Raw genomic sequence first — 57671 nt, 5'->3', positions numbered from 1 at the left:
GACCATGAAACAGCAACTAATAATGCCATTCATCATTCGATGCTGATCATGCAAGTTCTCTGCTTATTGATTGTTTAATAAATCGCCCGCATTCTGAATTGCCGGCCTTTGATATTGCTGCGACTCAGCTTTTCTAAGGCTTTTTCTGCAATATGACGATCTAGTGCAACGTAGGTCATAAATTCGAATACATTGATTTTGCCCACCTGCTCTTTGCGTAAGCCAATGTCAGCAGTCAACGCACCAAGCAAGTCGCCTGGCCGTAGCTTATCTTTTTTTCCGCCCATGATGCAGATACTAACCATCGGTGCTTGCAATGCGCTCCTGGGCGCGTCTGGATTGTTATCGAGTTCGCTGAGTTCGTGCCACCGGACGGCCTCGCCCTGATATTCTTCGATCAGTTTTACCCATTTTTTTTCGCCAGGCGTTGCCAGGCTGAGTGCCAAGCCTTTTTCTCCTGCGCGGCCAGTCCGGCCAATACGGTGGATATGAACTTCGGTATCTTTGGATACGTCTACATTAATGACTGCGCCGAGAGTTTGTATATCCAGGCCGCGTGCAGCAACATCGGTTGCGACCAAGACAGAGCAACTTTGATTGGCAAAACGCACTAATACCTCATCACGATCTCTTTGCTCTAGGTCGCCATGCAGCGCCAGCGCGCTGATTCCTTGCGCCTGCAACTCGTCGGTCAGTTCCTTGCAATGAATTTTGGTATTACAAAAAGCAATGGTGGATGCCGGTTGATAATGGTTGAGTAAACGGGCAACCGCTGCGTTACGTTCTTCTGGCGTCACCAGATAAAATAATTGCTCGATATGGTTATCGTTGTGCTGCGACTCAACTTTTACCTCGGCAGGATCTCGTAAAAACTGCTCACTGGCTTTGCGAATATCGTCCGGATAGGTTGCCGAGAACAACAAAGTCTGACGACGTGGTGAACATGCTGCGACGATGCCATAGATGTCTTCATAAAACCCCATGTCGACCATGCGGTCTGCTTCATCCAGAACTAATGTCTGCACCGTGTTCAGATTAATACTGCCGCGTCCGATGTGATCCAGCAAGCGGCCCGGTGTGCCGACGACGATGTGGGCTCCATGTTCAAGTGAGGCAATTTGCGGTCGCATGGCTGTGCCACCGCACAGGGTTAGTACCTTGACATTCTCAATAGAGCGGGCCAGACGGCGCAGTTCATTGGATACCTGATCCGCCAGTTCGCGGGTAGGGCAGATCACCAGGCCCTGAATTGCGAAATAGGTAGGATTTAATTTCGCCAGAATGCCTAAGCTGAATGCTGCTGTTTTGCCGCTACCAGTTTTGGCCTGAGCGATCAAGTCACGCTGTTCTAAAATAATCGGCAGACTGGCTGCCTGAATGGGCGTCATCTCCTTATAGCCAAGACTATCCAGATTGGAGAGCAGAGCGTCTGACAAGGGCAGGCTGTTAAATGCAGTCTGGTGTGCAGTCTGATGTTCGGTTTGATTTGGCATAGGGCTTGATTGAACTTATATCGGTGGATTTGGCAGCGTCAGCAGCATCGGCAAATTAGCAGAATTGACCGGATACGCGCAGTCTAACATTCATCGCAGGATCATCGACAGGTGGTTCTGCGTGTAAGCTGGCTCAGCGCCAGATAGGTAAACCACTCAGATCCTTATTTTCATCATGTTGCCATGCCGGCAGTCCGCTGTGATCGACAGGGGATAGTGCGTGAAGCAAATCAAGTTGTACCTGCTTTGGCATTTTAGCCTTGCGTTTGCCCAGTTTATTACCGGCTTGTTTCGTATGGTCCAACTCTGCTGCCAGATTATGATGAAATCCCGGCAGTTCTAGTGTTGCAGTATCTTTGGTATCTCTCATCGCATATTCGTGTTTCTCAGGGGTTACACTTTTAGAATGCGAAAATAAAATAGCCATACGCCGAGAACAATCATCGGCATATACAAAAATAAGCTTGGAAAATGTGCGGACGCACGGAAATTGGTTGCGGGGGCAGGATTTGAACCTACGACCTTCGGGTTATGAGCCCGACGAGCTGCCAGACTGCTCCACCCCGCGTCTGAGGGGGCGAATTGTACCTTGGCACGGCGTGCGACACAATCTATTACTGAATTTATTTTATATCAGACTATCTCTGCGTATTTTTGACGCCAGGCAAAGTGCATCGACTTCTTCCAGATTCATTTGTTTTTCATCATAGTCATGTATGCTTAACACAAAAGCTTCATCAAATGCATGCATAATAGCTAGCTTTGATAGCCCGACTTATTTCAACTATTTTCATGTATTTATACGCCCTTGATCAGGAAGTGAATCGGCTGGAGACGGAACTGACGACCCTGACTGGTGCCTCACGCATCGGCCAGCTGGTGCTTCTCGCCTGGTATTTGCGACAGCGGGATAGTAGCCGTGCGTTGTCTCTGGTCAATGAGGTCGATAATCTATTACGTAATAGTCCGCTCATGCCTGATCAGCGCAGAGTTGTCCGCGCCCGCATGGCAATTATTCGCGCCGAAATCGCGTCATTATTTCGTGAGTTTGAGCAGGCAGAAGAGTTACTGCATAACGCGAGGATCGTGTTTCTTGCCATGAGCGATTTGATTGGTGAAGGCGATACTGCCTTGACCGAGTCTTTACTTGCATTGGAGCAGGGGCAAATGGAGCGTGCAAGCGCAGCCGCCCGCCATGCCGTTAATCGCTTTCAGATGAGTGGCGAAGGATTACGTTACCGTCTGGCACATGCTTGGGCAATATATCTGAGTGCCTACTCGGATGCCGACAATGCTAATGATCAGTTGCAAGAGCTGATTGCCCTGTGTCCGGAACCGCGTCATCCTGCTCTTGCCGCATTAATTTCCGCGGCGCAGGGCGAAATGCTGTTTTCTCCGGAATTAACTCGTTCAGCAGTCATGTATTCGCAGGCCAGTGAATTTGCCAAACAGGCAGGTCTGGTGCGGCTGGCAATTATGGCAGCATCCAATGCAGGTGTGTGTTTGCAGAAGCTGGGTGATTTTGACGAGGCTGCCGCCAGTTATGACTGGGCGGTGTCGCGTGCACGGCAAACTGGCTGGCCTGCGCTGATCGGTTTTAGTCTGATGCGCCTCGGCGAGTTATTGCGCCATCTGGGACAGCTCGATCAAAGTCAGATTGTGTTGCAAGAGGCATTGGAAAGTCTGGATGCGAACAAGAGTGGCATTCACAAAGCGATTGCTCAGGCGGAATTAGCCAATACCTTATTGCTGCAAGGCGACGCCGAGGAGGCCGCGCGTTATTTTGCATCAGCAATTCGGTTGTATCGTGAGGCAGGCTCCAGAAATAATCTGGCGGAACATTTAATCTGTTATGCCCGCGCATTATCTACGTCGCATCAGCCAGAACTCGCTCTGGCTGCAATCGCCGAGGCGCAGCAACTGATTATCGAGCCCGCATTTAATGCGCTGGGTGTCGACATTAGCGAAGCGATGGCAGAAATACATGGGCTGCATGTTTTGCCTTATCCGTCTCCGATGACAGCGCCAAACATCATATTGCATTATCTAGAGGAGGCGCTGTGTTTCGGTGCCTCTTTGCAAGGCTGGATGGCTCCCTCGAAATTACTTCTGTCCCTAGCAGAGGCATGGTCTGAGGCGGGGGACGGACAGCGAGCCTTTGATTATGCAAAACAGGCCATTGCGGCAGATCGCCGTGAACGCACCAAGCAAGCAAGTAACTGGGCAACTCTGATGCAGGTGCGTTACGAAACCGAGTGTGCCCGTGCAGAGGCTTTGCATCATCAGCAATTGGCTGCGACCTTGATAGAAACGACACAGACCCTGGATTTGTTGAGCAAAATTGGCCAGGAAATCACCGCGGATTTAAATCTCGATAGCGTTTGTAAAACCCTGCATCGCCATCTCGAAGCCTTACTGGATGCGACAGACTTGTCGATCTGGTTGCTTGCCAGTGACGGCATCGGCCTGAATCTTTATCACAAGGTTGAAAATGGTGAGGTTCAGGCGATTCAGACCTTGGTTCCTGATAAAAATACACGACATGCAGCACGTTGCGTGACAGAAGGACAGGAACTTTTATTTGAGATGGATGGCGTCAGCGAAGGGGATAATGGGACACATGCATCCAAAATCCGCACGGCCTTGTTTGGGCCTCTGGTAGTTGGAGACCGAGTACTAGGCGTTATGTTGATACAGTCGCTTAATCAGTCCGCCTATGCAGAGCGTCAGCGTCTTATATTCCGCAGCCTGTGCGCCTACGGTGCAATTGCTCTGGACAATGCGCACGCTCATCACGATCTGCAAAAAACGCAGATTCAGCTCAAACAAGTGCTAAAAGAATTGGAAGAAGCCAGCCTCACGGATCCGTTAACGGGTTTAAAGAATCGCCGCTTCTTGTCGCAGAATATCGAAGCAGACGTCGCGTTAAGCGTCCGTAGTTATCAGGCATCGTCACAATCCTCATCGCAGTTTCAGCTGCAATCTTCATTAACTTCTGACGAGACACCTGGGCCTAAGGATACGGATTTACTGATGTTTCTGGTCGATCTGGATCATTTTAAGCAAGTCAATGACAAGTACGGTCATGCTGCGGGGGACGCGATTCTGGTGCAGATCCGCCAACGGTTACAGCAAGTATTTCGTGATTCGGATTACCTGATACGCTGGGGTGGCGAAGAGTTTTTGATTGTCGCACGCGGCACTTCCAGAGACCGCGCCGAAGAATTAGCTGAACGGGTCAGGAATATTGTTGCTGAAATTCCTTTTCAACTTGAGGGTGATTTATTTATAGGGCAAACCTGTTCTATCGGATTTGCGTGTTTCCCCTTTGTTAAAGCCTATCCACGAGCGATCGACTGGCAGGACGTCATTGATATTGCCGATATCGCCTTGTATTCGGCCAAGCATTCTGGGAGAAATGGCTGGGTTGGTCTGCATGCAGAAGAGCATGCCTGGCCGGAGCTGCTGCTGCGCACCTTGAAAGCCGATGCGCAAACGGCGATACTAAATAAAGAGTTACGTTTATCCACGAATAAATTACAAGAATCCGTGTTGAGCGCGATGGCGAAGAAGCCCGAAGACTGACGTTGTGCTTGCCTCTGCATGGCAGCAGGTCATCTCGCCGATGTAAAAATAAAATTAAAAGAAAGCATGTATTTCATGGAATACCCTGTCATTGACACCCAAATTTCACCAGATGGTCGCCTTGAAATTTTATCTAAGGCCGAGGTACAAAAACTACTCGATACCAGCCACAGCGGCTTGTATCAACTGTTTCGCCGTTGTTCGTTGGCCGTATTAAACTGCGGCAGCGGTCTGGATGACGGTAAGGAATTGCTGGAGCGTTACCAGAGCTTCGATATCAGCATTGTGCAGCGTGAACGCGGTATCAAGCTTGACGTTAAGGGTGCTCCGGCCAGCGCTTTCGTCGACGGTGTAATGATCAAAGGCATACAGGAACACCTGTTCACCGTGTTGCGCGATATTTTGTTCATTCATGGCGAGATAGAAGACAGTCCGAAGTTTGATCTCGATACTACGGAAGGCATCAGCGACGCTGTTTTCCATATTTTGCGCAACGCCAATGTATTACGTCCACAGACCAACCCGAACATGGTCGTATGCTGGGGCGGACACTCAATCTCCGGTGTCGAATATGACTACACCAAAGAGGTCGGTTACCAGATGGGTTTGCGCGCACTGGATATTTGCACAGGTTGCGGTCCCGGTGCGATGAAAGGCCCGATGAAAGGCGCAACCATCGGTCATGCAAAACAGCGCATACTCGGTGGACGTTATCTGGGAATTACCGAGCCAGGCATCATTGCCGCTGAGGCGCCGAATCCGATTGTCAATGATTTGATTATTTTGCCGGACATCGAAAAACGTCTTGAGGCTTTTGTCCGTGTCGGACATGCTATCGTGGTATTTCCCGGCGGCGCAGGCACTGCTGAGGAGATTTTGTATATCTTAGGTATTTTGTTGCATCCAGAGAATGCGGATTTGCCTTTCCCACTAATTTTTACCGGACCGGAAAGTGCCAAGGACTATTTCCATCAGATTGATCAGTTTATCGGTGATACTCTTGGTGCAGAAGCGCAAGCTAAGTATCAGATCATCGTGAATGATCCTGCGCTGGTCGCGCAGGAAGTGCAGGCGGGAATTAAAAAGGTCAGGGAATTCAGAAAAACAAAAGGCGATGCCTATTACTTCAACTGGCTGTTAAAAATAGATACTGAGTTTCAGAAACCTTTTGATCCGACCCACGAAAATATGGGTAATTTGGAGTTGCATAAAAATCAAAAGAACCACCTGCTTGCAGCAAATTTACGCCGAGCCTTCTCCGGTGTTGTTGCAGGAAATGTAAAAGATCAGGGAATTCGCGCAATCGAAAAGCACGGACACTTCGAAATTCGGGGTGATGTTGCAATAATGGAATCAATGGACGCGTTATTAAGCTCATTTGTTGCGCAAAATCGTATGAAACTTCCCGGTAAAGCGTACACACCGTGTTACCGCGTTATAAAATAAGTGCTGGTGGCAAAAAAGTGCATTGAAGAAACTACGAAGAATTCAATTGCACACATGATCGACTCCCTAACCTTTGAGGATGACAGACATGAGTATCAGTAGCGTACAACAGGAAGTTGACGAGCGAACCAATCTGACTGGTTCCAACAAATTCGAACTTCTCTTGTTCCGTCTCGGTGGTGATGCTACAGGCGACCGTTCGGAATTATTCGGTATTAATGTGTTCAAGGTGCGTGAGATTGTTGCTATGCCTGTTATTACCGCAGTCGCTGGCGCGATGCCGCACAACCTCGGCGTTGTCAATTTGCGAGGGCAAATCATTCCGGTGATTGACCTGCCGTCCGTAGTCGGCTGCAAACCTAAGACTGGCCTGAACATCATGCTCGTCACCGAGTATGCTCGTTCAACTCAGGGTTTTGCGGTGGAATCGGTCGAGGAAATTGTCCGTCTGGACTGGAGCCAGGTATTGTCGGCAGAGTCGAGTGCAGGCGGTGGCATGGTCACCAGCATTGCGCGACTGGATGGCGATGTCGAAGATACCCGTTTAGCGCAGGTACTTGATGTCGAGCAAATCCTGCGTCAGATTGCACCTAAGGATGGTAAGGATGTGGACCCTGAAACGATAGGATCAAAAATCATTATCAAACCGGGTACCGCGATTCTTGCCGCTGACGATTCCGCTGTCGCTCGCGGTTTGGTCGAGCAGGCGCTGAATGCGATGGGTCTGCAATTCATCATGACTAAAACGGGCAAAGAAGCCTGGGAACGATTGCAGGCAATTTCAGCCGCAGCGCAGGCAGAGGGCAAGACCGTGTATGACAAGATCGCCATGGTGTTGACCGATCTGGAAATGCCGGAAATGGATGGATTTACTCTCACCCGTAATATCAAGCAGGATGACAGATTTAAATCCTTGCCGGTAGTCATTCACTCATCTCTATCCGGATCAACCAACGAAGATCACGTCCGCAGTGTCGGTGCGGATGCGTATGTGGCAAAATTCGTGGCAGAAGAACTGGCGGCGACGATACGTGAAGTCTTACGCTGAAACAATGACCTGTCAGCATAGAGAGTCCGGATGCCGGTGAGCGTTACGGCTCCCTGGCATATAAAATATTAAGGGCGCTGGCAGCGCCCTTAATATTTAGAACTAAGCTAATCTATTTCGTAAATTATTCGTCTATTTTATAGATAAGCAATATTTAGGTTACTAGCGATCTGCGGGGGGCTGTGCCGGAACCCGTTGCCAGCCCGAGGGGCAGCTTTTTATTGCGGGGTAAAATCCGTCCGGATTATGGCAATAGTACCAGTCGCCGTTGCCTTGCTGCGGTACGCTGGGACTGACATAGGTCGTTGTGCCAGACGACGAGCTTGTGACCGCCGGAGCTGAGTAGCTTTGCTCAATGTAAACAGTCTGGGGCATGGTCGTTACTACCGGTGCGACAACAACTTCTGGATAATAGCGGTAAGTAGTCGGATAATAGTAAGGGCTGCCATAGTAATAGCTACTTCTGACGATGGGAAATGGATTGACATAAAGTCCCACACCCCAGCGCGGACCATGATAAAAGTGGGGGTGATCTGCCCAGGCGATGTTGCTGCTTGTTGCAGCAAGTAGTGCCAGCGAGCAAAGCACGGATTTTGTCCAATTCATCATTAACCTCTTCAGTAATATATCGCTATAAGCATAGCAAGTTTAGGACGAAATGCATCGTCGTGCAGAACGAATTACAGCTTGTTACCAAATGAGCCATCAATAAACAAACTTGTTACTTCAGGCTACACAGTGGCCGGTAACGCAGTATGAATACCACGAACGATTTGTAGCCTTTATAGGCTCAATGTGTTTAACACCGTGTATAAGCGACAAACAGGATAGAGAGCGAAGTCAGGCCCTTCTCCCACCAACAGACTAAGGAACCAGCATGACCTATGAAGAATATTTAGATGAAGTTACCACCTTAATGACCGAGATGTATGATCTTAGCGACCAGGCAGCGATAAAGTATGTGATGCGCGCTCAGGCCGCAGACTATTTTAGCTTGCACGATGACCACCCGGAGATGCGTACTCAGGAGCGTGCAGTGCAGGACGCGAAAATAGTCTTCGAACAAAGGAATAAGTCACGTCCGGAAATTTATCGTAAATAGTATGAAGACTGTTCTGGATCTCGCTACCTGGAACCGGCGCGAGCACTTTGCTTATTTTTCGCAATTTGAAGAACCTTTTCACGGTATCGTCGCCCATGTGGATTGCACTTGGGCACGGCAATATTGCAAAGAGCAGAAGTTATCATTCTTCCTGTTTTATTTGTACCAGATAGTAAAAGTTGTCAATCAAACCGATGCCTTGCGATACCGGATCGAAGACGGGAATGTCGTCGATTACGCTAGGATCAATGCATCTGCAACGATACAGCGCGATGATCATAGCTTCGCTTTTTGTGATTTTCCGTTTGAGCCCACGTTTTCAGCATTTGTTTCGGGTGCCGAGGTGGCAATGACCCGTGCCCGGCAAACTAGCGGCTTAGGTTTTAATGCAGAAATGGCCCGCAATGACGTCATCCATTTTTCCGCAATTCCCTGGATCAGTTTTACTGGGCTTACACACGCCAGGCAGTTTAAGGAAAAAGACAGTGTGCCCAAAATATCAGTCGGAAAATATCTTGAACAAGACGGTAAACTTATGATGCCAGTCGCTGTTTTTGCTAATCATGCTTTAGTTGATGCATACCATGTTCATTTGTTTTTGCAAAAACTCGAATCTTTGATGGAGCAGCCGCCAGAATACTGAATGTGGCCGAATCTAGCCAATTCTTGCCCGTCCTGGCCACTAGCATCGCCGCTGACATCGACTATTGATGGGGCTGCGATGGAAATACACTCTGAGTTCGCTCTCACTTTGGTCAATCACAGTACGCTGTGTTGCCTTACTTCTTTTGGGTACTCTTGTTATGTCATTTTCTTCACTTGGTTTATCTGCCGCACTGGTCAATGCAGCGCAGGAGCGCGCTTATCGCGAGCCCACGCCTGTTCAGACAACCGCGATTCCTGCCATTTTAGCGGGACGCGATGTGCTTGCGTCGGCTCAGACAGGATCTGGCAAGACCGCAGCTTTTTGCCTGCCTTTGTTGCAAACCTTGGTACACAAGCCACGTGGTGAGACCAGAGCCGTCCAGACATTGATTTTGGTGCCTACCCGCGAACTGGCAACCCAGGTCGGTGAGACTTTGCGCATCTTGGCGCAACATCTGCCACAGCCCGTCAAACTCGCAGTACTGTTCGGCGGTATATCGATTAATCCGCAGATGATGCATTTACGCGGAGGTGCCGATATCGTGATTGCCACGCCAGGGCGTTTGCTTGATCTGGTGTCGCATAATGCGCTGCAACTTTCTGCGGTGCGCACGCTGGTCTTGGATGAAGCTGATCGTCTACTCGAATTAGGCTTCGCGGACGAGTTGAGTCAGGTAGTGAAATTATTGCCTATACAAAGGCAAAATTTGTTTTTCTCTGCGACTTTTTCTCCACAGGTTACGCTGCTGGCAACGAGTATGCTGCACGATCCTGTTCAGATTGAGATCGCAACTACAGCGGATACTGCGCCCGACATTCAGCAGCGCGCAATTGTGGTTGATGCCAAACAGCGTACACAGTTATTGCGGCACCTGATTACCAGCGAAAAATGGCCGCGTGTGCTGGTCTTTGTCGCGACCAAATATGCGGCTGATCTGATTTCGACCAAACTGCGTCGTGCTGACATCAATGCCGAAGCCTTTCATGGCGAGCAAAGTCAGGGTAAGCGTAGCCAGGTGCTCAGCGATTTCAAAGCATCCCGGCTCAAGGTGGTGATTGCGACCGACGTAGCGGCGCGCGGTATCGATGTCAGTCAGCTTCCGGTGGTGGTGACTATGATTTGCCGCGCTCCAGTGAGGATTACACACACCGTATCGGACGTACCGGCAGGGCAGGAGAGTCGGGCCTTGCAATCAGTTTTGTCTGCGCCGACAGTGCGAATGAAGCGCATTTTCGCTTGATAGAGCAACGACATAAAATCAAAGTAGCACGCGAACATATTCCTGGTTTTGAGCCCACACTTGATGGCGCTGCATCTAATCTGGAAGCATCTGATGCCACTGCCGTTGCTGCTGCCAGTGATCCGAATGGAGGTATCAAGGGAAAACGTCCGAGCAAGAAAGATAAGTTGCGCGCTCTCGCCGCTAAATCTGAGTAATTCACCCTCGGAAAAGCATTTCAACAGGGATCTTCTAAAAACTCTTTTCATCCATATTTTCTGGAGCCGCTTACACCGGCTACTCCTGCCTTTTCTCTATGGCTCTGTGTCGAGAGGATTTGTTTTTGCGTCAGTGTCCTATTGATGTGATCTTCAATTTAGATTTTTTTTAGAAGTCCCCAATATGCTTTCCGCAATACTGGTGCGGCTTGCAGACTGATTTCGGCCTGTAAGTCGCACCAGCATTGCGGAATCAGTTTAGGGAGGTCTTGGATAATCCCGTTTGAACGCATTAGGTCGTCGTAGCTACCTCATTGCAGTTATATCGTGGTAATTCTGACTTCAATCAGAACCGTCATTGCTGCAGTGAACGGATAACCCGGCATGGATTACCCGCTGCAACGACATCAGGCGGTACATCCTGAGTAACGACGCTGCCAGCGCCGATAACTGAGCGTGCGCCGATACTGACTCCCGGCATGATGACGCTATTGCCGCCTATCCAGCAATCGTCTCCCAGATGAATCGAGGCGACTAATTGCAATCCAGCGGCACGTTCCGCGGCATTAACGGGGTGTGTGGTGGTATACAAATGCACCGCAGGCCCGAGCAATACGCGGGCGCCGATATGAATCGCGGCGGCGTCCAGCATGACACAATGATGATTCGCAAAAAAATCCTCGCCGAGGAAGATATTTTTCCCGTAATCACAATAAAAATCCGGTTCGATAAAGGCTGACGACACTACTCCAAATAACTGTTGAAACAAGGGTTGTCGCTGCTTCATTTGTTGCACCGGAATGGCATTGATTTGTCTGCAAAGCTGTTTCGCCTGTTTACGCGCCGATAGATGCGATGGTAGTCGCGGGTTGAATGGTTCTAAGATCTTTGTCATCACAGCACGCGGTAGGCCAGTCTATCCATCCTGGTCCGGCTCAGACGGCCGAGCAGACGCTTGACGGCGGGAGGGTAATCCACCGTTTTTTCTATCTCACTGTAATGAGCGATCGCCTTGGTATGTTGAAAAATACTGCGCAATTCGTCTTGTCTTTGCGCGGCTAATTCTTGCCCTGGGTCTCTTATCAATAAGGCATTTTCCAGATCGAGCCGGAAGGCGCGGGGATTCAGGTTGTTCCCCGTTACCAGCATGACGTCTTGGTCAATCCACAATCCCTTCAGATGATACGTATTGTCACCGTCTTTCCATAAATGCAGATGTAATTGTTGGCCTAACTCGGCTTGATGTGACTTGGCAAAACGTCGTAAATTGGTTTCGTACAAATAGGGAAGTGCACCTATTACTTTAAAGCTTTGCTCTGGCGGGATATAAAAATCGTTCGCCGTTTTATCCCCGACGATGATGTCGATGTTGACGCCGCGTTTTAGCGCACGGTTGATCTCACGGGTTACGGCGAGAGGGAAATTGAAGTAGGGCGTACAAATCGTGATCTGTTCCCGGCTAGCTGCCAGCAACTGACAGATGACCCGGTTTAAAGGATTATTTTTTCCGACTCCGACCAGCGGCGTTACCGTCAATTGCGGTAGTGCGGATGTGCTTGAGGGCGCGTAAGGTACGAAGTAGCGGGAGCGCTTCAGTTGCTCCCTGAATTCGTGAATTTCGCGCCGGATGCTGCGGGTTAAGGGGATCTGCGGCGTATCTAACTTATGTACCGCCGCTGCGGCCAGAATATGCTCGCGTATGAACTGCACCATGCTATCGGCGAGAATTTTATTCTGGATTAGCAGATAGCGGTCATGGCGGTATTTATCCTGTTTATGCAGATACACATTATTCAAACTCGCGCCGCTATAGATCACGACATCGTCAATCACAAAACCCTTGAGATGCAGGACGCCGAACAGCTCGCGCGTTTGCACCGGAACGCCGTAGATCGGGACGTCGGTGGAGTGAAGCAAGGCTTGATCCTGATACCAGCCCGCATTGCCTGCTTGTTTATTCGCTGGTCTTGCCTCGCCGATTAAGCCGCGTTGCGCTCTGTGCCAATCAACCAGCACGCGGATATCCAGCGCCGGACGCAGGGCTTTTGCTGCATGCAATGCTGCCAGAATTTCTGCACCGGCTTCATCATGCTGGAGATAAAGACTACACAGATAAATGCGATGTCTGGCTCCTGCAATCTGCTGAAGAAGTTCCGCTCTATACGCCGCCGCGCTATGCAAGGTAGTGACCGAACTTGCTCTCAATGGTATCAGCGGTAATTGATCCAGCGATTCACGTGAATTGAACAAGGCCATGTAAAGTTAAACGCAAAATAGGGAAGGCATCATGGTAACACCGGAGTTTGTCAGAATGATTTCAACTTCTTGCTAATTTGCCACATCCATGGAAAATCCCGGATAATCTTGGATTATGATTTAGCCTATCGTAATTTTCATTCTAATGACAAGGTAAAGCACATGAAGTGTAGTCTGAATAAAGCGGGTATCGCACTCGCCCTGCTAGCCGCCTCTCTATCAAGCGTAATAAGTAGCAGCGCTCATGCACAGTTCCGCAATGCACTACCTAACGCTACCAATGCGACCAACTCGACCAACACCACCGATGGCCCGGTCATTGTGCCTGACGCACCGGAGCAGGTAACGGCATTGATCAAGCACGACAGCCAGATTGGCAGTGGTGCTGAAGCGGTGTACGGTTCGCTGGTTGAGGTCCATTACACTGGCTGGCTGTATAAGCCGAAATCTCCCAGCTTGCGCGGCAGCAAATTTGACAGCTCACGTGACGCCGGACAAGTATTTCCTTTTCAGCTGGGCGCGCGCCAGGTCATCAAGGGCTGGGACATGGGCGTTATGGGAATGAAAGTCGGCGGTAAACGTACCCTGATCATCCCCAGTTATCTAGGCTACAGCACAACGGGCTCTGGCTCTATTCCGCCGAATGCGGCATTGATTTTTGATATTGAGTTATTGAGCGTGAAGTAATCAGGACGGTCTGAGGCTAACAACATCGGGCATAAAATACAGAGTAGTGGACTGATATTCGTTGATTCGTTACGATCCGCAGGCTGGATGCGGCTTTCAGAGGCATTTCGTGCCAGCAGGCGCATCTGGCCTGCGGATTCTATGTTGTGGGCTGATAAAAGCCCTTTCACGGATATTTTATGGAGCTACATGCTCTTCTAGTCCTGGCTTTTCTATGTATCTCTATATTTTTGTGTTTCTGTGTTGAGAGGCCAAGGTTTTTTACGTCAGTTCTATCGATGCGATTTTTCAATTTGGAGGTTTTTAGACGTTCTCTTTTATTGATAATCCACGGATTCAGTTTTTTCGCATTTAAAAGAAGAAACCTGAACCGGAAATAAAAATGAAGGCGCAGGCACTTTTTGCAAAATTAACTGTCAAAGCGCTGGCCTCAAAAAACAATGTTGTTCAAAAAAAGCAAGCAGGCTAACCGTCCCGTAGTGGCAGACCATATCCTGCCCCTGAATTTATTCATCGTATTGAAAGTGTTTATGTCAGCTTTGCGCCCCTTGTTGAAAGCTATTTGCTTTGCCTTCCCGCTGTTCTTCGGCATGCTGCCAGTCTCTGCTTTTGCCGACAGACTCAAAGTTCAAGAGGTGGATAAGGCCGATGCCGATGCGGCCAAACCCAGTTTTCGCGAAAATTACACCAAGTACGAATATCGCATCCCGATGCGCGATGGCGTGAAGTTGTTCACGGTCGTTTATGTTCCTAAAGACGCCAGCAAATCGTATCCCTTTCTGATGAATCGCACGCCGTATAGCGCGGGTGTGCACGATCAGGGGGAATTGCATTACGGTGTTGATTTTCACCCGACCTCATTAGGGCCATCTAAAGACTTCGAGACGAGCGGTTATATTTTTGTGAATCAGGATGTGCGCGGGCGTTATATGTCAGAGGGGAAGTGGCAAGAGATGACGCCGCATCAAAAAGCAGCACGCGCAGCGGGTGAGGGTGTTGAGAGCCAGGATATGCATGACACGGTCGAGTGGCTGCTAAAAAATATCCCGGGCAATAATGGCAAGGTCGGCATCTGGGGCATCTCTTATCCGGGTTTCTATACGTCGGCCAGTGTGATTGATTCACATCCTGCCATCAAGGCTGCATCGCCGCAGGCACCTGTAACGGATTTGTTTATGGGCGATGATTCGTACCATGGTGGTGCCTTTATGCTGGCAGCGAATTTTGGCTTCTACGCGAGTTTTACGAATGAACAAAATCCGACAAATCTGCCCAAGCGCTGGGAGCAATTCGAGTATGGAACTGAAAATGGCTATGACTACTTTTTATCGCATTTGACTTTAAAAAATATCACGAGTCAGCTCAGCGACAAACAGCGCGAATTGTTAATGCCAACGATCTTGCATACGACCTATGATGATTTTTGGAAGCCACTGAATATCGCTCCTCACCTCAAAAATATTCATGCAGCTATTTTGACAGTAGGCGGCTGGTATGACGCCGAAGATCCGCAAGGACCACTGACGACTTATCGCAGCATCAAGAAAAATAATAAAGACATTTTTAACGGCATCGTTATGGGCCCCTGGGCGCATGGTGGTTGGGGGCGCGCCGATGGCAAAAGTCTGGGCAACGTGAATTTTGATGTCAAAACAGGGGATTACTATCGTAAGAATATTGTCTTCCCTTTCTTTGAACAACATCTGAAAGGCGTCTCCGGTAAAACGATTCCAGAAGCGCAGGTATTTGAAACCGGTACCAACGTCTGGCGCAGCTATACAAGCTGGCCGCCACAACAGGCACAGGCACGCATGCTGTATCTTGGCGCAAACGGCCGCTTATCCTGGACTCAGCCGAAGGTGGATGGTGGCGATGTAGCTTCCCAATTTGACGAATATGTCAGTGATCCAAAAAAACCGGTTCCTTTCGTCGGCTACACGACCATTGGCGTGCCACAAGAGTATCCGGTCGCTGACCAGCGTTTTGCCTCGACGCGTCCCGATGTGCTGGTATATAAAACCGAACCGCTTGAAGAAGATGTCACGGTGCTTGGTGAGATTTCACCCCGACTCTTTGTCTCAACCACGGGTACGGATGCGGACTGGGTAGTGAAGCTGATTGATGTTTATCCGAATGAGTATCCATCGGCTGCAGCGCCAAGGAACCGTGCTAATGACGTGCCGCCACCATCCGTGACCATGGCGGGTTATCAGCAACTGGTGCGTGGTGAGCCGATGCGTGGCAAATTCCGCCAAAGTTTTGAGAAGCCGGTGCCCTTTGTCCCAGGACAAGTTGAGAGCCTGAACTACACAATGCCGGATATCAATCATACCTTCCGTCGCGGACACCGCATCATGGTGCAGATACAAAGCTCCTGGTTTCCTTTGGTCGATTTAAACCCACAAAAATTTATGGAAATTCCAGAAGCAAAACCTGAAGATTTTCAAAAGGCGACACAGCGGGTATATCATGCACCCGGACAGTTTTCCGGGATCGCCGTGCAGGTGTTACCGGGAACGAAGTAGTAACGAGATTGTGCTATAGCAGAGATCCTATTTTAAAAAATCAGAGAGACCCATACTGTGAAAAAAATCATGCACCACAATGCTCAATTCCTGACGCTGCAACTACGTCGTAGTGTGTTAGCCGTGTCCTTGTGCGTATCCGCGATGTCCGGTGCGCATGCTCAGACTGCTGCGACCAATAGCTTGGTATTGGAAGCGCAGACCATGGATAAAAAGATGGATCCTTGCACTAATTTTTTTGAGTATTCGAACGGTACCTGGCTGGCGAATAATGCGATCCCTTCAGACCGCGCGCGTTATACCGCGTATGACGAAGTAACCGAACGCAATCTGCTAGCGTTGAAGGCACTAGCAGAAACAGCGGCATCTGCAAATCTCGATAGCAAGGTAAAAAATCCAGTGACGCAACTGGTCGGTGCTTATTATCAGAGCGGCATGGACGAAGCACGGATCGAAGCCGAAGGTGCAAAACCTCTGGCCGCCGAACTAGCGCAGATTGATGCCATTTCAGACCGTACTCAATTACTGGCGGTCATCGCCAAGCACCATCAGATCGGTGTCGGATCACTGTTTAATTTTTATGTCGATCAGGATGCCAAAAACACTAAACGCTATATCCCGCAAATTGTTCAGGGTGGTCTGGGTTTGCCAGATCGTGATTATTATTTAAAGACAGATGCCAAAACGCTGGAGATACGCAAACAGTATCAGAAGCATGTAGAGCATACGTTCACGTTGCTTGGCGATAGCGCCGAGGTCGCGAAACAAAACGCCGCTGCGGTTTTGGCACTCGAAACGCGACTCGCAAAAGCCTCAATGACCAAAGTCGCTCTGCGCGACCCGCAAGCGTCTTACCATTTGCTGACCTTATCTGGCCTAGCCAAAATTGATGCCAGCACTCAATGGACCAACTATTTCAAAGACATCGGTCTCACCGAGCCAGCTGAATTCAATGTCGGTCAACCCAAGTTCATCGCCGAAGCAGGCCAGATGTTAAATGCGCTGCCACTACCGCAATGGAAAACCTATCTGCGCTGGCAACTGGTGAACGCCCGCTCTAAAGACTTGTCCTCCTCATTTGTGAACGCAAATTTTGATTTCTATGGCCGTACGCTGGCAGGAACCAAAGAGTTGCAACCGCGCTGGAAACGTGTCCTGAGCACTTTGGATGCGAATGTCGGCGAAGCCTTAGGCGAGTTATACGTGGCACAGTTCTTCGGCCCCGAAGCGAAGGCAGGCGTGCTGGAAATGGTCGAGAACATCAAGCTGGCAATGCGTGACAGTATCAGCAAGCTTGAATGGATGTCGCCAGAGACCAAGAAGCAGGCTTACCGCAAGCTCGATACGATCGTCGTCAAAATTGGTTACCCCGATCAGTGGCGCGATTACAGCCAGTTGAAAGTCGACGCTACGTCTTACGCAGGCAATAACATGCGAGCTGCCGAGTTTGAATTTAAACGCAATCTCGCTAAATTAGGTAAGCCGATTGACCGCAATGAGTGGGGCATGACACCGCAAACGGTGAACGCGTATTACAACCCAACCATGAATGAAATGGTTTTTCCGGCAGGCATCTTGCAACCGCCTCTCTACCATGTCAAAGCAGATCTGGCAGCGAATTACGGCAATACCGGTGCGACGATCGGGCATGAGCTGACCCATGCGTTTGATGATGAAGGCCGTCAATACGATGCAGATGGTAATTTAAAAAGCTGGTGGACCAAGGCTGATGAAAAGGCTTTTCTGAAGCGTGTCGTCGGCATTGAAAAACAATTCGATGAATTTAATCCTATCGACAAACTGCATATCAACGGCAAGCTCACCGCCGGTGAAAATATTGCCGATCTGGGCGGCGATAAGATCGCGTTGCAAGCATTACGCAATGCGCTGAAAGTCAAACCGCAGGCAGCAGAAATTGATGGCCTGACACCGGAACAACGCTATTTTGTCGCGAATGCCCAAAGTTTCCGCGGCAAGATGCGCGATCAGAGCTTACGTTTACAAATCGCGACCAACCCTCACTCGCCGGAAAAATACCGCGTAATCGGACCGATTGCCAATATGCCCGAATTCGCCGACGCTTTTTCCTGCAGCGCGAGTAAGTCACCATTACGTCCAGAAGCCAAACGCGTAACGATCTGGTAATTGATTTTTATAGGTAAAACACTGATACGCCAGTTCCTTTGAGCGGACTGGCGTAGGCTGTTGAGTTGGAGATTGGTCTATCGAAGTTGAGTGGTGATTAAGCGTTTAAGTGTTTGGTGATCGCAATTTAGTGTTACGTAGACCAAACCACCCAACAATCACATCTTTTCCATCTCTTCAGGATCCAGTGCAATCACATGTGTTTGCGGTAATCCTTTTTCATCGTGCCATTCGCGTACAACACATGCCTGACCGTATTCATCTACGTCGACGATTTTAAAAAAATTGCCGATCATTGATTCAAACAAGATGCGCTCATCGGCTGGAAAGTTGTTAATAAAATCCTGGCTCAGACTGACGATGCGTACGATGTCGCCGATTGCAATGGCTTGGTTTTTGCAATCATGCAGGTTGGGATTGCTCATGAGAATTCCTGTTAGTTATTTTTATTGCGACAGCAATTCTGATGTGTTTAGCGCGTCAGAATCTGTGTATTTAAATGCTGATCCGCAAGCAGCATGCGCCTTGTGGCACGAAAATGGCCTGAGAGGCGCATATTGCTTGCGGATTATAATCCGGACTTCTAATAATTCCCGATTCGACGCTTTGTGATGTGGCGAGTGCGGGTCAAGGATTTATTAGAAGTCGCGATATGAGCTGCGGTATAACGGATACTTAAAGATAGGGTACTAAGCTTCCGCAATACGCTTAGCAATATGTGCCAGAGCCTCTTCTACCTGATCGATCAGAATCAGGCATAAGTCGCCTTCGCCCAGACGTGCCATTGCCGTATCAATCGCTAAAAATTCACCATTAATTTCGTCGATGATTTTGGTGCGGTTGGCGTTTGCTAAACCTGCGCGCAGCAAGGCGACGACTTCGCCATCGGCACGACCGCGCTGGCATTGATCCTGATACAGCACCACGTCGTCAAATGCATCGCCGAGGATTTCTGTCTGTTGACGGATGTCCTGATCCCGACGGTCGCCGGCGCCGCTGATCACTACTGAGCGACGTTTAGCAGGCATGCTTTCTACCGCGCGAACCAAGGCCAAAATCGCATCAGGATTATGGCCGTAATCGGCAATCAGCGTCGCACCACGATAATTGAATAAATTGAAGCGGCCAGGTGCATTATCGCTTTCATTCGCAAAAGTTTGTAGTCCTGCGTGAATCGCGTCCCAAGCAATGTTCACTCCCCAGGCTGCAGCGACTGAAGCCATGACGTTTTCAACCTGAAAGCCGATGCTGCCATTGCGCGTAATCGGAATATTGGCGAGCGGGATTTCGTGACGTTTTTTACCTTCGACTGCAACTATATTAGTGCCTTCCACATAGACCACACGGTGACCTTGGGCGCGATGTGTTGCGACAATGGGGTGCTGCCCATCGGCTGCGAAGAAGGTGACTGAGCCATGACAGTTATTGACCATGCCTGCCACGATAGGGTCCGCTGCGTTCAATACGGCAACGCCATTATCGGCAACGTTTTGTACGATGACGCGTTTCAGAACTGCCAGATCTTCTACGGTGGTGATGTAATTCAATCCAAGGTGGTCACCTGAGCCAATATTGGTAATCACAGCGACCTGACAGCGGTCGAATGCCAGACCTTCGCGCAAGACACCGCCGCGTGCAGTCTCAAACACTGCTGCGTCAACGTCAGGATGCAGAAGAACATTGCGGGCACTGCGAGGGCCGCTGCAATCACCGCTGTCGATACGGCGGCCTTCAATATACACGCCGTCGGTATTGGTCATGCCAGTACGTAATCCGCTGGCAGTCAGCAGATGTGCGATCAGGCGCACGGTCGTAGTTTTGCCATTGGTGCCGGTGACGGCAACGATAGGAATGCGGCCGTCATTGCCATCTTCAAACATTGACGACACAATAGCTTCGCCGACCGCGCGGCCTTTGCCGAAAGATGGCGAGAGATGCATGCGCAGTCCCGGCGCAGCGTTGACCTCAACGATGCCACCGTTCTGGTCTTCAATCGGTTTGAGCACGCTGTCGCAAACCAGATCAACACCACAAATATCCAGGCCGACCATTTGTGCAGCAACTACCGCGCGGGCAGCGACTTCCGGATGCACATCATCTGTGACGTCGGTAGCAGCGCCGCCAGTGGAGAGGTTTGCGTTATTACGCAAAATGACTCGCTGACCTTTGGCCGGGATGGAATCAGCGACGAGGTCCTGTTTTGCCAGACTCGCCAGAGCGATGTCATCAAAACGGATTTTTGTCAGCGAGGTTGCATGACCTGTGCCGCGACGCGGATCTTTGTTGACCTGTTCTACGAGTTCGCGCACGGAGTGCACACCGTCGCCGACCACTTGTGGCGGATCGCGGCGAGCAGCGGCGATGAGTTTGTTACCGACGACCAGCAGGCGGAAATCATTGCCGGGTAAATAGCGCTCAACCAGAATATCGTCCCGGAATTCTGCCGCAGCGTGATAGCCAGCTTCCAGCTGTTCACGTGTGGTGACATTGACGGTGACACCTTTACCTTGATTGCCATCTTTTGGTTTGACTACGACAGGCAAGCCAATTTCGCAGGCGACTTTCCATGCGTCATCAATATCGAGAACGGTACGGCCAAGCGGTACGGGCACGCCCGCAGCGTCTAGCAGTTTTTTGGTCAGTTCTTTGTCTTGTGCAATGGCTTCGGCGATTGCGCTGGTGCCGTCCATTTCGGCGGCTTGAATCTTGCGCTGACGACTGCCCCAGCCAAACATGACCAAGCTGCCTTCGGTGAGTCGACGATAAGGGATGTTCCGGTCTACGGCCGCTTGCACGATGGAGCCGGTAGAAGGTCCGAGCCTGACGTCTTCATCAAGTTCCCTGAGTTGAAACAGCGCAGCAGCGAGATCAAATGCCGTGTCACTGATGGCGCTCTGAACTAAATTCTCTGCCAGTTCGAGAGCCAGACGACCGACGACTTCTTCTGAATATTCCACCACCACCTGGAACGTGCCTGCTTCCAAGGTCTGCGTGGTGCGGCTGAACGTGACCGGACAGCCCGCTTGTGCTTGTAAACCAAGTGCCGCTAATTCCAGCACATGCGCCATAGGAATAGGTTCCTTATGACCAGTTGGTTGCAGGGGGCTTATTTCCGGGAAGCGGGCACGCAAGCGTACTTCGAATCCATTCATGTCGCCTACTGAGAGCTCTGCATTGCTACAACTGACTATCGCTTCAACAGCGGTGTGATGGCTCCAGAGATTGGGGCCGCGTAGCGCTCGTATGCGTGATACTTCCATAAACCTTCATCCTATCTTGATGGCTTTGCCAATGGTTTGTTTGCCAGGCAATCAATTTTGTCCGCTATCTCTACGCAGTATTTGCGTTAGTTGATATCGCCGGATTGACTACCTTTATTTCTTGTCTGAGTTCGTCTGAATCTCGTTTATATCTTGCCCGTCGCTTCTTCCGTGTTTGTTCGATTTCTGCGCGGTGCTAGATTTTTTTACGGTAATTTTCTATATTAATTTCTGCATTAATACGGAGATTTCTTTGGGCTTGAATCAAATGTTCTCAAACCAGCAACGATAAAATCAGGAGAAATATCTAATGCCCAAGCGGCAGCAACTGCGGCCATGATGACTTCTGGCTGTGCTGCTTTACTTGGTTTTAATGTCGACAAAGCGAGTATTGCAGTTTCTTCTGCGCCGGTTGCAAGAATAATTTGCCCGTCACGTAAGAATACAGCCCGCTCATTACTGGCACGATGCTGAACAATCGCGTCCAGCTCTGGATTGAGTCCGTAAAAAATCACTTTGCCATCGCAGAGTTCGGCCAGTTCAACTACTTGCGGCTGTGCTGCGTTCAGGACAGCGACGCCGTCAGGCAACACGACATCGACCTGTGTGCGCATGACTTTAAACATCTGATCTGCGGCATCGATATAGAATTCACCGAGATCCGCATGTCCGTCCATGTCGGTCACAACCGCAACCTGACATTTGTCGTAGGCCAGGCCTTCGCTCAGTATCATGTTGGCGTTTGTTTCAAATACAGCAGCTTCGACAGAACGGTTCAACAACAGGCGCTGACTCGCCTCCCATTGCGTGCAATCGGTTTTGACAACTTGGCGCTGATCTAGGAACAGGCCTTGATTGCAGGCGACACCGGTATGCTTGCCAGTCACATGAATCAGACTGGCGATCAGGCGCGCGATCAGGCTGGTACCTTGTGTTTTTGAACCAGCGACACCGATGACCGGGATGCGGCCGCTTTCTTCTTCTGCAAACAGGTGCGCAATAATGGCCGTACCGACAGGGCGTGGTTTGCCTTCAGCAGGTTTAAGATGTGCCAGCAAACCGGGGCTGGCATTAACTTCAATGATGGCGCCACGTTGCACTTCCAGCGGCCGGGAAATATCCTCGGCAACCAGATCAATACCGGCAATATCCAAACCGACAACGCGGGCAGCTAAGGCCGCCGCTTCAGCGATGGAGGGATGTACATCGTCTGTGACGTCGAAGGCGACATTGCCGTTAGGCTGTATCAAGACTTTTTGTCCGGCTAAGGGGATGGAATATGCGGTAAAGCCCTGACGTTCCAGTTCCAGAATAATTTCGGCCCCTTTTTCTGGTGCCAGAGCATTCAGCGGAGAGTCTTCGTTCGTGCCGCGACGTGGATCAGTGTTGATCTGGTCATCGACCAGTTTAATAATATTGGAACTGCCGTCACCGGTTACCCATAAGGCTTCGCCTTTCGCAGCAGCAACCAGGCGTTTTCCGACGACTAATAAGCGATGTTCGTTACCGGTAATGAAGCGCTCAACAATCACGCTCTTGCTATCGCCCTTGCGCGCTGCCAGGTGGTAGGCGGCATGCACATCTGCTTCTGTCATCAGGTTCAGCGAGACTCCACGGCCATGATTGCCATCGTAGGGTTTCACTACTACCGGCACGCCAATGTCTTCGGCTGCTTCCCAGGCTTCTTCGGCACTTTTGACCAGACTGCCCTCAGGCACCGGTACCCCACAGGATTGTAGTAAGGATTTCGTTAAATCTTTGTCGCTGGCGATGCTCTCGGCAATCGCGCTGGTGCGGTCAGTTTCTGCGGTCCAGATACGGCGCTGTGCGGCACCATAACCTAGCTGTACCAGATTACCCTCAGTTAAACGGATAGATGGTATTTTGCGATCGGTCGCTGCATCAACAATATGTGCGGTTGATGGACCCAGGCAGAGCGAATCAACCATGTCGCGCAGTTCGCCCAGCTTCGCTTCCAGATCGAAAGGCGTATCTTCAATCGCCGCCATTAACAAGTCACGGGCAACTGCAAGAGACGCTTTGCCTACTTGTTCTTGCCGAGTGCGGAACGCCATTTTATACACGCCAGTCTCAGACGTAGAGCGTGTCTGGCCGAAGCCGGTACGCATACCTGAGAGATTTTGCAATTCAAGAACGACGTGCTCCAGAATGTGTCCGGCCCAAGTACCTTCTTTCAGACGTTCCAGAAAGCCACCACGTTTGGCCTCACTGCAACGATGCTCCACCAACCCTGGCAACCAGGCAGTCAGTCGTTCATACAGACCGGGGAGGGTATTCGAGGGGAAATCTTCTAGCGTTCCTATATCTAGCCAAGCTTCGATCACAGGGCGATAAGTCCAGATATTAGGTCCGCGTAAATGGGTCACACGGAGAAATTCGATGTCTTTCTTCTTCGTTGTCATGTATTTAATTTCTTGATAGCAGAACGTTTTTTCCGTTCTTAAATCTCTCAGAGGCTTGCACTTGCGACTGAAACTTATATTGAATGAATCCAGAACATGACATCTTAGCTGGCTTTGCTTACTTCTCCAGCGAACTTGTCGCTACGGCTACTCACATGGGTAATTAATATCAGTAATTAATTAGTAATGAATATTAGCAATATATCAGCAGCCATTTTAGTGAATCTGCATTTTAACGTTGAATAACGCTGAATCAATGCGTATCGATTCAATATAAGGTCGTTCGGTGCAAGCTCCTAAGTGAGTTTTTTCGGGGTGGATCAGGTTTGTTATAGACCAATTTCGCCATTACAGAGAACGCTTGCTGGTATACTTGTGCCAATTTTCCGCACTAATGTGTCAATTTTTGCATCTTCTTGGTCAGGTTTTTGTCCAAAATTTTCGTTTCGATAGAATACCGTAAATTAATGCTCTGGTGATATGTTGAATGAGCTAGTCTCATCGTGAAAAGCATCTAATTTCTTTTATTGATGCGCTATTGATGAATTTTCTGCATCCGGTTTCAACACAGCTTGGTAATAACATGAGTATTCTGTTCTTCGAAAGCATGAACTAGATACAGAATTATGTGGATATCGCATCACTCTTTAAACCAAGATTATCGATGATGATCTGAACGATTTATTTTTTTATACCCATTTCTTGCCATAAATCCGAGCCAGTCAAACGATGACAACACAACAATTAAGTGCTGATCCGCAAGTCGAACATTCACTTGCTTTATTACCGAGCCACTGGCGCTCAGAGATCCGGCAGCAACTTTCCACAGATGAGAACGTTTTAAGTGCCGTTGAGGTTGACCTTGACGCACGATTGCATTTTGTGAAAGGACTCTTGGTCGTTACCAGTCAGCGTCTGTTGGCACGCGCTCCTGGTGAAACGACATGGCAGGCCTGGCCTTACAAGAAAGGATTGAAACTTCAGCATCATGATCACGCTGGCGTCGGTCATTTAGAATTATTCAACGATAGCGGACGTCTGGCGAGCTGGTGCTTCACTCTCGGACAAAATCTGCTGATGATCCGTTTGATGGATCAGTTTAAAGAGCAGCTACACAGTCACGTCACCGGCATGCCGGTAGAAAAAGCCGAGCAAAATATTTGCCCGACCTGCAAAGCGCCGCTGGAACCGGATCAGGACGAGTGTCCGATCTGCACTAAAGTGATTTACACACCGCCATCGACCTGGACTTTATTCCGCCTGTGGCGTTTTGCGCATCCGTACCGCTGGCAATTGCTGGCTGGCTTCAGTCTCATGTTGCTTGGTACCGGCGCTCATATGATTCCGCGTTATCTGACCAAACCGCTGACGGATGAGGTGCTGATTCCATATCAAAACGGGCAGCATGTTGATCCACATCTGGTGAGCCTGTACATCGGCGGTTTATTGGGCTCTGCCGTGCTCGCCTGGCTATTGAGCTGGGGGAAAACCTATATTCTTGCGCTGGTTTCTGAGCGTATCGGTGCCGATCTTCGCACCACCACTTATCAGCATTTACTGAAATTATCTCTGGAATATTTTGGTGGAAAACGTACCGGCGATCTGATGTCGCGTATCGGTAGTGAAAGTGACCGGATTTGCGTGTATCTGTCCTTGCATTTACTCGACTTTGCAACAGACGTTTTGATGTTCGTGATGACGGTAGTCGCCTTATTGCAAATCAATACCAAGCTCGCTTTGGTGACTCTTTTGCCATTACCAATTATTGCGTGGATGATTCATCTGGTGCGCGACAAGTTACGTACCGGCTTTGAAAAAATCGACCGTGTCTGGGGCGAGGTCACGAATGTGCTTGCTGATACGATCCCCGGCATCCGTGTAGTCAAAGCCTTTGCACAGGAAAAACGCGAAGCTGTGCGTTTCCGTGAGGCGAACAAACACAATCTGGCTGTCAACGACAAGTTGAATAAAGTCTGGTCCCTGTTTTCTCCGACTGTTTCTTTCTTAACTGATCTCGGTATTCTAGTGGTCTGGGCATTTGGTATCTGGCAGGTTTCGCATAACGAGATTACGGTCGGTGCGCTGGTTGCAGCCGTGGCGTTTATCAGTAATTTTTATGGACGTATTGACTCCATGAGCCGTATCGTCTCCGTCACGCAAAAATCGGCGTCTGCGGCCAAACGTATTTTCGATATTCTCGATCACGTATCTAGCGTGCCCGATCCGCAGCACCCCGTCAAAGTGAACGAAGTCAAAGGTCAGATTGACTTACGTGAAGTTGGCTTCCGTTATGGCAACCGTGCTGTCAATCGCGGTATTAATTTATCCATCAAGCCGGGTGAAATGATTGGCCTGGTAGGGCATAGCGGATCAGGTAAGAGCACTTTGGTAAACCTGATCTGCCGTTTTTACGATGTCTCGGAGGGAGCGATCCTGCTTGATGGCGTAGATATCCGTTCGTTTGCGGTATCCGATTATCGTCAGAACATTGGTTTGGTATTGCAAGAGCCTTTCTTGTTCTTTGGCACGATTGCCGACAATATCGCGTATGGCAAGCCAGATGCGACACGTGAGGACATTGTCGCCGCAGCGCGTGCCGCTCATGCGCATGAATTTATTCTGCGTTTGCCGCAAGGGTATGACTCAATGGTGGGCGAGCGCGGGCAAGGACTTTCTGGCGGTGAGCGTCAGCGTATCTCGATTGCACGTGCCTTGTTGATTGATCCGCGTATTTTGATTATGGATGAGGCAACATCCTCAGTCGACTCAGAGACAGAAAAAGAGATTCAGAAGGCACTCGATAACCTGGTGAAAGGTCGCACTACGATTGCGATTGCGCATCGCCTGTCGACATTGCATAAAGCTGACAGGCTCGTCGTACTTGACCGGGGTGTGGTGGTCGAGGTGGGTAGTCACGATGATCTGATGGCAAGCGAAGGGGCTTATTTCCGTCTGTATCAGGCACAAGCACGTAATGCAAATCTCGGTGGAGGAGAATAAGATGAGCGATCAATTTCAACTCAGCCGTAACAGCTTCGGCCATCTTGTATTAATTACTGCCAGCGGTGAGATGCATGATCATGTCAGTCCCGTGCGTGCTTTTCCTATCCAGACGCCGGATGAAGGTATCTCCATGGTCTTGCAAGATGGACAGGAAGTTGCCTGGATTGCGAAACTCAATGAGTTGCCGCAGTCCGTGCGCGTATTGGTGAATGAGGAGCTGGAGGGGCGTGAGTTTATGCCAGAGATTCAGCACATACTTAGCGTCACCAGCTACGCCACGCCTTGTACTTGGAATGTTAAAACTGACCGTGGCGACACAGCGTTTGTGCTGAAGGGTGAAGAGGATATTCGCCGGATAGGCAGAACCTCTTTACTGATTGCCGATAATCACGGCATTCACTTCTTAGTTAGGGATATGTTTGAAATAGACAAACACAGCAGAAAGATACTGGATCGTTTTTTGTAAATTGATCAGCAACTAATTCAATAACCTCAATGAGAATTTTATTCCCATTGAGGCTAAATTATTTATAGAGTATTAAATTTAATATCTGCAATGTGCATTTATGTGTTTCTACTTGCTTGTATATGCGCGCTCGATAGCGCCCTTTACCCGAAAGTTAATTTGATCGCAATCCCGTAGTTGCCTCTGTTCGCCAGCAATCGAGGTGTTTATAGGTGAGTGAGTCTGGTGACGAGGTAATGTATTGAGTTGCTAAAATACCCTTAGCGGAGTATAAAAACAAAAAAACCCATCTTGACGTAATTCATCGCAGATCTTTAGGAATCTCATTGTGACTCAAGAACATCCGACAACATTAGACGCAGAATCGCAACGCCTGGAGCGATGGTTTTTATTGTTGGGTGAGCTGTCCGATTGCCTCTGGCATGCACAGGATGTGCAATCTATGTTACGAGGGTTTTGCCAGTTATTGGTCGACAAAGCGTCCTATGTTTCAGCCGATGTCGTCGTGAATTTTAATGGCGTGAATGAACAATTCTCTGCTTCTCTGGCTCAAATTTCCAGCAGCCATCCATCTCTTGCATCGTCATCTCCCGTTAATGAATTGACGATTGCTTTGCAATACGCAGAGCGTTCATTGGGAGAGTTGCGGGTTCGCTCGCCTCATGACCTGACGATTGGAAGCGAGGCTTTTACTATTTTGCTCAGGCTGGCAGAAGAGCTCTCGACTGCGCTTGCCGATTTTACCCATACACAAGATCATCGTAGCCTGCAGGAGAGCGTCGATATTTTCGCGCTTGCAGTGGAGCAGAGCCCATTTGGCGTTGTCATTACCGGCACGACGGGCTTGCTGGAATATTGCAATGCGAGTTTTACCTTGATGTCCGGCTACACACAGCAGGAATTGATGCATCTTCCTGTGCTCTGGGAGAATAGCATCGTAGACGGCGCTGTCAATCCGGATACATTGCTTGCACTGAAAATCGGCGATCACTGGCAGGGTGAAATTTTATGCCGACATAAAAACGGTCAATCCTATTGGGAGCGTCAGATCGTCTCACCTCTGCATGACGCCGAAGGACAAATGACGCATCTGATCGCGGTGAAACAAGATATTAGCGATTATCGGTTTCAACTTGACAACGTAGAGCAAGCCTTATTACTCCGTGAGCAGGCGCTGGTGTCGAGCAGCAACGGTATCATGATCACTCCATCGTGTATGTGAACCCCGCTTTCGAACGGATTACCGGATATTACTCGGCGGAGGTTGTCGGTCTTGAAGGACGTTTCCTGGTGCGTGATGATCTGGCTCAGCCTGATCTGGAAGAAATCCGTACCGCACTAAGAGAAAAACGTGCAGGCAAAGCCTTGCTGCGTAATTATCGTAAAGACGGCTCCTTGTTCTGGAATGAATTGCACATCGCGCCTGTGCATGATGCAAGTGGTGCTGCGACGACGCATTTTGTCAGCGTGATCAATGATGTCAGCGACCGCGTGACTTACCAGAATGAACTTGAGTATCAGGCGACCCATGACAGTCTGACCGGTCTGGCGAATCGTAATTTACTGAACGACCGTATTCAGCATGCAATTGCCTGGGCGAACCGGGAGAATCAGTTAATTGCTGTCATGTTGCTGGATCTTGATCACTTTAAATTGATTAATGATGCTTCGGGGCATGGATCTGGCGATGCGATGTTAAAAGAGGTGGCAAAGCGGCTGATGCAATGCGTACGTGATACCGATACTGTTGCGCGCCTTGGCGGCGACGAGTTCGTCTTGATTTTGACCGATTTACGGGAACCGGGTGATGTCGATATCATCGCAGAAAAAGTGCTTACAGCTTTGTCTAAGCCCTTTGATGTGATTGGTCAGGATGTGGTGGTGACCGCGAGCATCGGGATTTCCTTTTATCCCAAAGATGGTGATCACGGTGAGATTTTGTTGCGTTACGCCGATATCGCGATGTACCGGGTTAAAGAGCATGGCCGTAACAGCGTCAGACAATTTGTGCCGGAAATGGGTGTGACGGCGATTAGTCGCCTGAATATGGAAGCTGCATTACGGCGAGGTCTGGAACGTAAGGAATTTGTATTGCATTACCAGCCCAAGATATCGTTGCCCGATCAAAAAATCATCGGTGCCGAAGCACTGGTGCGCTGGCAGCATCCGCAGATTGGGATGATTCATCCGGTTGAGTTTATTCCGCTGGCAGAACAGTCAGGATTGATTTTGCCTTTAGGTGAATGGGTACTGGCTGAGGCCTGCCGGCAGCAAGTGTTATGGGCAAAGCAAGGGCTGGCAGATTTAAAAATTGCGATCAATATGTCTTCACGCCAGTTCAGGCAGGAGGATCTGGCTGACAGAGTGGCCGCGATATTTACCGCAACCGGAGCTGATCCTCAATTGCTGATACTGGAGCTGACCGAGAGCATGGTGATGCAGGATGTTGAGAGTACCTTACTGACTTTGCGTGCGCTGAAAAATCTTGGCGTTGCCATTTCGCTGGACGATTTCGGTACCGGTTATTCGAGCCTGTCTTATTTGCGCCGCTTCCCTATCGATGAACTCAAAATCGATAAATCTTTTATTAACGATATCCACGCCAATCCAGATGATGCGGCGATTGCCAGTGCAATTATCGCCATGGCCGTCAGCCTCGGATTGCGTGTTGTGGCGGAAGGCGTAGAGAAAGAGGAACAGGCAAGCATGCTGACCAAGATGGGATGCCATCAGGTACAAGGTTATTACTTCGGACGCCCGGTGGATGTTGCCAGTTTTGCCAAACGCTGCCGCGAGCAGCAGCGCCAGAGCAGTTCTGCATCATGAGCAAGCTGAACTGGCAAGCATGTTCAGCGGCTGAACTGGCGGCATTGCTACAGCAATCGACCATGGAAAAATCGAGTGCGGTAGGCAAAACGACGGTCTATCAGGTAACCCACGAGGGCAGTGAGAAATTGATTTTATCTCTGCTCGATGGGCATGCTTTGGTGATTGAGGTAAGTCACACGAAGCACCTTAGACGCAGACGCATTGATCAAACCGAGAAGTGAAATGGTGATCTAATCTGGCGCGAATCAGTCAAAGTCGTGGGTATAAAATTTACTCACTTCTTCCTTCCCATTGCGCATCAAGCGGATAATTTTTTCAAAGCGAAAACCGATTTTTTCCAACAAGTGTGATGAGCGCGCGTTGTCGGGTGCAGTAATTGCAACCAGACGCTGGATTCCTAATGTCTCGTTGGCATATCGCATCACAGCACTGGCCGCTTCTCTGGCCAAACCTTGTCCGGCAAAAGCAGGCAGAAACGCATAGCCGATATCGACATTTTCCAGACCATCTCGTTTGATTAAACCGCAGATGCCGATTGGCCGGGTTTCTGTGCGTAACTCAACAAGATATAAACTAAAACCCCGTTGCGCCTGCATCGCCATCGGGCCTTGCTGAATTGATTCTTTCGCCGCGTCAATCGTTCGTATACCCTTGTCGCCGATATTTCTGATGTAAGACGCGTCATTGATGAGCTCCAGATAAAATTCAGCGTCGTCGCTGCTGATCGTACGCAACTTCAGGCGAGCTGTCTCAAGAATATCCATAGTTTTCTTTTGTCTTGAACGTAAAGATGAATTCTTTTTGATTGTAGCAATCAATTGGATTCGGCATCATCTGATATTGACCTTACTCCATTCCGAAAGATGTTTATGAACGCCTATATTTGCGACGCAATCCGCACTCCGATCGGACGATATGCCGGGATCTTCAAAGATGTGCGTCCCGATGATTTAGGCGCAATTCCTTTACGTGCGCTGATGCAACGACAGCCACAGGTCGACTGGTCTAGGTTGGACGAAGTGATTTTTGGTTGTGCAAATCAGGCGGGTGAGGACAACCGGAATATCGCCAGGATGTCTGCCTTATTGGCCGGCTTGCCGATCACAGCCGGTGCCGCGACCATCAATCGCCTTTGTGGCTCGGGTATGGATGCGGTAGGCAGCGCCGCACGGGCAATCAAGGCGGGTGAAATTACGCTGGCAATTGCGGGAGGCGTGGAGTCCATGACGCGTGCACCGATGGTGATGGGGAAAGCAGATTCCGCTTTCTCACGCCATGCCGCAATTTTTGACACCACAATCGGCTGGCGCTTTATCAATCCTCAGATGCGCTCTTTGTACGGAGTTGATGCCATGCCAGAGACCGCTGAAAACGTGGCCACCGAGTATCAGATCAGCCGCGCTGATCAGGATGCGTTTGCACTGGCAAGTCAGCATAAAGCCATGCAGGCGCAGACGAACGGTGTGCTGGCAGAAGAAATTATTCCGGTGAGCCTGGCGCAAAAAAAAGGCGATCCCCTTGTGCTGACCCAGGATGAGCATCCGCGTGCAACGACGTTAGAATCGTTGAGTAAGTTAAAAGGCGTGGTCAGACCTGATGGCAGTGTGACTGCCGGTAACGCGTCCGGGATCAACGACGGCGCCTGTGCTTTGTTGCTGGCATCGGAGAGTGCTTTGCAACAGCACAGTTTGATACCCAAAGCCCGTATTCTTGGCATGGCAACTGCCGGTGTTGCGCCGCGCATCATGGGCATCGGCCCGGTACCCGCAGTGCAAAAGGTATTGGCGCTGACGGGTCTCAGTTTGTCGCAAATGGACTGGATAGAATTGAATGAGGCATTTGCGGCGCAAGGCCTGGCCGTGTTGCGTCAGTTGGGCTTGCAGGACAATGATGCCCGTGTAAATCCGAACGGCGGCGCGATTGCTCTGGGGCATCCGCTGGGGATGAGTGGCGCGCGGCTTGTCACGACGGCGACGTACCAGTTACAGCGTTCTGGCGGCAGATACGCCTTATGTACCATGTGTATTGGTGTCGGACAAGGTATTGCCATTGTGATTGAGCGTGTATAGTTCAGTTCAGCTTAGCTGAGATGAGATGAGATGATATGACTAGGCGCACATCAATCTAAGTAAAGCCAGCTAAATCAGAGATGGTCTGAAATACCTTTCTTGTGATCTGTTTTATCGTGCCCTAAAACGTCTGTTTTTTGCACGGATAGCGCTGTTTGATCCGCCCGGTAGTGAAAAAATCATTGCCGTGTGCTGACGAAATATTCCTCCCGGCGTGGTATGAAAATGAAATTCTTCATTTTCAATGCCGCCTTATTTTCATCGTTATTATTAACAGACACGACTGTTTATTGTGCCTTAGCTGATCATCTGTCATGATGTATTCGTCAGGAGTGTTTGCCTCCACTAACGCATTAAGGAATCCAAGACGAACTCGTTGAAGAGCAGATTAATCTTTGTGATCGGTGTGCTGGTTACTGTGTGTACGATACTGTTGACCATCGGTAGCTACGTCAAAATGAAGGCACAGATCGAGAATGATCTGAACAATGAAATCCGTGGCGTTGCATCTGGCTATAACGCAGTCTTGAGTAACTGGATACAAACCAATCTGGCGATGGTTGATAGTCTGGCTCAGGGGCTTGGGACGGCGCTGATTTGCAGGCGAGCCTCACCATGATGCGGGCGGGTGGTAGCTTTCTGAGTGTGTATCAGGGCAAGCCCGACAAGGAATTCACAAATATCCCGGCTGACCCGCCGCCAGCAGGCTTCGATCCTACGGTGCCCCCCCTGGTATAAAGGTGCGCTCGACGCAAAAAAACCAATCGTCACTTCACCGTATATGGGGGGCGCACCGCTGGGTCTAATGATTACCTTTGCAGCACCGGTTAAAGGTGGCGAGGGCGGTGTTGTCGGTGCCGATGTGTTCCTGACTAAAATTGTCGAACAGATTCTGACGATCAAACTTGCGGGTGGTGGCTACGCCTTTTTGCCGGACAAGAGCGGTCAGGTATTGGCACATGCCGATCAGGCCAAGGTCATGTAGCCGGCCAAAGATATTTCTGCCGATCTGGCGCTGGATAATCTGTCGACTCTGAGTAAACAAAAAGATCCGGTCGTCACGCAGATCGGTGGTCGTAAAACGCCGAATCCTGTAAAAAAAGTGATGAACAAGTCCGCTAAGGCGATTAGCTACGACGACGAATAAGAGAACTAAAAGGTCAAAAGACCAAACGACCAAACGATCAAACGACCAACAGGACTAGATAGTTCGTTCAACAGCGGTTTTGCAACCCGGGCGGAAAATTTTCCTCCCGGATTTTTTATTGCAGACGCCAGCGCATCTCCGTATCCATCTCGATGTTTATTGTCGCTCGTCTGCACTTGCATGTGCTTGCATATGCAGTTCTTCAACAAGTATTTTTACGCGGCTTCTGTCAGGATATTCGCACTTGTCCGGCTCTATTGGGCGACGGGGCACAACAAGGTAAAATGCTCGCAATTAAACAGAGATGAAGTCAAATTTATGAAACTCGCAACCCTGAAAGATGGTTCCCGTGACGGTCAGCTGGTGATCGTTTCCCGCGATTTAAAAACCGCGATGATGGCAGATGGCATGGCACCGACTTTGCAGCGCGCACTCGATGACTGGAACTTTATCGGGCCGCAATTGCAGGAAGCGTATGAGCGACTGAATGCGGGCCGGGCGACGACTACGTTTGACTTCGACCCCGCCAACTGCATGGCTCCCTTGCCACGTGCTTTTCAATGGGCGGATGGCTCGTCCTATGTGAATCACGTTGAGCTGGTGCGCAAGGCACGTAATGCTGAGATGCCTGAAAGCTTCTGGCATGATCCGCTGATGTATCAGGGCGGCAGCGATGATTTTATCGGTCCGAGAGACGATATCGAATTGGGCTCAGAAGACTGGGGTATCGACTTTGAGAGCGAAATCGCGGTGATCACTGGCGACGTACCTATGGGTGTCAAGGTGCAACATGCCGCGGAGCATATCCGTCTGGTGATGCTGGTGAACGATGTCTCGCTGCGCAATCTGATTCCGGCGGAGCTGGCGAAAGGATTTGGTTTTTTTCAATCGAAACCGGCATCGAGTTTTTCACCCGTTGCAGTGACGCCGGATGAACTCGGCGACGCCTGGAAAGACGGCAAAGTCCATCTGCCATTGCGTTCAAGCTGGAACGGCAATCTGGTCGGCCAGCCCAATGCAGGCGTGGATATGGTGTTTTCGTTCCCGCAACTGATTACGCACTTATGCAAAACCCGTAACGCCCGCGCTGGCACGATCATTGGCTCAGGGACTGTATCGAATAAAGATGCAGCGAAGGGCTATAGCTGCATCGCTGAGCAGCGTGCGCTGGAAATGATTGCGCATGGGGAGGCGACCACCTCTTTTATGAAATTCGGTGACAGCATCAAAATTGAGATGTTGGACAAAAACGGAAAATCGATTTTTGGTGCGATTGATCAGAGCGTAGTTGAGGTCGCCAGATAATCTGCATTGATTTGCATTAATCCGTGTCATCGTCATTGACCGAGACCTTGCTTCAACAGTGGCGCCGCTGGTCTGAGACCTGAGAACAAGAGCAGGCTTAGTTCACTTGCTTAAAAAGCCATAAGGGGAGATATACTCCCCTTATTTTTTTATGAAACATGCTATATCCGCACTGTTTTATTAGGCGTGTAAAATATACTCTGCCCTAGTATGTCAATTATCTGGCAAAACTCTATTGACGCCCAAGCTGGAAGAAAACGTTTCTGGCACCTGCCGGACCTGCCGCAACACCTAGATAAATAGGCCCCATAAAGCTATTGAAGCCAGCAAACAAGCTCGCGCTTTTTCGCAAGGATGACAGCGATATATCGTTTTTGGTATTCCAGACATTGCCTGCTTCGAGCGAAGTCCCAAGGAACAGGCTTTGCCCCGCCAGATCAAACTTCACTGCGCGCAGCAGATACGTCGCGCTGCCGTATAGCATGTAATTACCGGAAAACTGGTCTGGCTGATATGCCGACAATTGCTGAAAACCACCTAGGGTAGAGCCTATGCCCCGGATCTCGGTATCGTGCTGAAACAAACCGGAGCCATTGAATTTCAGGTTGATACTGTGATTGCCAATACTCTGTGCCCAAGTACTGTTGAATGAAAATTCCTGGAAATTGGTGCGGGTTTTATCGGCGCCGATAAACAGGTTGCTGCCTAATTTGTAGCCATAGCGCGGAAAAGTCGGATCACTGAGCTGATCAATCACGAATGAGGATTTGATGCCGACTTGCTGCAAGTCCGCGCTCGGCAGAGGTGCCGAAACAAAATCGCCCGCCGCATTCACCAGTAACAGGCTGCCCAGTTTTGGCCCGACGCGATAATGATTTAGTCCCAGACCGATTCTGACTTCACCCAGCATACTTTGTTCACCCAAGGGGAGCGCGAGATCTATGCCTGCCTGCTCGCTGCGGAAATTATATTCAGCGATGCGGGTATCGCCGTTGTAAAAATTCCGGGTATTTTGACCCAGCTCCAGATATGGCGCGACGAACATGCCTTCGCGTTCGAACAGAGGCTGGCGCAGCTCGGTGCGTAAGCGGATGACGTTACCGAACTCAACATCGTTACGCCACTCCAGACCGCTGTCGGTCAGCCAAGGGCGGCGGTGGCCGACTTGTAGGCGGAAGCCGCCTGCACCCTCAAAGCCGCTGGATAAGGCCAGGCCGAAACGTAAAAAATGCGGGCCCCAATTACGGCCCTTGGCATTGATGCGTACACCGTATTCCCCGTCGCGCTGGATCAGCTCATGATTGATGCTGTCGTATTCGCGGGAGATATTCATCAGAGCGAGTTTGCGGTTAATTTCTTCGGCGTCGTACTTGCTGCCTTTTTGGATCGAAATCTGACGGCGGATATCACTCTCAGGAATCGATCCATTGGTTTCAATGTCGATAAAGCTGATATCAATGCTTGGCAGTTGCGGACGCAGGCGTGCTTGCTGTCTGGCGACATACAGATGTGGTTGCAGGCTCAGCGCGGAGAGTTTTTCCTGGATGCCTTGCGCGGCAACCTGGCCGATGACGGATGCTTCCGACGCCCGTCCAAAATCCATAAAACTGATGCTGCCGAGATCGGGTTCGATCAAAATATCATTGGGACGCAATGACGCTTTTTGCGCTTCGACGTTTTGTTCGGTCAGGATATTCACCATTTGCTGACTGACATTAAACAGGGACTGGAGTTTGTCGCGCGGTAGCAGAGGCGTCCCGATATTCACGGCAATCACGATGTCGGCACCCATGCTGCGGGCAATGTCGACGGGGAGATTGCGCACCAGGCCGCCGTCGGTCAGCAGGCGGCCATTGACTTCGATCGGGGCAAATACACCAGGCGCGGCCATACTTGCGCGGATCGCGGTGTGCAAAGGCCCCTGGTCGAATACAACCATTTTGCCACTCTCCAGATCAGTCGCAACCGCCCGGAAAGGAATCGGTAAGCGATCGAATTTGATATCGGGCTGGATGTGGATCGTCCAGTTTTGCAGCAACTCCAGAAATTGCGTCGCCTGCACGGCACCAGTCGGCAAGCGCACACCGCTGGCGCTTAGTCCCAACGTCGCACCGAGCGGGTATTGGGTGTCTTCTTCCCGGATCGCCTGAGGTAAGACTCGGCGCTCGACCCGGTCCAGTGCGACGTCATTGAGCTTCAGCGCTTCGAGTTTTTGCTCAATTTCTGTAGCGGACAGTCCGGCTGCATATAAGCCGCCAACGACCGCTCCCATGCTGGTACCGGCGATACAGTCGATGGGCACGTTCAAGGCTTCCAGAGTTTTTAATACGCCGACATGCGCAAAGCCGCGCGCACCACCACCGGACAGGGCAAGGCAGATTTTTGGGGCTTTGGCATCGGCCTTGTACAAAGTAAGCCGCTCAGCCTGAGCGCTGCTACCTAGCAGGGCACATAAGGTGATGCCCAACGCAAGTAAAGGGCGTAAATGAAAATAGATAGGACGCATAAAAATAAGGAGAGCGATCTTAAATAAGGCAGAATTCTGGAAGTGGTCGTTATAGCACAATAAGAGCATCCGGCCATGTCATCCATGACGTGGATATGTTAACCGTTACCTCGTATTCATTACAATTTCTAAAGCCGATCCGCAAGCTGGATGAGCCTTTCAGGCCAATATGCCTTGGAAAGCCGCATTCAGCCTGCGGTTTTTATTTTTGGCGGCGCCTAAAAACTCCACATTGATAAATCGCACCGATAGGACTGAAGCAAAATCCAAGACCTCTCACCACAGAGGCACGCAGGCACGGAGAAAGGTCAGTAATAAGCTGTAATGCCGTTCAGTAAAATCCCAAACCTAAAGTTGTTATCCCTGTACAAGCAGGGGTCCGGCGTCTTTTGGCAATGACCTCACTCAATTCCGGCACTCGCTGGAATGAGGAAACAAAGGGCGTGGTTTAACTGAACGGCGTTTCCGGTATCGCAGGGTTTTCAGGCACAAACGACGCATTCATACCGAACTGCTGTGATTAGAATGTATACTGACGCCAGTTAGCAAGTTTGTAAAAATCAAAGCATCAAGATTGACTGACCCAATTGCCAGGATTTTTGCCAGATTGCGCAAAAACGAATCCGAACCCCTAAGGCTACTCCATGAACCTACATCAACTGCGCTTTGTTCGCGAAGCTGTGCGGCAAAATTTTAATCTGACCGAAGCCGCCAAAGCGCTGTTTACCTCTCAACCAGGCGTATCCAAGGCCATTATTGAGCTGGAAGAGGAATTGGGTGTAGATATCTTTACTCGTCATGGCAAGCGTATCCGCGGCCTGACCGAGCCGGGACGCGCCGTGCTTAAGTCCGTTGAGCTGATCATGCAAGAGATTGACGGACTTAAGCGCATTGGCAAAGAATATGCTGCGCAGGATACCGGCAGCTTCACCATTGCAACCACTCATACGCAGGCACGCTATGCCTTGCCAAAGGTGGTGCAGGCGTTTATGCAAAAGTATCCCAAAGTCCGGCTCTCGCTATTGCAAGGCAATCCTAAGCAAATCGCCGAGATGGTCATGCGCGATCAGGCCGATCTGGCAATCGCGACCGAGGCAATTGCCGGTATTGATGGCTTGATTTCCCTGCCGTGCTATCAGTGGGAGCATGTGGTGGTGGTGCCGCCAGATCACCCTCTGCTGAAGAGCAAGAGCGTGACTCTGGAAGAGATTGCGCATTACCCGCTGATTACGTACGACAGCGCATTTGCCGGGCGAACCAAGATCGACCATGCGTTTGAGATTCGTAATTTAAAACCCGATGTGTTGCTCGAAGCGATTGATGCTGACGTGATCAAGACCTATGTGGAATTAGGAATGGGTGTCGGCATTATTGCCGGCATGGCGTTTGATGCCGAGCGCGATAAAGAGCTGCGTTCGATTCCGGTTGGCCATCTGTTTGGCATGAATGTGTCGCGGGTGGCGGTGAAGCAGGGCGCCTATTTGCGCAGCTATATTTATACCTTTATCGAACTGATGACGCCGACCTTAAACCGCAAGCTGATTGATCAGGTGATGCAGGGTGGCAAGGATACCTACGATCTATGAGTATGCAGCCGCTGTCGGATTGGCCGCAAGAAGAGCGCCGCCAGATACGCGGCATACTGACTGATATCGACGACACTCTGACGAAGCACGGTAGCCTGAGTGCGTCGGTGCTTGATGCGATACAAAGAGCGCGGCAGACTGGTTTGAAGGTGATTGCCGTGACTGGCAGACCGACTTACTGGACCTTGCCTTTGCTGCGCTTATGCAGTTTTGATGCGGTTATTGCTGAAAATGGTGCCAGTGCATTTTGGCGGGACTCGCAAGGGCGTGTGCAGTCAATGTTTTATGCGGATGAAATAATTCGGCAGCAGCATCGCCAGCAATTACAGGCATTTGCCAGCGTGATGACGGCGCACTTTCCGCATGTGCAGCTTGCCGATGATGCAGCGATGCGGGTCGGCGATCTGGCATTTGATATCGGTGAGCACATTGCGCCATTATCAGCCGCAGAATTGCAACAAGTCGGGGATCTGATACGCAGTAGCGGATTTTTTGCGACGACCAGTAGTATTCATGCTCACGCGTCGCTTGCGAGTTTTTCGAAACAGAGTATGAGTCAGCGCGTATTGCATGAGGTATTCGGCATCGCAGACGAGGCGGCGCGGCAGACGTATGTTTTTATCGGCGATTCTGCCAATGATGCGAGCATGTTTGCGCATTACCCTTACTCAGTCGGCGTGGCAAATATACGCTTGTCTCTGGACCGCTTTGACACTCATCCCCGCTATGTCTGCCAGGAGAGTCATGGTGCCGGATTTGTAGAATTAGTGGATGCGCTGATCGCGTCATCCTGATTGAAAACGCGGTAAATCAACGTTACCGTGATAGTGAAAAGAAAGAACCCTATGCGCGACTACTACGCTCAACGAGCAAAGACCTACGACAGTATTTATGCCAGACCAGAGCGCCAGGAAGACCTGGAAGAATTAAGCGAACGTATCGGTGAAGTTCTGGCTGGCCACACTGTATTGGAAATCGCCTGTGGCACGGGATACTGGACTGAACGTTTTGCAGAAGATGCACAGTCAGTTTTAGCCACCGATATCAATCAAATTATGCTGGATATGGCGAGCGCTAAACAGATCGCACCCGGTAAAGTACGCTTTGCGATTGCCGACGCGTTTGATCTGCCTAAAGGCGATTACAGCGCTTGTTTTGGCGGTTTCTGGTGGTCGCATGTTAAAAAAGAAGAGCAGGCTGACTTTCTCAAAAAACTTCAGTCACGCGTCGGTAAAGACTGTGTGCTGGTATTGATCGATAACAATTATGTCGAAGGCAGCAGCCTGCCAGTTGCCCGGACGGACAGCGAGGGTAATACCTATCAGCAGCGCCTGCAGGAAGATGGCACCCGCGTCGATATCGTGAAAAATTTTCCAACCGATAGTTTTATGCGTAAAAAATTCGCTGCCTTTGCACGCGATATCCGCATACATAGAAATGACCATTTCTGGATGCTGACTTGCGTGCTGCGCTGATTGTTTCTTTGATTGTTTCGCTTATTCTCGACAGGTAACCCAGTCATGGGGTGACTTAGCGGATTTCCTCTAAATTCTGGATTACAGCGATGCAGCATGATAAATTGCGCGTGGTTTTTATTATTCGGTGATAAAGTGAGATGATTCATGGATTTACAAGAATGCACAGCAGCAATACGCGCTAAGGTTGGTGATGATAGCGGCCTCAATGCATTATTGAAATTTGATTGCGGTAGCGATGGCGTGGTGTTCGTCAATGCACTGGAAGTGCCGAATACCGTGAGCAATGACAATCTGGACGCTGGTTGTACCGTTACTTTGGCATTGGCGGATCTGAGCGCTCTCTTGTCCGGTGAGTTGAATCCGGTGAACGGTTTTATGATGGGTAAGCTCAAGGTTGCGGGTGACATGAGCGTGGCAATGCGCTTGCAAAAAGTCGTCTGAGCTAGAGTCGGGGTCAGAGTCAGCCTAGTTGATGGTTTCTGACTTGCAGGGTTTTTAAAACAAAACACGCAGTATTGATGCGCCTTCCAGCATGAAAGCGACTGGAGTTCCGCATGAATGCTGCGTGTTTTTTTTTAGACGTTCCCTTTAGTAGTTTTCTTTAATTGTTCTCTTTGAGGCTTATTTTTTTAAAATCAGGTTCGGTGAATCCAGTCGCTCACACTAAGGACACGGCACCCAGAGCCAGTGCTGAGCTGCCGTCGGGATACAGTGCGTCGTAGCAGCGGGTGCAGCAGTCGCAGAATAGGTGCGCGCGTTTGACGTGCCGGAACCGTAAAATTAATTGCAGCGGAACGCCACTGCAATGCGGGCAGATTTCACGCATTTTTCCAGATGACTGCGCATCCTCAGACAGATATCCCCGCTCTAGCATGACGCCATCAATCACGTCTCTGGGGTCGAGTTCCATAAGGGTGAACTGCGGCGCTCTTGTTTCACGGCGTTCGCTATAGGTTAAGTCATTTTCATAGTAGCTTGATGAGGTTGCACTAATCATTTTTTACTCCTTTGCCAACGAGATTGCGAATCCACTGCTAAGCTATTGCGCTAGCAAATGATTCTGGTGGACTTTTAATCTAGTCAAAACTTTGACATAACTCAAGCCCGGTAACAATAAGTCTGCGACAGATCAAAATTCCTGGTGAGTGTTTGCATTTGCTGCGGTGCGGTGCGGTATTGGTATGCCATTGACGTAATCAGGTGGCGATTGCCGCTAGCGATGGATCAGTTTAAGACTGAAAATGAAGAGTGAAAAAATGAGATGGATAAAGCAGACGTAATCTTTCAGGTGACTTTAGTCAGACAGGGCTGGTCGTTCCCGGCGACGGCTGATGTAACCGTACTGCAGGCGGCACAACTGGCAGGCTTTCAACTGCCGGCGTCGTGCCGGAACGGTACGTGCAGAACCTGCTTGTGTCAGATGGAGAGTGGTGTGGTTGACTATATCGTCGATTGGCCGGGTTTATCTTTTGATGAAAAAGCCGAGGGGGTGATTTTGCCCTGTGTGTCGCAGGCCCGCTCGGATCTGTTGCTCGATTTGCCCTTTGTCACTGACGAACGCATTGCCTAACCTGGTTGCTCTGCTTGTCCCAGCAGGCGCTGGGTGCGTTGGCTACCGGATGAGGAATGCCATCGTCGTCAATTTTCCCTAGTACCGTATCCCAAGCTTGTACGCCTTGACGGTTCACGTGCAGGCGGATGACCCAGCCCTTGGTCTGCGCGTCATTATCCAGCGCATCAATCATAAAATTGCCAATGCTGTAAATGATGGGCTTGCCCTGATAATGTTCGACATCCTGGATGACATGCGGATGACCGCCGATCACGGCATCGGCACCGGCATCAATCATGATGCGCGCTAGGCTACGTTGCCTTTCGCCTGCGCTGAGTTCATTTTCCCAGCCCCAATGCATGAACGGAATGACGAGGTCTGCCTTGTACACGCTGCGAGCCTGGCGAATATCGTCAACGACTTGTTCGTTTTCGCTCCAGGCGATCCCTGCGGCATGCACATCTGCTTCAAAACTCCGTGGCATGAATTCGTTATAGGCGAGCAGCGCGATGCGCAGTCCTTTTCGTTCGATGATGAGCGGCGTGTGGGTTTCGCGTAAATTTTTCCCGCCACCAAAGTGCGGTATCTTTTGCTGATCAAGTAAGCCCAGCATCTCGGTGAACGCGTTACGGCCAAAATCGCCGGAATGGTTATTCGCGATCCCGACGGCATCGAAATGGCGTTTAAGGATAGTCAGGGTACGAGGGTGCGCACGGAAGGTGAAATTTTTATCTGCGGCATCACCGCTCGTTGCCACTACACATTCGAGATTGCCGATGCGGATGTCGGCATCTTTCAGAATCGTGGCGAATGCGGCAAAGGGATCCTTGCCTTGCCCAATCGCCTGACCCGGTTTGCCATCTAGGACGATATCTCCAGCGAATAAAATGCTGACGGTGTCCTCTTTGCTTGCCTGGATCGTGGCTGTCTGGTCGGCTGCGGTAGCCGGTAAGGCGGTACATAAGCAAGCGCACAGGAAGGCGCATAGAGTTGCGAGTGTCAGTGTCATCGAAATTCTGCGCATCATGGCTGTACCTCTTGCAAGGTGCAGAAATACTGTAATTCTCTTTCCACATCACCCGCATATAGCGAGTTTTTTGGTGTCAACTGAACGGGTATTTTTGAAAGTGTAAAGGGCGGATAGTAAGTCGCCTGATGGATGGGCATATCTTTATGACGTGTTTGAAAGTAGGCGTATAGCTTGATGTAGTCGATGGTTTTTTCTTTGGCAATCATCACCGCTTTAAATAAAAAACGACCACCAATATCAACCGGCACAATGGCATACGGGTCTGTGGTCAGGCTGGTCTCGATGATCTGCGTGCTGCCGGCGTATGTGACATGGCAGCGTAACAGTGGCTTGGCATAGGCGTTGCCAGCACTCAATACCGTCAATGTGAGCAGTGTTGCGGCGACTAAGGCGGCTTGCGTTGAACTGATCTGCTGAAAAATAAGTAAAAAGGTATTTTTTCTACGCCTACATCTACTAATAGGATGCGCGGTTGCTGGCTGCGTCATTGTGGTGATCTGTTAAAGTGGATGGTGAGTGCAATCAATGCCCTGAGAGATGCTGGCGGTCTAAATAGTTACTTGTTTTAGACTATTCATCTGGCAAGGCGTTGGCTAGCTTATATTTTTTTGTGTAGCTCGTCATGTGTTGTAAAAAAACTGTTGCTATCGGCGATAGTCGTTTGCCACGTGGGTGAATAACCCACCAGTTTGAATGAATCGGAAAATGCTTCACTGCCAGCACTTTCAGCCCTTCTTCCTCGGGATGCCGTGTCAACGCGTGTGTGGAAATAACTGCCAGTCCCAATCCGCCGGCAACGGATTGTTTAATTGCTTCATTGCTTCCTAATTCAAGGCGTACCTTAGGATGAAACCCAAGCTGAGCGAAGTGGGCATCGCAGGCCAGGCGCGTGCCTGATCCTGACTCTCTCAGGATAAATAATTCCTTCGACAAGTCCGTCAAATTGAGTAATTTCTTTTTTGCGAGTGGATGCGCAATTGGCGCGATGAGCACCAAAGGGTTTTGTAAAAAAGCATGTTGTACTAGGTCAATATCGCCAGGCGGCATCGACATGATGTAGAGGTCGTCGGCATTTTGCCGCAATCGTTGCACCACACCGTCTCTGTTCAATACTTCAAACGCAATATCAATATCAGGGAATTGTTGGCAAAAATCTCCCAAGATGCGAGGGACAAAGTATTTGGCGGTGCTTGCGATGGCGACGCGCAATCTGCCTTTGGTGTGACCAAGCAAGCCAGCGACAGTTTGCTCAAAATTACTCCACTCTTGTTCCATATTACGTGCCGTTTCAGCCAGAGCTTCACCGGCTTCAGTCAGATGCAGGCGCTTGCCTATCTGTTCGTAGAGCGGTAAGCCAATGGCGTCCGATAACTCTTTCATTTGCATGGACACGGTTGGCTGGGTGATATGGCAGGCTCGGGCAGCCGCTGTGATGCTGCCATGTTCTGCAATGGCGAGAAAGACTTTGAGTTGTCTGAAACTTGCGTTCATAGGTTTTTATCGATGGTATGTATTGTTATTATTGATTTTACTTGATGTGTGGCAGGAATTTACAATTCGCCGAGATCATTTTTTGAGGACGATATGCAAAATTTTTTAGACCCTGCGATTTTATTTTTTGTGTTTGGCCTGCTGGCGGGGTTGGTGAAATCCAATCTGGAGATTCCACCAGCGATTTCCCGCTTTTTATCCTTGTATTTGTTGATGGCATTGGGATTGAAGGGCGGTTTTGCGCTGGCGGAGTCGGGCTTTAATAGCAGTGTTGCCACTAGTCTTGCTTGCGCCGTCTTGCTGGCCATCTTGATTCCGATCGTTGGTTATCAGATCTTGCGGCGATTTTTGTCGGGTTTTGATGCTGCGGCAATTGCGGCAACTTATGGCTCTGTGAGCGCGGTCACTTTCATTACCACGACACAATTTTTGGAGAGCCATCAGATTGCCTATGGCGGGCACATGGCCGCAGCGATGGCGCTGATGGAGTCGCCAGCAATCGTCATCGCGGTACTGCTCGCGAACCGCGTGCGACATTCTTTATCTGATCAAAGTAATTCATTGGTACCGAATCAGCCGCCGCGCATTGCCAGTTCTCAGGTTTCTCTCAGCAAACTGCTGCATGAATCGGTGACTGACGGCGCACAAATGCTGCTGATGGGCGCATTAGTGATCGGCATGTTGACAGGAGCGTCTGGTAAAGCCGTGATGCATGTGTTTTCCGTCGATTTATTTAAAGGCATGCTGGCTTTCTTTCTACTGGATATGGGCTTGCTGGCGGCGCGTAATATCGGTGCATTGAAGAACAGTTCAATCGGTTTGCTACTCTATGCCGTTGTTGCGCCAGTGCTGCATGCCGGTGTGGCATTGCTGCTGAGTATCTTATGTGGACTAACTCCTGGAGACGCTAGTCTGCTGATGTTGTTGGCTGCCAGTGCGTCGTACATCGCCGTACCTGCCGCATTGCGTATTGCGATTCCGGAGGCGAATCCTTCGCTGTATATCGGTCTATCGCTGGGTTTGACGTTTCCAGTCAATATTCTGGTTGGAATTCCGCTGTATTCACATATTGCGCAGCGTGTTTTAGGGTAGTTAATAAGTTACCAGGTGGATGAATGTGCTAGGGATTGAGGATGCTGCAGTATCGGCCGAGTATCCTCGTTTCATTGCCGCACAGACTTGTGACAGTAAAGAGGAAACTTTACAAAGCAATTGCTTGCTTAGTAGAATGAGGAGCGCGATTTGGCGCACTTTTTAGAGTTTTCATCGATCACACTTGGTATCTCTCGCTATGACACATCACATCATCGATAATCCAGAGTTTCAGTTCATGTTGCGCACGGTGATGGAGGAGAAAATTCCATTTTGCCAATTATTAGGGATCAAACTTGGCGAATTTGATCCTGAGAACCCAATGATTCATTTTGATATGCGCGAAGAGTTGTTGGGGAATTTTGCGCAAGGCATGCTACATGGAGGCGTGATTGCCTCGGTACTTGATAGTGTTGCGGGCTTCGCTATTCTGTTGAAAATGGCGAAGCAGAGCCCGAAAGACGATCCGCTCTCGCAATTAAAAGAGTTTGGCAACATGAGCACCATCGATTTGCGGATTGACTACTTGCAACCTGGTAAGGGCAAGCGTTTTACCGCGACGGCTGAAGTCACACGCTTAGGTAAACGGGTGGCGAATGTCCTCATGGATTTGCGCAATGAGCAGGGCGAACGTATTGCAACTGGTGCAGCGGCGTTTGTGTTGCACGGGCGAGCATAAAAGTAGACGTTCGTGCGTATTGATACGCGGCACTTATAATTCAGGCTCTTTTACATGGCAGCCCACCAACTGAACCACTGAATTACTATGGCTAAACTTCGTCCGCTGGCAACTGTCCTTGATGAGGAGCGAAATCGTCGTGCAGATCTGGTGCGAGTGTCGGCGCGACTCTTCCGTGAAAAAGGTTATGACGCGACGACCGTACGCGATATCGCCAGTGCAGTGGGTATGCGCTCCGGCAGCCCCTTTTATCACTTCAAGAGTAAGCAGGAAATACTCGCCGCTGTAATGGAGGAGGGGCTTGTCGCCGGTCTTGATGAGGCAGAAGGTATCGTCGCCAGCCAACTACCAGCCTTGGATAAGTTTAAGAAACTCCTGCGGGCGCATCTTGAGACTGTCTTGGGTGAGGGGCACGATTTTATCCCCGTGTTGCTGTACGACTGGCATGCACTGAGTCCGGATTTGCAGGAGAAAATTATCGATCTCAAGGATCGTTATGACAGGCTTTGGCAAGCCGCGATTTCAGAACTAAAGCAGGTTGGCTTGATCAGGTCTGATAGCAAGATTGTCCGCTTGTTGCTGTTAGGCGCGATCAATTACAGCGTGCAATGGTATAAGCCGGGCAAGGAACTCGACCTTGATCAGTTGGCAGAGCAAATCATGGATTTTTTTCTGACAGGTGAGGCAGCATCCCAGTAGCTGAGTTACCAACATGAGACGGCTCGGTGACCCCAGTAAAATCAGCGATTTGAGCGCACAAAATGAGACGAAATACACAAGATTTCTTTTTATTTTACTTTGTAAGGTATTTATGCGTATAATCGAACAATCGTTGAGATTCTAGGTGGTAGTGCAGTATCAGTCTGTCATTTCTTCTTGGTTGAAACGATCTATCGGGCATTTGCCCACATTAACTGAAATAGGAAATAGTAATGGCAACAGGTATTGTTAAATGGTTCAATGATTCTAAAGGTTTTGGTTTCATTACTCCAGATGAAGGCGGCGAAGATTTGTTTGCTCACTTCTCTGCAATCGTATCCTCCGGCTTCAAATCTTTGAAAGAAAACCAACGCGTTTCTTTCGACGTAACAACTGGCCCAAAAGGCAAACAAGCTTCTAACATTCAAGCGATCTAATTTTCATATTGAGACGCAGAATGTGACTTGTTTAAGTTGCTAAGTAAAAATCCCCGACATGTCGGGGATTTTTTTTGTCTCAATTTTTGTGTTCTTCTGGTTTCGAATGCGATTGAATCCGTATATGATGGAAAAGTCAGCAATAGAAATGTTGTTTGAAGACTGTTAAATATTGTCGTATCTCAATATTTTGTGCTGCGCATTAAGTATTCTTCTCCAAAGACCATTTAAAACGAATAACGAGGGACATTCTATGTTCGACTTAACGATCAGATTGCGGTTGATTGGGACAATGGGCTTTATGGCCGTTATGCTCACAATTGGTGGATTGATGGGCATCTACGGTGTTCGTAATAGCAATGCGGTGATTCAGGAAATTTTCACTAATCAGCTCCCTTCAGTTGAAAGTTTAGGGCAGTCCAGAGTCTTTTTGTTGCGCGCACGCACTGCCCTTGATCGAGCAATTGCGCACCCCGAGTTTCCTGATACTGCCGATACAATTAAGAGAGCAGAAGACTTTGTAGCAAAGTCTGATGATCAGTGGAAGAAATACCTCTCCTTGCCTCAGGACGCAGATGAAAAAAAATTATCAGATGAAGTTGCGGCTACTAGGGATCAATTTTATAAAGAAGCCTTTTTACCGATGGTTTCTGCAATTAAAGCTGGCAACAAGGATGAGGCTGATAAATTAAATATGACGGTGGTTCCAAAGCTTTACTCTACTTATTCTGATAAAGTATCAACGATTAGCGAGTTCCAGTTTACATCGGCTTCTGCGGAATTGAATAGAAGTAATAGTGAATTTAAAACATTTGTCTGGGTCGATATTTTAGGTGTCATAGCGGGATTGTCAGCCGTATTTGCCTCTGCGTTTTTCTTGTTGCGGGCAATTTCTAATCCGCTCAAGGCAGTACTTCATCAATTTGATTCTATTGGTAATGGTGACCTGACGAACCAGATAAAACCGAAATCTAACGACGAAATGGGACAGTTGCTATCCGGCCTTGAAAACATGCGCCAAAGCTTGGTGCAGACGGTTACTGTAGTACGCCAGGGCAGCTCGTCAATCGCCTTATCTTCGGACGAAATTGCAACAGGCAACATGGATCTGTCCTCCCGTACGGAACAGCAAGCAGCCAGTCTGGAAGAGACAGCGTCGTCAATGGAAGAATTAACATCGACAGTACAGCAAAATGCCGATAATGCGCGTCAAGCCAATACGCTAGCGGTTGCTGCGTCTGAGGTCGCAACAAGGGGCGGGCAAGTGGTTGGCGATGTTGTTCATACGATGTCGTCGATTAAAGAAAGCTCTAAAAAAATTGTCGATATTATTGCCGTCATTGATGGCATCGCGTTCCAGACAAATATTCTGGCGCTGAATGCTGCAGTAGAGGCGGCACGTGCAGGTGAGCAGGGTCGTGGTTTTGCAGTTGTTGCATCGGAAGTGCGTAATCTCGCACAACGTTCTGCCAGTGCTGCAAAAGAAATCAAAACCCTGATCGGTGATTCCGTTGATAAGGTTGAGGTTGGTACACGGCTGGTCGATGATGCCGGTAAAACGATGGACGAAATCGTTACCTCGATTCAAAGTGTGGCGGACATCATGGCTGAAATTACCGCTGCAAGCGCCGAGCAAAGCGATGGTATTTCGCAGGTTAATCAAGCGATTACCAAAATGGATGAAGCGACCCAGCAAAATGCGGCACTAGTAGAGCAGGCCGCTGCCGCTGCCGGTAGTATGCAGGATCAGGCACGTCAGTTGAATCAGGCGGTAAGTATCTTTAAAGTGACAGCCAGTGACACGGGTTCCCATGCCGGAAATAACGCGCCAGCGATGCACGCGATTTCATCTCCGAAGCCAGCCAGCAAGACGATCAAGAAAACTGGTACTAAACCAGCGGTTAAATCTATTACTAATAAACCTGCGTCAACGTCATCTTCAGCGGCCTCAGCTGCTTCAGCCAAAAAAGCCACGGGCGGCGCATCGGAAGATGACTGGGAAGAGTTCTGATTTGTCTCAGCTGGAGAAAAAGCGATGAATCAATTCATCGCTTTTTTTATATGCTCACGAATATGCTCACGATTTTCTGCAGATCAGGATTTATGCCAGTAGTTGGGTTTGCTGTAGGCGTGACGTAAAAAATCAACGAAGGCACGTATTCTCAGGGGCAGGTGACGGCGCTGTGCAAAAATTGCGTAAATATCGTTACCTGGCGCCGTAAAGTCATCAAGCACCGTCACCAGTTTACCCGATTCGATTTCTGTACCGACTTCCCACATGGATCGCCACGCCAGGCCTTTGCCTGCGATTGCCCAGTCATGTAAGACCTCGCCGTCATTGCAGACCATATTACCTTCGACTTTGAGGACGACATTTTTACCATTCTGGCGAAAAGTCCAGCCGCGCTGACTGCCATCACTGCTAAATGCTAGGCAATTATGATTGCTTAATTCATCCAGCGTAAATGGGGTGCCATGACGTTTGATATAAGCAGGAGAGGCAACAACTACGCGCTTGTTATCCGCCAGTTTGACACCGATCAGATTGGAGTCCGTCAGCGAAGCAATGCGAATAGCGACATCGACGCCTTCGCCAATGAGGTCTACGACGCGGTCGTTTAAGCTGAGCGTGAGTTTGACATCCCTATGCTCGCTTAAAAACGACGGTACCAGTGGTGCCACGTGTTGCCGGCCAAAGCCTGCCGGTGCCGAGATGGTTAACTGACCGCTAGCGCGTGCGCTGCGTTCCGATACCGAGGTTTCCGCTTCTTCCAGTTCGGCGAGAATACGCTGGCAGTCTTCCAGAAACGCGGCACCTTCGTTGGTGAGCGCAATTTTGCGCGTGGTTCTTTGCAATAATTTCACGCCTAAGCGTTCTTCCAGCGCATCTAGACGACGGCCTATCATGGCGGGGGCAACGCCTTCTGCGCGAGCCGCAGCAGACAGGCTCCCTCTCGCAGCAACCTCGGCAAAAGTAGAAATTTGTTTGAATTGGTCCATGTCGGTGTCGTAAGTAAAGTCCAGAAAAACAGCACTACATTTGACAAATATAAATGATTTTAGTCAGATATGTGATTCAGCTTTAACTAAAACGCAAAGATAAAGTGATAAAACGTCGTATTTATAATAATTTTTACTGAATATACTGCGTATTACTAGATTAATGTTTCTTTTATCGGCAGCGGAATTTTCAATTTTCTAAAAAAATCCTCACATTTTGATTGTGTCGTTCATGTCCATTCAGGCAATTGCTTTTGATGCTTACGGTACGCTGTTTGATGTGTACTCGATAAGTGAACTGGGAGAAAAATTTTTCCCGGGTAATGGCATTGCGCTTGCTGCGTTATGGCGTGATAAGCAAATCGAATATACACGCTTACGCACTATGTGCAGCATGTACAAACCGTTTTGGGAAGTCACTCAGGATGCACTGATTTATTCTTGTAATTCGCTGGGATTGCCATTGAGTCTGGATGCACAAAATGCTTTGATGGGACAATATGCGCGCTTACAGGCGTTTCCGGAAAACCTCTCTGTGCTGAAGCTATTGCGTGATCAAGGGTTGAAGCTGGCAATACTCTCGAACGGCAACCAGCATATGTTGCAATCCGCGGTCGATGCCGCTGATATGCAAGGTCTTTTTCATCACCTGTTATCGGTTGATGTAGTAAAAAAATTCAAGACGGCTCCCGAGGTTTATCAGATGGCGCCAGATATGTTCGGCCTACCCGCCAAGAATATTTTATTTGTGTCGAGTAATTGCTGGGATGCGTGTTGCGCCACCTGGTTTGGCTACACCACTTTTTGGGTGAACCGGAATGATGCGCCATTGGAGGAGTTAGGTGTGGCGCCCAACGGTGAGGGCAAATCGCTCACTGATGTCCTATCGTTTTTAAGTGCACAGGATTAGTTTTAATAGTAGGTTTTATATTTTTTATTTTCATAGCGGAGAATCTCATGACACACATCACTTTGCCTGCAGGCATGCAAATTACTGGTGAAATTAAGCCAGGCTTTGAACAAATTCTGACTCCGGAAGCACTCGAATTAGTCGCAAAGTTAAGTCGCGCTTTTGAGCCTCGTCGTCAGGAGTTGCTGGCGGCGCGCGTGGCTCGTGCAGCACGTCTGGACGCAGGCGAGTTGCCAGACTTTTTGCCAGAGACGAAACACATACGCGAAGGTGATTGGAAAATCGCGCCAATTCCAAAAGCACTGGAATGTCGTCGCGTCGAGATCACAGGTCCGGTAGAGCGCAAGATGGTAATCAACGCACTGAATTCGGGCGCTGATAGCTACATGACTGACTTCGAAGATTCCAATACACCAAACTGGGATAACCAATTAACAGGCCAATTGAATATGCGCGATGCAGTTCGCCGCACAATCAGCCTGGAGCAAAACGGTAAAAGCTATAAGCTGAACGATACCATCGCCACTCTGGTCGTGCGTCCGCGTGGCTGGCATCTCGATGAGAAACATGTATTGGTTGACGGTAAGCGTATCTCCGGAGGTATTTTCGATTTCGCCCTGTTCTTATTCCATAACGCCAAAGAACAACTGGCACGCGGTGCCGGTCCTTATTTCTATTTGCCAAAGATGGAGTCCCATCTGGAAGCACGTCTGTGGAATGACATTTTCGTTATGGCACAAAATGAAATTGGTTTGCCACAAGGTACTGTCAAAGCAACGGTGCTGATCGAAACCATAGTCGCGGCTTTTGAAATGGATGAGATTCTTTATGAATTGCGTGAGCATAGCTCGGGCTTGAATGCTGGTCGCTGGGATTATATTTTTTCTTGCATCAAAAAATTCAAGAACGACAAAGACTTCTGTCTGGCTGACCGCGCCAAAGTGACGATGACAGCACCGTTCATGCGTTCGTATGCCTTGCTGTTGTTGAAAACCTGCCACAGGCGTAATGCGCCGGCAATCGGCGGTATGGCCGCCTTGATTCCGATTAAAAACGATCCAGAGAAAAATGACATCGCCATGGGTGGCGTACGCAATGATAAAGCCCGTGACGCCACCGACGGTTACGATGGCGGCTGGGTTGCTCATCCCGGTCTGGTCGAGCTGGCAATGACAGAATTCAAAAAAGTGTTGGGTGATGCGCCGAATCAAATCAGCAAACAACGCCCTGATATCGACGTGACGGCAAAAGATTTACTGAACTTCCAGCCAGAAACACCGATCACTGAAGCTGGCCTGCGTTACAACATCAACGTCGGCATTCATTATCTGGGTGCCTGGTTAGCGGGTAACGGTTGCGTACCGATTCACAATTTGATGGAAGACGCTGCGACTGCTGAAATCAGCCGCTCACAGGTCTGGCAGTGGATACGTTCCAGCAAAGGTTTGCTGGAAGATGGAACTAAAATCACTGCGGATTTGGTGCGCTCCATGATCCCACAGGAACTGGCCAAGGTAAAAGAACTGGTTGGTGCCGGAGCGACATATGATCGTGCTGCGGTGATTTTTGAAGAGATGTCGACTTCGGATTCTTTTGCTGAATTTCTGACTTTGCCTTTGTATGAAGAAATCTAGTCCATTATCGACGCAGTTCCAATGAATCAGATAGGTATCATCTAAAAAAAGCGATCTCCGGATCGCTTTTTTTATGGTTTTTTTCTTATGAATTGGCTGCGCCGACTTTTTGGATAATAGAATTTTATAAATATGTTTAAATAATTCAATTCCTTTAACGATCCTCACATATTTTAACAATATGGCAATATCTATTTGTTATATTAATGCACATCGATACGATCGTATCGTAAAAATGAACAAATCTTTTTACAGGAAAGTGAGTAAGCAAATGAAACAATACGGCGCTGAATTTTTTGGAACTTTTTGGTTGGTCCTAGGTGGTTGCGGCAGTGCAGTACTGGCAGCGGCTTTTCCTGGAGTGGGCATAGGATTACATGGCGTTTCCCTCGCATTCGGTTTGACCGTGCTTACCATGGCGTATGCGATAGGACATATTTCCGGGTGCCATCTGAATCCTGCGGTATCCATCGGCTTGTGGGTTGGTGGACGTTTTCCTGCAAATAAATTGTTGCCTTATATCGTGGCACAAGTCTTGGGTGGCATTGTGGCAGGCGGTGTGTTGTTCTTGATCGCGAGTGGCAAACCTGGCTTTGATGTGGCAGCAGGTTTCGCTTCGAACGGCTTTGCTGAGCATTCCCCAGGCGGTTATTCTTTGCAGGCAGCATGGCTGACTGAGGCGGTGATGACGATGTTTTTCCTGGTGATTATTCTTGGCTCTACTGACGCGCGGGCGCCGAAGGGCTTCGCGCCGATTGCGATTGGTCTGGGACTGACCCTGATTCATCTGATCAGCATTCCGGTCACGAATACATCGGTCAATCCGGCTCGTAGTACTGGCGTCGCTCTGTATGTCGGTGGCTGGGCGGTGCAGCAATTATGGTTGTTCTGGGTTGCACCGATTGCCGGTGCCGTGATCGGTGCATTCACTTATAAAATGATTGCTGGCGACGGTAAATAAACTGGGTGTAGCCACGCCTGGATAATCGCCTCTCAGGCGAGATGAATGTTGTTTCCATGCCATTTCAATGGCTACTTCAACGCCATTTTGACGGGGTTGAGATAATTTTAGCGTTGAGCGATGTTTGAGGACGTAAGAATAGCTGAAGATTTATTTTTGCCGCACTGCGGTAGCAAATAATTGCATGCTATTCTTGCGTCTTCTTTTATTTGGGACTGACGCGCGCCAACTGAATTACCGCCTCTCTGCGTGTTATTTGCTCTATTTGTACGGTCTTTGTACAGCCTTCGTCGGAGCGTCTAGGTAATATAACGTTGCGTAAGTCCCATCATTGCCCAATTATTTTATGCCCGCTACTCTCATTACTGCAAACGACGCAATTGCCGCTACCGAACTCTGGCTGGAAAAAGCGGTGATCGGGCTGAACTTGTGTCCATTCGCCAAAGCTGTTCAGGTGAAACAACAAATCCGGTTTGTTTTCAGTGAGGCAAAAACGCCTGATGAGCTGTTGCAAGATGTCGTCAAAGAATTAGAGTTGTTAGCGGAAGCTAATCCGGAGAAAATCGAAACCAGTATTTTGATCCATCCTTATGTATTGACGGACTTTCTGGACTATAACGATTTTCTTGATGTTGCTGACGCCGCATTACAAGAGCTGGATCTTGATGGCATCTTGCAGATAGCCAGCTTCCACCCGGATTATCAATTCGCAGGAACCGAGCCTGACGATATTGATAATTTCACCAACCGTTCGCCTTATCCTTGCCTGCATCTGATCCGTGAAGAGAGTATCGACAGGGCGGTCGCGGCCTTTCCCGACGCTGATATGATTTACGAAAAAAACATACAAACCATGCGTGATCTGGGTCTGGACGGGTGGCGAAAATTGTTTCCGTCAACGCGTAAAAAATAGAAATCAGAGCGCATACAAAATGGCGTCAGCAAAAATTGCTGTTGCCATTGCGTCTGACTGCGATGAGAAGATGACATGTCACCTTATTTCGTTTAACTGAGGCAGTTTTGGGTGAGCGTTTCAGTCACTCATAGGCAGATGAAAAAAGCCCGTAGATTTTTTGCTGCATTGATAAAAAAATGAAGGAAACTTGCAATCATTTTTTTATATCCTTATGCAAATAAGTAATTTACTCACTTCCATTTGCTTTTATTTTAAACACGTCCGTGCTTAATTTTGAGAGCGCTGTATTTTTATATACTGAGTAGGTGTATCTGATATTTTTTTGTACGGCACCCTACATGTGTGCGGATTTTAGGGTGTACATCAGCATACTCCCCTTATTTTAAGAATTTTTTTGATTAAGAGCGAGGTGGTAGTTTGCGCTTAATCTGCCAATGATGCCATTAAGCTGGCAATTTCATGATCAAACTGTTCAGATTTTTGTCAGTGATTTCGAAATAGAAGAATTTTTCATCCAATAACTGCTTAAAAAATAGGCAGTGTTGACTTGTTATTTTGCGTAGCAGCATGTAGAGTAAAGGGTTGATTTTCCGCATTTTTTACCCTTTAGGTTTTCTACAGCTATGGCTCTAATCGTCCACAAATACGGCGGCACTTCGATGGGTTCAACTGAACGTATCAAGAACGTCGCCAAGCGCGTTGCCAAATGGCATGATGCAGGTCACCAGATCGTTGTGGTGCCGTCTGCGATGTCTGGCGAAACTAATCGCATCATCGGTCTGGCCAAAGAAATTATGGCGCAGCCTGATCCTCGCGAACTTGACATGATTGCATCGACCGGTGAGCAGGTATCCGTTGGTTTGCTCTCGATGGCATTGCAGGCCATCGGCAAGCAAGCCGTGTCTTATGCCGGCTGGCAGGTTGCGATCAAAACGGATTCAGCCCATACCAAAGCTCGGATTGCATCGATTGACGATACAAAAGTTCGCGCCGATCTTGATGCGGGCAAGATCGTGATCATTACAGGCTTTCAAGGGGTCGATGATCTTGGCAATATTACGACGCTGGGTCGTGGTGGCTCTGATACGTCGGCGGTCGCTGTTGCTGCTGCGCTGAAGGCGCAAGAATGCCTGATTTATACCGACGTTGACGGTGTATATACGACAGATCCGCGCGTGGTGTCAGATGCCCGCCGCCTGAACACTGTTACGTTTGAAGAAATGCTGGAAATGGCATCGCTGGGATCTAAAGTCTTGCAGATCCGGTCCGTCGAATTTGCCGGTAACTACCGCATGCCTACGCGTGTTTTGTCTTCGTTGACAGATCCACTAATTCCGCTGGAAGAAGAAATGAATTCCGGCACTCTGATTTCGTTTGAGGAAGATACACATATGGAACAAGCCACCATCACAGGCATCGCGTTTAACCGTGATGAAGCAAAGATCACCGTTTTCGGCGTGCCGGACAAGCCAGGCATTGCTTATCAAATTCTCGGTCCGATCGCTGACGCGAATATCGAAGTTGATATGATTATCCAGAATCAATCAGTCGAAGGTAAGACGGACTTTACCTTCACTGTGCCACGCGGCGAATACACGAAAGCCATGGAAGTGCTCGAAGGTAGCGTCAAAGCACACATCGGCGCTGGCAGCATCATTGGTGACCCAAAAGTCTCCAAAGTCTCTGTGGTGGGTGTCGGTATGCGAAGCCATGTCGGTATCGCTTCGCAAATGTTCCGCACCTTGTCGGAAGAGGGCATCAATATCCAGATGATTTCGACTTCCGAAATCAAAATCTCTGTCCTGATCGATGAGAAATACATGGAATTGGCAGTACGTTCTTTGCATAAAGCATTCGGTCTGGAATCTGCCTGAGAAAATTAACAGATTGTTCTGGCTTGGTTGTTGACCAATTCCAAACAAGCAGCTATTATCTCGGTCTCGATTGTGATTGAGTAATTAGTCGCAAACGTGTGGAGGCGTGGCCGAGTGGCCGAAGGCACTTCCCTGCTAAGGAAGCATATGGGCTTAAACCTGTATCGTGAGTTCGAATCTCACCGCCTCCGCCAAAGAATATGTGCCCGCTTAACGAGAGTTAAGCGGGCATTTTTCTTTTCAGGATCCGATCATGCTCGAATCGTGATTGGCTCTCCTTTGATTGGCGATACACTCTGGGTCTTACTTGTTACCTGCATAAAATAATGACTACTCTTGTCGCCATGACTGCCGATTTCTTTTCACGCTACCTCGCGCAGGCGATTGGTGGTTATGCAGCGCAGAATGTGGAATCCGGTCGTAGTGCTCCCGAGGAGGCGATGGCGCAATCTGAGCTTGAACATCATCGCCTGTTACCGCAAGGTCAGTCCACTCCGGACCACTATTTTTTTGAGATTCGAGACGATGATCGTGATAGCAACGATCGCAGCGGCAAAATCACGGTAGGTACTTTGTGGGTGGCTGTGATCGATAAGGGCGGTGTGCGCAGCGCCTATATCTACAATATCGAAATTGATCCGGCTCACAGGCGACAAGGACATGCGAAGCGGGCATTTGTCGCACTGGAGTCCTTTGTCGAAACACTTGGCTTGTCTACTATTGGTCTGCATGTCTTTGCTTTTAATCGCGGCGCACAAGCTCTTTATGAATCTCTCGGATATGTTGTCACCGGCCTGAATATGCAGAAAAAAATCAGACCTTCAGATCATCCGGTAATCCCCCCATTTTTAGCGCGAGCTATGAGTAGAGGCTATGCGGCAAGTGCGAGTTTCTGTTTCGGGGTGATGCCGCCGATGCCCGTGTTGGGCCGGTCGTGATTGTAAGTCCATAACC

Annotated in this window: 48 protein-coding genes, 2 tRNA genes and 2 pseudogenes; 35 read left to right on the top strand and 17 right to left on the bottom strand. The window is 49.3% G+C overall.

Annotated features, from left to right (window positions below):
- Positions 1-74: 74 nt before the first annotated feature.
- The 4 genes from dbpA to ACO0LE_RS14865 form a co-directional block, all read right to left on the bottom strand.
- A complete protein-coding gene (dbpA, locus tag ACO0LE_RS14880) occupies positions 75-1493 on the bottom strand; it encodes an ATP-dependent RNA helicase DbpA (protein WP_422961138.1) in 1419 nt (472 codons plus the stop codon).
- 133 nt (positions 1494-1626) lie between these two features.
- On the bottom strand, positions 1627-1920 hold the full coding sequence (locus ACO0LE_RS14875; RefSeq protein ID WP_422961137.1) for a hypothetical protein: 294 nt from the start codon (positions 1918-1920) through the stop codon (positions 1627-1629).
- Between the two features lie 64 nt (positions 1921-1984).
- Positions 1985-2061: transfer RNA gene (locus ACO0LE_RS14870), tRNA-Met, on the bottom strand.
- A 60-nt stretch (positions 2062-2121) separates the two neighbouring features.
- Complete coding sequence (locus ACO0LE_RS14865; protein WP_422961136.1) at positions 2122-2244, bottom strand: hypothetical protein; 123 nt, start codon at positions 2242-2244, stop codon at positions 2122-2124.
- Between the two features lie 41 nt (positions 2245-2285).
- Here ACO0LE_RS14865 and ACO0LE_RS14860 point away from each other — a divergent pair, with 41 nt between their 5' ends.
- The 3 genes from ACO0LE_RS14860 to ACO0LE_RS14850 all read left to right on the top strand — a co-directional run bounded on the left by ACO0LE_RS14860 (position 2286) and on the right by ACO0LE_RS14850 (position 7572).
- Positions 2286-5078: a diguanylate cyclase domain-containing protein gene (locus ACO0LE_RS14860; RefSeq protein ID WP_422961135.1), complete on the top strand. Its 2793-nt coding sequence runs from the start codon at positions 2286-2288 to the stop codon at positions 5076-5078.
- 75 nt (positions 5079-5153) lie between these two features.
- Entirely contained in the window at positions 5154-6524 is a 1371-nt protein-coding gene (ppnN, locus tag ACO0LE_RS14855) for a nucleotide 5'-monophosphate nucleosidase PpnN (RefSeq protein ID WP_422961163.1), read from the top strand.
- A 94-nt stretch (positions 6525-6618) separates the two neighbouring features.
- A complete protein-coding gene (locus ACO0LE_RS14850; protein WP_422961162.1) occupies positions 6619-7572 on the top strand; it encodes a chemotaxis protein in 954 nt (317 codons plus the stop codon).
- Positions 7573-7734: 162 nt separating this feature from the next.
- Here the strand turns inward: ACO0LE_RS14850 and ACO0LE_RS14845 are convergent, their stop codons facing one another.
- Entirely contained in the window at positions 7735-8178 is a 444-nt protein-coding gene (locus ACO0LE_RS14845) for a hypothetical protein (protein WP_422961134.1), read from the bottom strand.
- 271 nt (positions 8179-8449) lie between these two features.
- Here ACO0LE_RS14845 and ACO0LE_RS14840 point away from each other — a divergent pair, with 271 nt between their 5' ends.
- From ACO0LE_RS14840 to ACO0LE_RS14830, 3 genes and pseudogenes are all read left to right on the top strand, one after another.
- The gene (locus ACO0LE_RS14840; protein ID WP_422961133.1) at positions 8450-8674 is read left to right on the top strand and encodes a hypothetical protein; all 225 of its coding nucleotides are present in this window, start codon (positions 8450-8452) and stop codon (positions 8672-8674) included.
- Between the two features lies 1 nt (position 8675).
- Positions 8676-9317: a CatA-like O-acetyltransferase gene (locus ACO0LE_RS14835; RefSeq protein ID WP_422961132.1), complete on the top strand. Its 642-nt coding sequence runs from the start codon at positions 8676-8678 to the stop codon at positions 9315-9317.
- Between the two features lie 160 nt (positions 9318-9477).
- Positions 9478-10757: pseudogene (locus ACO0LE_RS14830) on the top strand (DEAD/DEAH box helicase).
- Between the two features lie 355 nt (positions 10758-11112).
- Here ACO0LE_RS14830 and ACO0LE_RS14825 read toward each other — a convergent pair.
- Positions 11113-11652 carry a sugar O-acetyltransferase gene (locus tag ACO0LE_RS14825; protein ID WP_422961131.1) on the bottom strand — a complete coding sequence of 180 codons (540 nt, stop codon included), beginning with the start codon at positions 11650-11652 and terminating at the stop codon, positions 11113-11115.
- On the bottom strand, positions 11652-13013 hold the full coding sequence (gene pssA, locus ACO0LE_RS14820; RefSeq protein ID WP_422961130.1) for a CDP-diacylglycerol--serine O-phosphatidyltransferase: 1362 nt from the start codon (positions 13011-13013) through the stop codon (positions 11652-11654). The genes ACO0LE_RS14825 and pssA overlap by 1 nt, the downstream gene beginning before the upstream one ends.
- 162 nt (positions 13014-13175) lie before the next feature.
- Between pssA and ACO0LE_RS14815 the strand changes: the two genes are divergently transcribed.
- The 3 genes from ACO0LE_RS14815 (at position 13176) to ACO0LE_RS14805 (ending at position 18370) form a co-directional block, all read left to right on the top strand.
- The gene (locus ACO0LE_RS14815) at positions 13176-13700 is read left to right on the top strand and encodes an FKBP-type peptidyl-prolyl cis-trans isomerase (protein ID WP_422961128.1); all 525 of its coding nucleotides are present in this window, start codon (positions 13176-13178) and stop codon (positions 13698-13700) included.
- A gap of 440 nt (positions 13701-14140) precedes the next feature.
- Positions 14141-16225, top strand: coding sequence for a CocE/NonD family hydrolase (locus ACO0LE_RS14810; protein WP_422961127.1), 2085 nt, complete (start codon positions 14141-14143; stop codon positions 16223-16225).
- Between the two features lie 69 nt (positions 16226-16294).
- Positions 16295-18370 carry a M13 family metallopeptidase gene (locus tag ACO0LE_RS14805; protein ID WP_422961126.1) on the top strand — a complete coding sequence of 692 codons (2076 nt, stop codon included), beginning with the start codon at positions 16295-16297 and terminating at the stop codon, positions 18368-18370.
- Positions 18371-18528: 158 nt separating this feature from the next.
- On the opposite strand, the gene ACO0LE_RS14800 is transcribed toward ACO0LE_RS14805, so the two are convergent.
- The 3 genes from ACO0LE_RS14800 to cphA (ACO0LE_RS14790) form a co-directional block, all read right to left on the bottom strand.
- Positions 18529-18795 carry a hypothetical protein gene (locus tag ACO0LE_RS14800; protein WP_422961125.1) on the bottom strand — a complete coding sequence of 89 codons (267 nt, stop codon included), beginning with the start codon at positions 18793-18795 and terminating at the stop codon, positions 18529-18531.
- A gap of 264 nt (positions 18796-19059) precedes the next feature.
- Entirely contained in the window at positions 19060-21630 is a 2571-nt protein-coding gene (gene cphA / locus ACO0LE_RS14795; protein WP_422961124.1) for a cyanophycin synthetase, read from the bottom strand.
- A gap of 236 nt (positions 21631-21866) precedes the next feature.
- Positions 21867-24053, bottom strand: a complete 2187-nt coding sequence (cphA, locus tag ACO0LE_RS14790; RefSeq protein ID WP_422961122.1) for a cyanophycin synthetase — start codon at positions 24051-24053, stop codon at positions 21867-21869.
- 729 nt (positions 24054-24782) lie between these two features.
- Between cphA (ACO0LE_RS14790) and ACO0LE_RS14785 the strand changes: the two genes are divergently transcribed.
- The 5 genes from ACO0LE_RS14785 to ACO0LE_RS14765 all read left to right on the top strand — a co-directional run bounded on the left by ACO0LE_RS14785 (position 24783) and on the right by ACO0LE_RS14765 (position 30572).
- Positions 24783-27053, top strand: coding sequence for an ABC transporter ATP-binding protein (locus tag ACO0LE_RS14785; RefSeq protein WP_422961121.1), 2271 nt, complete (start codon positions 24783-24785; stop codon positions 27051-27053).
- Between the two features lies 1 nt (position 27054).
- Positions 27055-27522, top strand: coding sequence for a DUF1854 domain-containing protein (locus ACO0LE_RS14780; protein WP_422961120.1), 468 nt, complete (start codon positions 27055-27057; stop codon positions 27520-27522).
- Between the two features lie 328 nt (positions 27523-27850).
- Positions 27851-28744, top strand: coding sequence for a PAS domain-containing protein (locus tag ACO0LE_RS14775; RefSeq protein WP_422961119.1), 894 nt, complete (start codon positions 27851-27853; stop codon positions 28742-28744).
- Positions 28741-30348, top strand: a complete 1608-nt coding sequence (locus ACO0LE_RS14770; protein ID WP_422961118.1) for a putative bifunctional diguanylate cyclase/phosphodiesterase — start codon at positions 28741-28743, stop codon at positions 30346-30348. Before ACO0LE_RS14775 ends, ACO0LE_RS14770 begins: the two co-directional genes overlap by 4 nt.
- Positions 30345-30572 carry a hypothetical protein gene (locus tag ACO0LE_RS14765; RefSeq protein ID WP_422961117.1) on the top strand — a complete coding sequence of 76 codons (228 nt, stop codon included), beginning with the start codon at positions 30345-30347 and terminating at the stop codon, positions 30570-30572. Before ACO0LE_RS14770 ends, ACO0LE_RS14765 begins: the two co-directional genes overlap by 4 nt.
- Before the next feature lie 24 nt (positions 30573-30596).
- Here the strand turns inward: ACO0LE_RS14765 and ACO0LE_RS14760 are convergent, their stop codons facing one another.
- Entirely contained in the window at positions 30597-31115 is a 519-nt protein-coding gene (locus ACO0LE_RS14760; protein ID WP_422961116.1) for a GNAT family N-acetyltransferase, read from the bottom strand.
- Positions 31116-31220: 105 nt separating this feature from the next.
- Here ACO0LE_RS14760 and pcaF point away from each other — a divergent pair, with 105 nt between their 5' ends.
- The 4 genes from pcaF to ACO0LE_RS14740 all read left to right on the top strand — a co-directional run bounded on the left by pcaF (position 31221) and on the right by ACO0LE_RS14740 (position 34872).
- Positions 31221-32420: a 3-oxoadipyl-CoA thiolase gene (gene pcaF, locus ACO0LE_RS14755; protein ID WP_422961115.1), complete on the top strand. Its 1200-nt coding sequence runs from the start codon at positions 31221-31223 to the stop codon at positions 32418-32420.
- A 376-nt stretch (positions 32421-32796) separates the two neighbouring features.
- Positions 32797-33039, top strand: a complete 243-nt coding sequence (locus tag ACO0LE_RS14750) for a hypothetical protein (protein ID WP_422961114.1) — start codon at positions 32797-32799, stop codon at positions 33037-33039.
- A gap of 162 nt (positions 33040-33201) precedes the next feature.
- Entirely contained in the window at positions 33202-33405 is a 204-nt protein-coding gene (locus tag ACO0LE_RS14745; RefSeq protein WP_422961113.1) for a hypothetical protein, read from the top strand.
- A gap of 480 nt (positions 33406-33885) precedes the next feature.
- Positions 33886-34872, top strand: a complete 987-nt coding sequence (locus ACO0LE_RS14740; RefSeq protein ID WP_422961112.1) for a fumarylacetoacetate hydrolase family protein — start codon at positions 33886-33888, stop codon at positions 34870-34872.
- A gap of 232 nt (positions 34873-35104) precedes the next feature.
- Here the strand turns inward: ACO0LE_RS14740 and ACO0LE_RS14735 are convergent, their stop codons facing one another.
- Positions 35105-37378 carry a patatin-like phospholipase family protein gene (locus ACO0LE_RS14735; RefSeq protein ID WP_422961111.1) on the bottom strand — a complete coding sequence of 758 codons (2274 nt, stop codon included), beginning with the start codon at positions 37376-37378 and terminating at the stop codon, positions 35105-35107.
- A 644-nt stretch (positions 37379-38022) separates the two neighbouring features.
- Here ACO0LE_RS14735 and ACO0LE_RS14730 point away from each other — a divergent pair.
- The 4 genes from ACO0LE_RS14730 (at position 38023) to ACO0LE_RS14715 (ending at position 40883) form a co-directional block, all read left to right on the top strand.
- Positions 38023-38964, top strand: coding sequence for a CysB family HTH-type transcriptional regulator (locus ACO0LE_RS14730; RefSeq protein WP_422961110.1), 942 nt, complete (start codon positions 38023-38025; stop codon positions 38962-38964).
- The gene (locus ACO0LE_RS14725) at positions 38961-39758 is read left to right on the top strand and encodes an HAD family hydrolase (RefSeq protein ID WP_422961109.1); all 798 of its coding nucleotides are present in this window, start codon (positions 38961-38963) and stop codon (positions 39756-39758) included. The genes ACO0LE_RS14730 and ACO0LE_RS14725 overlap by 4 nt, the downstream gene beginning before the upstream one ends.
- A 51-nt stretch (positions 39759-39809) precedes the next feature.
- Positions 39810-40439, top strand: coding sequence for a class I SAM-dependent methyltransferase (locus ACO0LE_RS14720; protein ID WP_422961107.1), 630 nt, complete (start codon positions 39810-39812; stop codon positions 40437-40439).
- Positions 40440-40586: 147 nt separating this feature from the next.
- Positions 40587-40883 (top strand): SCP2 sterol-binding domain-containing protein, encoded by a 297-nt coding sequence (locus tag ACO0LE_RS14715; protein WP_422961106.1) that lies wholly within the window; start codon positions 40587-40589, stop codon positions 40881-40883.
- 217 nt (positions 40884-41100) lie between these two features.
- Here ACO0LE_RS14715 and ACO0LE_RS14710 read toward each other — a convergent pair whose 3' ends face one another.
- On the bottom strand, positions 41101-41439 hold the full coding sequence (locus ACO0LE_RS14710) for a hypothetical protein (RefSeq protein ID WP_422961105.1): 339 nt from the start codon (positions 41437-41439) through the stop codon (positions 41101-41103).
- Between the two features lie 264 nt (positions 41440-41703).
- Here ACO0LE_RS14710 and ACO0LE_RS14705 point away from each other — a divergent pair, with 264 nt between their 5' ends.
- On the top strand, positions 41704-42012 hold the full coding sequence (locus ACO0LE_RS14705; RefSeq protein ID WP_422961104.1) for a 2Fe-2S iron-sulfur cluster-binding protein: 309 nt from the start codon (positions 41704-41706) through the stop codon (positions 42010-42012).
- Here ACO0LE_RS14705 and ACO0LE_RS14700 read toward each other — a convergent pair.
- The 3 genes from ACO0LE_RS14700 to ACO0LE_RS14690 form a co-directional block, all read right to left on the bottom strand.
- Positions 41990-43021 carry a CapA family protein gene (locus tag ACO0LE_RS14700; protein ID WP_422961103.1) on the bottom strand — a complete coding sequence of 344 codons (1032 nt, stop codon included), beginning with the start codon at positions 43019-43021 and terminating at the stop codon, positions 41990-41992. The genes ACO0LE_RS14705 and ACO0LE_RS14700 overlap by 23 nt on opposite strands.
- On the bottom strand, positions 43018-43512 hold the full coding sequence (locus tag ACO0LE_RS14695) for a hypothetical protein (RefSeq protein WP_422961102.1): 495 nt from the start codon (positions 43510-43512) through the stop codon (positions 43018-43020). Before ACO0LE_RS14695 ends, ACO0LE_RS14700 begins: the two co-directional genes overlap by 4 nt.
- Positions 43513-43594: 82 nt before the next feature.
- Positions 43595-44515: a LysR family transcriptional regulator gene (locus tag ACO0LE_RS14690; RefSeq protein ID WP_422961101.1), complete on the bottom strand. Its 921-nt coding sequence runs from the start codon at positions 44513-44515 to the stop codon at positions 43595-43597.
- Positions 44516-44608: 93 nt separating this feature from the next.
- On the opposite strand from ACO0LE_RS14690, the gene ACO0LE_RS14685 reads away from it, so the two are divergent.
- The 5 genes from ACO0LE_RS14685 (at position 44609) to ACO0LE_RS14665 (ending at position 49433) form a co-directional block, all read left to right on the top strand.
- Positions 44609-45607, top strand: a complete 999-nt coding sequence (locus ACO0LE_RS14685; protein WP_422961100.1) for a sodium-dependent bicarbonate transport family permease — start codon at positions 44609-44611, stop codon at positions 45605-45607.
- 199 nt (positions 45608-45806) lie between these two features.
- On the top strand, positions 45807-46286 hold the full coding sequence (locus tag ACO0LE_RS14680) for a thioesterase family protein (RefSeq protein WP_422961099.1): 480 nt from the start codon (positions 45807-45809) through the stop codon (positions 46284-46286).
- 87 nt (positions 46287-46373) lie between these two features.
- On the top strand, positions 46374-46985 hold the full coding sequence (locus tag ACO0LE_RS14675; protein ID WP_422961098.1) for a TetR/AcrR family transcriptional regulator: 612 nt from the start codon (positions 46374-46376) through the stop codon (positions 46983-46985).
- Positions 46986-47218: 233 nt separating this feature from the next.
- Entirely contained in the window at positions 47219-47422 is a 204-nt protein-coding gene (locus tag ACO0LE_RS14670; RefSeq protein WP_262836415.1) for a cold-shock protein, read from the top strand.
- Positions 47423-47675: 253 nt separating this feature from the next.
- On the top strand, positions 47676-49433 hold the full coding sequence (locus tag ACO0LE_RS14665) for a methyl-accepting chemotaxis protein (protein WP_422961097.1): 1758 nt from the start codon (positions 47676-47678) through the stop codon (positions 49431-49433).
- Between the two features lie 83 nt (positions 49434-49516).
- Here ACO0LE_RS14665 and ACO0LE_RS14660 read toward each other — a convergent pair whose 3' ends face one another.
- On the bottom strand, positions 49517-50422 hold the full coding sequence (locus ACO0LE_RS14660; protein WP_422961096.1) for a LysR substrate-binding domain-containing protein: 906 nt from the start codon (positions 50420-50422) through the stop codon (positions 49517-49519).
- A 232-nt stretch (positions 50423-50654) separates the two neighbouring features.
- Here ACO0LE_RS14660 and ACO0LE_RS14655 point away from each other — a divergent pair, with 232 nt between their 5' ends.
- From ACO0LE_RS14655 to ACO0LE_RS14625, 7 genes and pseudogenes are all read left to right on the top strand, one after another.
- Positions 50655-51332 (top strand): haloacid dehalogenase type II, encoded by a 678-nt coding sequence (locus tag ACO0LE_RS14655; RefSeq protein ID WP_422961095.1) that lies wholly within the window; start codon positions 50655-50657, stop codon positions 51330-51332.
- 47 nt (positions 51333-51379) lie between these two features.
- Positions 51380-52966, top strand: coding sequence for a malate synthase A (gene aceB / locus ACO0LE_RS14650; protein ID WP_422961094.1), 1587 nt, complete (start codon positions 51380-51382; stop codon positions 52964-52966).
- A 271-nt stretch (positions 52967-53237) separates the two neighbouring features.
- Positions 53238-53927 (top strand): aquaporin Z, encoded by a 690-nt coding sequence (gene aqpZ / locus ACO0LE_RS14645; RefSeq protein WP_422961093.1) that lies wholly within the window; start codon positions 53238-53240, stop codon positions 53925-53927.
- A gap of 346 nt (positions 53928-54273) precedes the next feature.
- On the top strand, positions 54274-54840 hold the full coding sequence (locus ACO0LE_RS14640; protein ID WP_422961092.1) for a DUF1415 domain-containing protein: 567 nt from the start codon (positions 54274-54276) through the stop codon (positions 54838-54840).
- Between the two features lie 626 nt (positions 54841-55466).
- The gene (locus ACO0LE_RS14635) at positions 55467-56717 is read left to right on the top strand and encodes an aspartate kinase (RefSeq protein ID WP_422961091.1); all 1251 of its coding nucleotides are present in this window, start codon (positions 55467-55469) and stop codon (positions 56715-56717) included.
- A gap of 100 nt (positions 56718-56817) precedes the next feature.
- A tRNA-Ser gene (locus ACO0LE_RS14630) sits at positions 56818-56911 on the top strand.
- A 132-nt stretch (positions 56912-57043) separates the two neighbouring features.
- Positions 57044-57514 (top strand): annotated as a pseudogene (locus tag ACO0LE_RS14625) (GNAT family N-acetyltransferase); the annotation flags it as partial.
- Positions 57515-57671: the final 157 nt, after the last annotated feature.

This window comes from Undibacterium sp. Xuan67W (assembly GCF_049340165.1).
Lineage (GTDB): Bacteria > Pseudomonadota > Gammaproteobacteria > Burkholderiales > Burkholderiaceae_D > Undibacterium.
Note: the sequence above shows the minus strand (reverse complement) of the source record. Positions and strands in the feature narration are given on the sequence as shown.

Excerpts from the sequence above, each read along its gene's own strand:
- ACO0LE_RS14845 (WP_422961134.1), bottom strand. The coding sequence starts at position 8,178 with ATGAATTGGACAAAATCCGTGCTTTGCTCGCTGGCACTACTTGCTGCA.
- ACO0LE_RS14805 (WP_422961126.1), top strand. The coding sequence starts at position 16,295 with ATGCACCACAATGCTCAATTCCTGACGCTGCAACTACGTCGTAGTGTG.
- aqpZ (WP_422961093.1), top strand. The coding sequence starts at position 53,238 with ATGAAACAATACGGCGCTGAATTTTTTGGAACTTTTTGGTTGGTCCTA.
- ACO0LE_RS14705 (WP_422961104.1), top strand. The coding sequence starts at position 41,704 with ATGGATAAAGCAGACGTAATCTTTCAGGTGACTTTAGTCAGACAGGGC.
- ACO0LE_RS14730 (WP_422961110.1), top strand. The coding sequence starts at position 38,023 with ATGAACCTACATCAACTGCGCTTTGTTCGCGAAGCTGTGCGGCAAAAT.
- ACO0LE_RS14695 (WP_422961102.1), bottom strand. The coding sequence starts at position 43,512 with ATGACGCAGCCAGCAACCGCGCATCCTATTAGTAGATGTAGGCGTAGA.
- ACO0LE_RS14800 (WP_422961125.1), bottom strand. The coding sequence starts at position 18,795 with ATGAGCAATCCCAACCTGCATGATTGCAAAAACCAAGCCATTGCAATC.
- ACO0LE_RS14685 (WP_422961100.1), top strand. The coding sequence starts at position 44,609 with ATGCAAAATTTTTTAGACCCTGCGATTTTATTTTTTGTGTTTGGCCTG.
- ACO0LE_RS14765 (WP_422961117.1), top strand. The coding sequence starts at position 30,345 with ATGAGCAAGCTGAACTGGCAAGCATGTTCAGCGGCTGAACTGGCGGCA.
- ACO0LE_RS14780 (WP_422961120.1), top strand. The coding sequence starts at position 27,055 with ATGAGCGATCAATTTCAACTCAGCCGTAACAGCTTCGGCCATCTTGTA.
- ACO0LE_RS14660 (WP_422961096.1), bottom strand. The coding sequence starts at position 50,422 with ATGGACCAATTCAAACAAATTTCTACTTTTGCCGAGGTTGCTGCGAGA.
- ACO0LE_RS14655 (WP_422961095.1), top strand. The coding sequence starts at position 50,655 with ATGTCCATTCAGGCAATTGCTTTTGATGCTTACGGTACGCTGTTTGAT.
- cphA (WP_422961124.1), bottom strand. The coding sequence starts at position 21,630 with ATGGAAGTATCACGCATACGAGCGCTACGCGGCCCCAATCTCTGGAGC.
- pssA (WP_422961130.1), bottom strand. The coding sequence starts at position 13,013 with ATGGCCTTGTTCAATTCACGTGAATCGCTGGATCAATTACCGCTGATA.
- ACO0LE_RS14810 (WP_422961127.1), top strand. The coding sequence starts at position 14,141 with ATGTTGTTCAAAAAAAGCAAGCAGGCTAACCGTCCCGTAGTGGCAGAC.
- cphA (WP_422961122.1), bottom strand. The coding sequence starts at position 24,053 with ATGACAACGAAGAAGAAAGACATCGAATTTCTCCGTGTGACCCATTTA.
- ACO0LE_RS14725 (WP_422961109.1), top strand. The coding sequence starts at position 38,961 with ATGAGTATGCAGCCGCTGTCGGATTGGCCGCAAGAAGAGCGCCGCCAG.
- dbpA (WP_422961138.1), bottom strand. The coding sequence starts at position 1,493 with ATGCCAAATCAAACCGAACATCAGACTGCACACCAGACTGCATTTAAC.
- ACO0LE_RS14665 (WP_422961097.1), top strand. The coding sequence starts at position 47,676 with ATGTTCGACTTAACGATCAGATTGCGGTTGATTGGGACAATGGGCTTT.
- ppnN (WP_422961163.1), top strand. The coding sequence starts at position 5,154 with ATGGAATACCCTGTCATTGACACCCAAATTTCACCAGATGGTCGCCTT.
- ACO0LE_RS14700 (WP_422961103.1), bottom strand. The coding sequence starts at position 43,021 with ATGATGCGCAGAATTTCGATGACACTGACACTCGCAACTCTATGCGCC.
- ACO0LE_RS14735 (WP_422961111.1), bottom strand. The coding sequence starts at position 37,378 with ATGCGTCCTATCTATTTTCATTTACGCCCTTTACTTGCGTTGGGCATC.
- ACO0LE_RS14740 (WP_422961112.1), top strand. The coding sequence starts at position 33,886 with ATGAAACTCGCAACCCTGAAAGATGGTTCCCGTGACGGTCAGCTGGTG.
- ACO0LE_RS14815 (WP_422961128.1), top strand. The coding sequence starts at position 13,176 with ATGAAGTGTAGTCTGAATAAAGCGGGTATCGCACTCGCCCTGCTAGCC.
- ACO0LE_RS14720 (WP_422961107.1), top strand. The coding sequence starts at position 39,810 with ATGCGCGACTACTACGCTCAACGAGCAAAGACCTACGACAGTATTTAT.
- ACO0LE_RS14715 (WP_422961106.1), top strand. The coding sequence starts at position 40,587 with ATGGATTTACAAGAATGCACAGCAGCAATACGCGCTAAGGTTGGTGAT.
- pcaF (WP_422961115.1), top strand. The coding sequence starts at position 31,221 with ATGAACGCCTATATTTGCGACGCAATCCGCACTCCGATCGGACGATAT.
- ACO0LE_RS14675 (WP_422961098.1), top strand. The coding sequence starts at position 46,374 with ATGGCTAAACTTCGTCCGCTGGCAACTGTCCTTGATGAGGAGCGAAAT.
- ACO0LE_RS14825 (WP_422961131.1), bottom strand. The coding sequence starts at position 11,652 with ATGACAAAGATCTTAGAACCATTCAACCCGCGACTACCATCGCATCTA.
- ACO0LE_RS14680 (WP_422961099.1), top strand. The coding sequence starts at position 45,807 with ATGACACATCACATCATCGATAATCCAGAGTTTCAGTTCATGTTGCGC.
- ACO0LE_RS14865 (WP_422961136.1), bottom strand. The coding sequence starts at position 2,244 with ATGCATGCATTTGATGAAGCTTTTGTGTTAAGCATACATGACTATGAT.
- ACO0LE_RS14760 (WP_422961116.1), bottom strand. The coding sequence starts at position 31,115 with ATGGATATTCTTGAGACAGCTCGCCTGAAGTTGCGTACGATCAGCAGC.
- ACO0LE_RS14640 (WP_422961092.1), top strand. The coding sequence starts at position 54,274 with ATGCCCGCTACTCTCATTACTGCAAACGACGCAATTGCCGCTACCGAA.
- ACO0LE_RS14835 (WP_422961132.1), top strand. The coding sequence starts at position 8,676 with ATGAAGACTGTTCTGGATCTCGCTACCTGGAACCGGCGCGAGCACTTT.
- ACO0LE_RS14670 (WP_262836415.1), top strand. The coding sequence starts at position 47,219 with ATGGCAACAGGTATTGTTAAATGGTTCAATGATTCTAAAGGTTTTGGT.
- ACO0LE_RS14875 (WP_422961137.1), bottom strand. The coding sequence starts at position 1,920 with ATGGCTATTTTATTTTCGCATTCTAAAAGTGTAACCCCTGAGAAACAC.
- ACO0LE_RS14635 (WP_422961091.1), top strand. The coding sequence starts at position 55,467 with ATGGCTCTAATCGTCCACAAATACGGCGGCACTTCGATGGGTTCAACT.
- ACO0LE_RS14860 (WP_422961135.1), top strand. The coding sequence starts at position 2,286 with ATGTATTTATACGCCCTTGATCAGGAAGTGAATCGGCTGGAGACGGAA.
- ACO0LE_RS14690 (WP_422961101.1), bottom strand. The coding sequence starts at position 44,515 with ATGAACGCAAGTTTCAGACAACTCAAAGTCTTTCTCGCCATTGCAGAA.
- ACO0LE_RS14840 (WP_422961133.1), top strand. The coding sequence starts at position 8,450 with ATGACCTATGAAGAATATTTAGATGAAGTTACCACCTTAATGACCGAG.
- ACO0LE_RS14785 (WP_422961121.1), top strand. The coding sequence starts at position 24,783 with ATGACAACACAACAATTAAGTGCTGATCCGCAAGTCGAACATTCACTT.
- aceB (WP_422961094.1), top strand. The coding sequence starts at position 51,380 with ATGACACACATCACTTTGCCTGCAGGCATGCAAATTACTGGTGAAATT.
- ACO0LE_RS14745 (WP_422961113.1), top strand. The coding sequence starts at position 33,202 with ATGGGGGGCGCACCGCTGGGTCTAATGATTACCTTTGCAGCACCGGTT.
- ACO0LE_RS14710 (WP_422961105.1), bottom strand. The coding sequence starts at position 41,439 with ATGATTAGTGCAACCTCATCAAGCTACTATGAAAATGACTTAACCTAT.